Source organism: Niastella sp. sgz303648, assembly GCF_059587045.1.
Genome location: NZ_JCAPSW010000007.1, coordinates 57,672 through 115,342, shown reverse-complemented (window position 1 = coordinate 115,342; position 57,671 = coordinate 57,672). Strand labels below are relative to the sequence as shown.

Annotated in this window: 53 protein-coding genes and 1 tRNA gene (1 of these 54 only partly in view); 22 read left to right on the top strand and 32 right to left on the bottom strand. The window is 42.3% G+C overall.

The window, feature by feature from the left end; translation table 11 throughout:
* Window positions 1-104: the 3' portion of a DUF2059 domain-containing protein gene (locus AC59IL_RS20935; protein WP_496554145.1), read on the top strand. 481 nt of this gene lie to the left of the window's left edge; the window shows 104 of its 585 coding nt (coding positions 482-585); its start codon lies beyond the left edge, outside the window; the stop codon is at window positions 102-104.
* An 81-nt stretch (window positions 105-185) separates the two neighbouring features.
* Window positions 186-998, top strand: coding sequence for an enoyl-ACP reductase FabI (locus AC59IL_RS20930; RefSeq protein ID WP_496554144.1), 813 nt, complete (start codon window positions 186-188; stop codon window positions 996-998).
* A 211-nt stretch (window positions 999-1,209) separates the two neighbouring features.
* On the opposite strand, the gene AC59IL_RS20925 is transcribed toward AC59IL_RS20930, so the two are convergent.
* A complete protein-coding gene (locus AC59IL_RS20925) occupies window positions 1,210-1,431 on the bottom strand; it encodes a DUF2795 domain-containing protein (RefSeq protein ID WP_014221625.1) in 222 nt (73 codons plus the stop codon).
* 256 nt (window positions 1,432-1,687) lie between these two features.
* Between AC59IL_RS20925 and AC59IL_RS20920 the strand changes: the two genes are divergently transcribed.
* On the top strand, window positions 1,688-2,338 hold the full coding sequence (locus tag AC59IL_RS20920) for an ABC transporter ATP-binding protein (protein ID WP_496554143.1): 651 nt from the start codon (window positions 1,688-1,690) through the stop codon (window positions 2,336-2,338).
* Between the two features lie 87 nt (window positions 2,339-2,425).
* On the opposite strand, the gene AC59IL_RS20915 is transcribed toward AC59IL_RS20920, so the two are convergent.
* From AC59IL_RS20915 to gatC, 3 genes are all read right to left on the bottom strand, one after another.
* A complete protein-coding gene (locus AC59IL_RS20915; protein ID WP_496554142.1) occupies window positions 2,426-2,986 on the bottom strand; it encodes a cob(I)yrinic acid a,c-diamide adenosyltransferase in 561 nt (186 codons plus the stop codon).
* 100 nt (window positions 2,987-3,086) lie between these two features.
* Window positions 3,087-3,791, bottom strand: coding sequence for an ABC transporter ATP-binding protein (locus tag AC59IL_RS20910; RefSeq protein WP_496554141.1), 705 nt, complete (start codon window positions 3,789-3,791; stop codon window positions 3,087-3,089).
* A gap of 9 nt (window positions 3,792-3,800) precedes the next feature.
* Window positions 3,801-4,097 (bottom strand): Asp-tRNA(Asn)/Glu-tRNA(Gln) amidotransferase subunit GatC, encoded by a 297-nt coding sequence (gene gatC / locus AC59IL_RS20905; RefSeq protein WP_496554140.1) that lies wholly within the window; start codon window positions 4,095-4,097, stop codon window positions 3,801-3,803.
* A 293-nt stretch (window positions 4,098-4,390) separates the two neighbouring features.
* Between gatC and trpS the strand changes: the two genes are divergently transcribed.
* On the top strand, window positions 4,391-5,398 hold the full coding sequence (gene trpS / locus AC59IL_RS20900) for a tryptophan--tRNA ligase (protein WP_496554139.1): 1,008 nt from the start codon (window positions 4,391-4,393) through the stop codon (window positions 5,396-5,398).
* A gap of 107 nt (window positions 5,399-5,505) precedes the next feature.
* Window positions 5,506-6,141 carry a deoxynucleoside kinase gene (locus tag AC59IL_RS20895; protein WP_496554138.1) on the top strand — a complete coding sequence of 212 codons (636 nt, stop codon included), beginning with the start codon at window positions 5,506-5,508 and terminating at the stop codon, window positions 6,139-6,141.
* A gap of 18 nt (window positions 6,142-6,159) precedes the next feature.
* Here AC59IL_RS20895 and AC59IL_RS20890 read toward each other — a convergent pair whose 3' ends face one another.
* The gene (locus AC59IL_RS20890) at window positions 6,160-6,690 is read right to left on the bottom strand and encodes a DUF922 domain-containing protein (RefSeq protein ID WP_496554137.1); all 531 of its coding nucleotides are present in this window, start codon (window positions 6,688-6,690) and stop codon (window positions 6,160-6,162) included.
* Between the two features lie 245 nt (window positions 6,691-6,935).
* A complete protein-coding gene (gene pckA / locus AC59IL_RS20885) occupies window positions 6,936-8,540 on the bottom strand; it encodes a phosphoenolpyruvate carboxykinase (ATP) (RefSeq protein WP_496554136.1) in 1,605 nt (534 codons plus the stop codon).
* Between the two features lie 360 nt (window positions 8,541-8,900).
* Here pckA and AC59IL_RS20880 point away from each other — a divergent pair, with 360 nt between their 5' ends.
* From AC59IL_RS20880 to AC59IL_RS20855, 6 genes are all read left to right on the top strand, one after another.
* Window positions 8,901-10,190, top strand: a complete 1,290-nt coding sequence (locus AC59IL_RS20880) for an aminopeptidase P N-terminal domain-containing protein (RefSeq protein ID WP_496554135.1) — start codon at window positions 8,901-8,903, stop codon at window positions 10,188-10,190.
* Between the two features lie 117 nt (window positions 10,191-10,307).
* A complete protein-coding gene (locus AC59IL_RS20875; RefSeq protein WP_496554134.1) occupies window positions 10,308-11,069 on the top strand; it encodes a CDP-alcohol phosphatidyltransferase family protein in 762 nt (253 codons plus the stop codon).
* Entirely contained in the window at window positions 11,066-11,311 is a 246-nt protein-coding gene (gene purS / locus AC59IL_RS20870; RefSeq protein WP_496554133.1) for a phosphoribosylformylglycinamidine synthase subunit PurS, read from the top strand. The genes AC59IL_RS20875 and purS overlap by 4 nt, the downstream gene beginning before the upstream one ends.
* Before the next feature lie 122 nt (window positions 11,312-11,433).
* Window positions 11,434-11,805, top strand: coding sequence for a four helix bundle protein (locus tag AC59IL_RS20865; RefSeq protein WP_496554132.1), 372 nt, complete (start codon window positions 11,434-11,436; stop codon window positions 11,803-11,805).
* Between the two features lie 36 nt (window positions 11,806-11,841).
* Window positions 11,842-12,507, top strand: a complete 666-nt coding sequence (gene rsmI, locus AC59IL_RS20860; protein ID WP_496554131.1) for a 16S rRNA (cytidine(1402)-2'-O)-methyltransferase — start codon at window positions 11,842-11,844, stop codon at window positions 12,505-12,507.
* Between the two features lie 222 nt (window positions 12,508-12,729).
* Window positions 12,730-13,185, top strand: a complete 456-nt coding sequence (locus AC59IL_RS20855) for a PepSY-like domain-containing protein (RefSeq protein ID WP_496554130.1) — start codon at window positions 12,730-12,732, stop codon at window positions 13,183-13,185.
* 104 nt (window positions 13,186-13,289) lie between these two features.
* On the opposite strand, the gene AC59IL_RS20850 is transcribed toward AC59IL_RS20855, so the two are convergent.
* The gene (locus tag AC59IL_RS20850; protein WP_496554129.1) at window positions 13,290-13,994 is read right to left on the bottom strand and encodes a porin family protein; all 705 of its coding nucleotides are present in this window, start codon (window positions 13,992-13,994) and stop codon (window positions 13,290-13,292) included.
* A gap of 198 nt (window positions 13,995-14,192) precedes the next feature.
* Between AC59IL_RS20850 and AC59IL_RS20845 the strand changes: the two genes are divergently transcribed.
* The gene (locus tag AC59IL_RS20845) at window positions 14,193-16,220 is read left to right on the top strand and encodes a M1 family metallopeptidase (protein ID WP_496554128.1); all 2,028 of its coding nucleotides are present in this window, start codon (window positions 14,193-14,195) and stop codon (window positions 16,218-16,220) included.
* A 285-nt stretch (window positions 16,221-16,505) separates the two neighbouring features.
* On the opposite strand, the gene AC59IL_RS20840 is transcribed toward AC59IL_RS20845, so the two are convergent.
* The 3 genes from AC59IL_RS20840 to AC59IL_RS20830 all read right to left on the bottom strand — a co-directional run bounded on the left by AC59IL_RS20840 (window position 16,506) and on the right by AC59IL_RS20830 (window position 19,160).
* Entirely contained in the window at window positions 16,506-17,150 is a 645-nt protein-coding gene (locus tag AC59IL_RS20840) for a response regulator (RefSeq protein WP_496554127.1), read from the bottom strand.
* A 253-nt stretch (window positions 17,151-17,403) separates the two neighbouring features.
* Entirely contained in the window at window positions 17,404-18,051 is a 648-nt protein-coding gene (gene rsmG / locus AC59IL_RS20835) for a 16S rRNA (guanine(527)-N(7))-methyltransferase RsmG (protein ID WP_496554126.1), read from the bottom strand.
* Complete coding sequence (locus AC59IL_RS20830) at window positions 18,021-19,160, bottom strand: glycosyltransferase (RefSeq protein WP_496554125.1); 1,140 nt, start codon at window positions 19,158-19,160, stop codon at window positions 18,021-18,023. Before AC59IL_RS20830 ends, rsmG begins: the two co-directional genes overlap by 31 nt.
* Window positions 19,161-19,451: 291 nt before the next feature.
* Between AC59IL_RS20830 and tgt the strand changes: the two genes are divergently transcribed.
* The 4 genes from tgt to AC59IL_RS20810 all read left to right on the top strand — a co-directional run bounded on the left by tgt (window position 19,452) and on the right by AC59IL_RS20810 (window position 24,318).
* Window positions 19,452-20,615, top strand: a complete 1,164-nt coding sequence (gene tgt / locus AC59IL_RS20825) for a tRNA guanosine(34) transglycosylase Tgt (protein ID WP_496554124.1) — start codon at window positions 19,452-19,454, stop codon at window positions 20,613-20,615.
* A gap of 394 nt (window positions 20,616-21,009) precedes the next feature.
* Complete coding sequence (locus AC59IL_RS20820) at window positions 21,010-22,110, top strand: LptF/LptG family permease (protein ID WP_496554123.1); 1,101 nt, start codon at window positions 21,010-21,012, stop codon at window positions 22,108-22,110.
* 159 nt (window positions 22,111-22,269) lie between these two features.
* Window positions 22,270-23,595, top strand: coding sequence for a citrate (Si)-synthase, eukaryotic (locus AC59IL_RS20815; protein ID WP_496554122.1), 1,326 nt, complete (start codon window positions 22,270-22,272; stop codon window positions 23,593-23,595).
* A gap of 198 nt (window positions 23,596-23,793) precedes the next feature.
* Window positions 23,794-24,318 carry a YceI family protein gene (locus AC59IL_RS20810; RefSeq protein WP_496554121.1) on the top strand — a complete coding sequence of 175 codons (525 nt, stop codon included), beginning with the start codon at window positions 23,794-23,796 and terminating at the stop codon, window positions 24,316-24,318.
* A 105-nt stretch (window positions 24,319-24,423) separates the two neighbouring features.
* On the opposite strand, the gene AC59IL_RS20805 is transcribed toward AC59IL_RS20810, so the two are convergent.
* Window positions 24,424-27,969: a S8 family serine peptidase gene (locus AC59IL_RS20805; protein WP_496554120.1), complete on the bottom strand. Its 3,546-nt coding sequence runs from the start codon at window positions 27,967-27,969 to the stop codon at window positions 24,424-24,426.
* A 269-nt stretch (window positions 27,970-28,238) separates the two neighbouring features.
* Here AC59IL_RS20805 and AC59IL_RS20800 point away from each other — a divergent pair, with 269 nt between their 5' ends.
* The 3 genes from AC59IL_RS20800 (at window position 28,239) to AC59IL_RS20790 (ending at window position 33,138) form a co-directional block, all read left to right on the top strand.
* Window positions 28,239-29,594 carry a hypothetical protein gene (locus AC59IL_RS20800; protein ID WP_496554119.1) on the top strand — a complete coding sequence of 452 codons (1,356 nt, stop codon included), beginning with the start codon at window positions 28,239-28,241 and terminating at the stop codon, window positions 29,592-29,594.
* Window positions 29,595-29,720: 126 nt separating this feature from the next.
* Entirely contained in the window at window positions 29,721-30,575 is an 855-nt protein-coding gene (locus AC59IL_RS20795) for a LytTR family transcriptional regulator DNA-binding domain-containing protein (protein WP_496554118.1), read from the top strand.
* A 178-nt stretch (window positions 30,576-30,753) separates the two neighbouring features.
* Complete coding sequence (locus AC59IL_RS20790) at window positions 30,754-33,138, top strand: TonB-dependent receptor (RefSeq protein WP_496554117.1); 2,385 nt, start codon at window positions 30,754-30,756, stop codon at window positions 33,136-33,138.
* Between the two features lie 325 nt (window positions 33,139-33,463).
* Here the strand turns inward: AC59IL_RS20790 and AC59IL_RS20785 are convergent, their stop codons facing one another.
* From AC59IL_RS20785 to AC59IL_RS20775, 3 genes are all read right to left on the bottom strand, one after another.
* Window positions 33,464-33,943, bottom strand: a complete 480-nt coding sequence (locus AC59IL_RS20785) for a hypothetical protein (RefSeq protein ID WP_496554116.1) — start codon at window positions 33,941-33,943, stop codon at window positions 33,464-33,466.
* Between the two features lie 11 nt (window positions 33,944-33,954).
* Window positions 33,955-34,320, bottom strand: a complete 366-nt coding sequence (locus AC59IL_RS20780) for a hypothetical protein (protein WP_496554115.1) — start codon at window positions 34,318-34,320, stop codon at window positions 33,955-33,957.
* Between the two features lie 145 nt (window positions 34,321-34,465).
* Window positions 34,466-34,852, bottom strand: a complete 387-nt coding sequence (locus AC59IL_RS20775; protein ID WP_496554114.1) for a hypothetical protein — start codon at window positions 34,850-34,852, stop codon at window positions 34,466-34,468.
* 466 nt (window positions 34,853-35,318) lie between these two features.
* Here AC59IL_RS20775 and AC59IL_RS20770 point away from each other — a divergent pair, with 466 nt between their 5' ends.
* Window positions 35,319-35,570, top strand: a complete 252-nt coding sequence (locus AC59IL_RS20770) for a hypothetical protein (RefSeq protein ID WP_496554113.1) — start codon at window positions 35,319-35,321, stop codon at window positions 35,568-35,570.
* A gap of 542 nt (window positions 35,571-36,112) precedes the next feature.
* On the opposite strand, the gene AC59IL_RS20765 is transcribed toward AC59IL_RS20770, so the two are convergent.
* From AC59IL_RS20765 to AC59IL_RS20740, 6 genes are all read right to left on the bottom strand, one after another.
* Window positions 36,113-37,465: a DUF3987 domain-containing protein gene (locus AC59IL_RS20765; protein ID WP_496554112.1), complete on the bottom strand. Its 1,353-nt coding sequence runs from the start codon at window positions 37,463-37,465 to the stop codon at window positions 36,113-36,115.
* Window positions 37,466-38,028: 563 nt separating this feature from the next.
* Entirely contained in the window at window positions 38,029-38,484 is a 456-nt protein-coding gene (locus AC59IL_RS20760) for a JAB domain-containing protein (RefSeq protein WP_496554111.1), read from the bottom strand.
* A gap of 170 nt (window positions 38,485-38,654) precedes the next feature.
* A complete protein-coding gene (locus tag AC59IL_RS20755) occupies window positions 38,655-38,852 on the bottom strand; it encodes a hypothetical protein (RefSeq protein ID WP_496554110.1) in 198 nt (65 codons plus the stop codon).
* A gap of 16 nt (window positions 38,853-38,868) precedes the next feature.
* Window positions 38,869-39,429, bottom strand: coding sequence for a S24 family peptidase (locus AC59IL_RS20750; RefSeq protein ID WP_496554109.1), 561 nt, complete (start codon window positions 39,427-39,429; stop codon window positions 38,869-38,871).
* Between the two features lie 77 nt (window positions 39,430-39,506).
* On the bottom strand, window positions 39,507-40,724 hold the full coding sequence (locus tag AC59IL_RS20745; RefSeq protein WP_496554108.1) for a tyrosine-type recombinase/integrase: 1,218 nt from the start codon (window positions 40,722-40,724) through the stop codon (window positions 39,507-39,509).
* A 130-nt stretch (window positions 40,725-40,854) separates the two neighbouring features.
* A tRNA-Ala gene (locus tag AC59IL_RS20740) sits at window positions 40,855-40,928 on the bottom strand.
* A 270-nt stretch (window positions 40,929-41,198) separates the two neighbouring features.
* On the opposite strand from AC59IL_RS20740, the gene AC59IL_RS20735 reads away from it, so the two are divergent.
* The gene (locus AC59IL_RS20735; protein ID WP_496554107.1) at window positions 41,199-41,609 is read left to right on the top strand and encodes an ester cyclase; all 411 of its coding nucleotides are present in this window, start codon (window positions 41,199-41,201) and stop codon (window positions 41,607-41,609) included.
* Window positions 41,610-41,705: 96 nt separating this feature from the next.
* Window positions 41,706-42,371 (top strand): DUF998 domain-containing protein, encoded by a 666-nt coding sequence (locus tag AC59IL_RS20730; RefSeq protein WP_496554106.1) that lies wholly within the window; start codon window positions 41,706-41,708, stop codon window positions 42,369-42,371.
* Here AC59IL_RS20730 and AC59IL_RS20725 read toward each other — a convergent pair.
* From AC59IL_RS20725 to AC59IL_RS20670, 12 genes are all read right to left on the bottom strand, one after another.
* A complete protein-coding gene (locus tag AC59IL_RS20725) occupies window positions 42,345-44,942 on the bottom strand; it encodes a phosphatidylglycerol lysyltransferase domain-containing protein (protein ID WP_496554105.1) in 2,598 nt (865 codons plus the stop codon). The two genes, AC59IL_RS20730 and AC59IL_RS20725, sit on opposite strands and share 27 nt — an antisense overlap.
* Window positions 44,943-45,119: 177 nt before the next feature.
* On the bottom strand, window positions 45,120-45,665 hold the full coding sequence (locus AC59IL_RS20720; RefSeq protein WP_496554104.1) for a hypothetical protein: 546 nt from the start codon (window positions 45,663-45,665) through the stop codon (window positions 45,120-45,122).
* A 162-nt stretch (window positions 45,666-45,827) separates the two neighbouring features.
* Window positions 45,828-46,568, bottom strand: coding sequence for a LytR/AlgR family response regulator transcription factor (locus tag AC59IL_RS20715; protein ID WP_496554103.1), 741 nt, complete (start codon window positions 46,566-46,568; stop codon window positions 45,828-45,830).
* Complete coding sequence (locus tag AC59IL_RS20710; RefSeq protein ID WP_496554102.1) at window positions 46,561-48,714, bottom strand: tetratricopeptide repeat-containing sensor histidine kinase; 2,154 nt, start codon at window positions 48,712-48,714, stop codon at window positions 46,561-46,563. Before AC59IL_RS20710 ends, AC59IL_RS20715 begins: the two co-directional genes overlap by 8 nt.
* 187 nt (window positions 48,715-48,901) lie before the next feature.
* Window positions 48,902-49,282 (bottom strand): response regulator, encoded by a 381-nt coding sequence (locus tag AC59IL_RS20705; RefSeq protein ID WP_496554101.1) that lies wholly within the window; start codon window positions 49,280-49,282, stop codon window positions 48,902-48,904.
* Window positions 49,269-50,714 carry a sensor histidine kinase gene (locus tag AC59IL_RS20700; protein WP_496554100.1) on the bottom strand — a complete coding sequence of 482 codons (1,446 nt, stop codon included), beginning with the start codon at window positions 50,712-50,714 and terminating at the stop codon, window positions 49,269-49,271. Before AC59IL_RS20700 ends, AC59IL_RS20705 begins: the two co-directional genes overlap by 14 nt.
* 2 nt (window positions 50,715-50,716) lie before the next feature.
* On the bottom strand, window positions 50,717-51,292 hold the full coding sequence (locus tag AC59IL_RS20695; protein WP_496554099.1) for a YfiR family protein: 576 nt from the start codon (window positions 51,290-51,292) through the stop codon (window positions 50,717-50,719).
* A gap of 79 nt (window positions 51,293-51,371) precedes the next feature.
* Window positions 51,372-53,579, bottom strand: coding sequence for a TonB-dependent receptor plug domain-containing protein (locus AC59IL_RS20690; protein WP_496554098.1), 2,208 nt, complete (start codon window positions 53,577-53,579; stop codon window positions 51,372-51,374).
* Window positions 53,580-53,693: 114 nt separating this feature from the next.
* The gene (locus AC59IL_RS20685) at window positions 53,694-54,095 is read right to left on the bottom strand and encodes a response regulator (RefSeq protein ID WP_496554097.1); all 402 of its coding nucleotides are present in this window, start codon (window positions 54,093-54,095) and stop codon (window positions 53,694-53,696) included.
* Between the two features lie 222 nt (window positions 54,096-54,317).
* Window positions 54,318-54,974 carry an alpha/beta hydrolase family protein gene (locus AC59IL_RS20680; protein ID WP_496554096.1) on the bottom strand — a complete coding sequence of 219 codons (657 nt, stop codon included), beginning with the start codon at window positions 54,972-54,974 and terminating at the stop codon, window positions 54,318-54,320.
* A gap of 120 nt (window positions 54,975-55,094) precedes the next feature.
* Window positions 55,095-56,219, bottom strand: coding sequence for a T9SS type A sorting domain-containing protein (locus AC59IL_RS20675; RefSeq protein ID WP_496554095.1), 1,125 nt, complete (start codon window positions 56,217-56,219; stop codon window positions 55,095-55,097).
* A 19-nt stretch (window positions 56,220-56,238) separates the two neighbouring features.
* Window positions 56,239-57,654, bottom strand: a complete 1,416-nt coding sequence (locus AC59IL_RS20670; RefSeq protein ID WP_496554094.1) for a phage tail-like protein — start codon at window positions 57,652-57,654, stop codon at window positions 56,239-56,241.
* Window positions 57,655-57,671: the final 17 nt, after the last annotated feature.

The following is a 57,671-nucleotide window of genomic DNA, read 5'->3' as shown; positions in this document are numbered from 1 at the left end:
AATTAGCTATATCAAATGATTCGCGGGTAGCCGGTGAAAAGATCGGCGGATTCATAGCCTTGCAAATTGTGGGTGATATGATGAAGGAGGGAAAAATGAAATAAGGCATAAAAATATTACCGCTAAAAAGGCCGGATTAATAAAGAACGTAATACTTTTAAACCTTTAAAAAACTGATATCTGTTATGGCATACAACCTGCTTAAAGGAAAAAAAGGGATCATATTTGGTGCTTTGGATGAAAAATCAATTGCGTGGAGAACCGCATTGCGTTGTCATGAAGAAGGCGCTCAACTGGTTTTAACCAATGCGCCCGTGGCTTTGCGTATGGGTACCATCAATCAACTGGCCGAAGCGGTGAATGCACCGGTAATAGGAGCCGATGTAACCAATATGGACGACCTGAAGAAATTATTCGAAGAGTCGATGAAGCATTTTGGCGGAGGAATTGATTTTGTGCTGCACTCCATTGGTATGAGTTTAAACTTACGTAAGAACAAGCATTATACCGAAATAGATTATGGGTTTAACCAAAAAACACTCGACATAAGTGCTATGTCGCTGCACCGCGTATTGCGTACTGCCTGGGAAATGGATGCAATGAACGAATGGGGTAGCGTAGTAGGTTTGACTTATATAGCCGCACAGCGTGTGTTTCCTGATTATAACGAGATGGCAGATGCGAAAGCATTGCTCGAAGGTGTTGCGCGTAACTTTGGTTATCACTATGGTATAAAGAAAAAAGTTCGTATCAATACCATTTCGCAATCGCCCACCAAAACCACGGCAGGCGGCGGTGTGAAAGGGTTCGATGGCTTTATTTCCTATGCCGAAAAAATGAGTCCGCTCGGAAATGCTTCGGCCGATCAATGCGCTGATTATTGTGTTACCCTGTTCAGCGATTTAACCAAAATGGTAACCATGCAAAACCTGTTTCACGATGGTGGTTTTTCATTCACCGGTGTTACACAGGCAGTCATTGAACAAATGGAGAAATAAATACCGAGGTTAGAAGTCTGAAGTCAGATGTCTAACTATAATACGAATGGTGGGTTACTTTCTAAAAAGTGGCTCACCATTCGTACTTTGGATGAAGTATATAGCCGGAGATTTGAATCCAGATGTTCTACTGACTTCCGACCCTGACTTCAAAAGAAAAAAAACCGCCCACTGTAACAGTGAACGGTTTGAATTATTTTAACCATGAGCGTTAATACTCATCTTCATTAAAGAAGAAATCGTCCTGGCTTGGATAATCCGGCCAGATGTCTTCTATTCCTTCATAGATTTCTCCTTCATCTTCCAGTTCCTGAAGATTTTCTACCACTTCAATGGGTGCACCGCTACGTATAGCGTAGTCAATTAACTCATCTTTGGTGGCAGGCCACGGTGCATCTTCTAAATAGGATGCAAGTTCTAATGTCCAAAACATGTGTTTAGCCTGTTTAAAGTTTTAAATCCGCGAACAGTTCTGATTTCAGGGTCGGAGAAATTGTACCGGTAAGTGTTTTTTCCTGTCCCCTTTTACCCCTCAATTTTTCGCAAAAGTAACCCTCCTAATGAAAAAACCAAATCTATCTTTAAAAGATAATGGAAGGTTTTCATAAAAAGTTACCGAAAATGAGTGCTATGAACGCGAAGCCAATGGTTTGTAGTATCTTGACGACCGTTTTAGTAATTCACCACGCATGTTAACAGCCACCAATATTCACAAATATTACGGTCAGTTATGGGTTTTAAAGGGGGTTGACCTCGAAATAAAACAGGGCGAAATTGCCAGTATCGTAGGCCCGTCGGGATCGGGGAAAAGCACTTTATTGCACATTCTGGGTACGCTCGACGCGCCCGATAAAGGCGAGGTGGTTGTAGGCGATCAGCGGATCAATTTTTTGAACGAAAGGCAAATGGCGGCTTTTCGTAACCGGCATGTTGGCTTTGTTTTTCAGTTCCACCACCTGTTGCCCGAATTTACGGCCCTTGAAAATGTATGTATACCCGGCTGGATGGCCGGCCGCCGTAAAAAAGAGGTGATGGACAATGCTTTATCGTTATTACAAATGCTGGGCCTTGAAAAAAGAATTGAAAATAAACCCAATGCGTTATCGGGTGGCGAACAACAACGGGTAGCCGTAGCCCGGGCCCTCATAAATCGCCCCGCCATAATTTTTGCCGATGAGCCTACCGGTAACCTCGACTCGGCCAATGCCCGTGAACTGCATCAGCTGTTTTTTACCCTGCGCCAGCAATTCAATCAAACCTTTTTAATTGTAACCCACAATGAGGAACTGGCTCAAATGAGCGACAGAATTTTACATATGAAAGATGGGAAGATAGTTTAATATGCTAATTTGATAATTAGATAATGTGCTAATGCTGGAACTGGTATGCCTTTCATTAGCAAATTAGCACATTGGCTAATTAGCTAATTATATTCTTGGTTTCCACGGAATTTCCTCAATATTCATCTGATAACCGGTATAACGGGCAAGAACAAACAAATAATCACTCAGCCGGTTCAGGTATTTTATAATGATTTGCTCCACCTCTTCATGCTCCTGTTCGAGCCGTACACAACAACGTTCGGCACGGCGGCAAACACAACGGGTTATGTGTAATTGCGACAGTATGGGGTGACCGCCGGGTAAAATAAAACTTTTCATGGGTGCAATGGATTCGTTCATGCGGTCCATTTCCTTTTCAAGCAGGGTAACATCCTCTTCTTTCAGATCGGGTATGCGCAGTTTGGGTTCTTTAACGGGGTCACAGGCAAGTGAAGCATTCATGGTGAACAGGCGGTCCTGAATTTCCTGTAATAGCTTTTGAGCGGTTTCATCGGTAAGCAAATCTTTACATAAACCGATCCAGGAACTTAATTCGTCTACAGTACCGTAAGCCTCGATGCGTAAACTCGATTTGGGAACTTTTGTTCCGCCGATCAGTGAGGTAGAACCTTTGTCACCGGTTTTGGTATATATTTTTTGTGCCATTTGTTCGTGAATAGTGAATGGTCAATGGTGAATCTTTAATCCGTGCCACGGTTCCCTGTGCGATGTAAACGAACCGTGGCACGGCAATACAGTAACCGTTTTAAACAGTGACCAACAGTTCCGAACGCTGCTTATCGCTTTCAATCAGTCCGTCGCGCAAACGTACTATTCGGTTGGCATAATGGGCAATGTCTTCTTCATGGGTTACCAGCACCACCGTATTACCAGCTGCCTGTATTTCGCTGAATATGTCCATGATCTCTTTCGAGGTTTTGGTATCGAGGTTACCTGTAGGCTCATCGGCCAGTATTATTGATGGATTATTGACCAATGCACGGGCAATGGCTACACGCTGACATTGACCGCCCGACAGCTCATTGGGTTTATGATGACTTCTTTCTTCGAGTCCTACTTTTTTTATCACTTCCATTGCCATTTCGGTACGCTGTTTACGCGAGGTGCCGGCATATACCAGCGGCAGGGCCACGTTTTCGAGAGCGGTAAGCCGGGGCAGCAGGTTGAACTGCTGAAATACAAACCCTATTTCTTTATTGCGTACATCGGCCAGGTCGTCGTCGGGCATTTTGCTTACATCTTTTCCATTCAAAACATACCGGCCCGCTGAAGGCGAATCGAGGCAACCCAGAATGTTCATGAGGGTACTTTTTCCCGAGCCCGAAGGTCCCATCAGGGCCACATACTCATTTTTTAAGATGTCAAGGTCAATTCCTTTCAGTACCTGCAATGGCTCTTTACCCATAAAGTAACTCTTGCGGATCCCTTCGAGATGAATCATTGAATTCATAGAAAAAGTTTATTCCTGTTTTTTAATCACTTTGGGTACTTTAAAAAATACGCCATCGGTATCAGGGGCATTTTTCAGCGCTTCCTCGCGGGTAACAGAACCCTGTACCACATCTTCGCGCAACACATTCACGGCATCTGTCATATGTAACAGCGGTTCAACCCCTTCGGTATTTAATTCATTCAGTTTGTCGACAAAATGAATCATTCGTTGCAGGTCTTTCTTAATTATTTCTTTTTCCTGATCATTAAACTGCAGGCGGGCCAGGTTGGCCAGGTTCTGAACCAATGCGTCATTTACTTCCATGTGAACAAAAATAATGAAAAACACCAGTTCCCGGTTCCCGGTTTCAGGCAACCGGCAATTGGGAGCTGGTAACCGGTAACTGGTAAGCGGTAGCTAGTAACCGGAATCTGGTAACAGGTATCCGGTAACTGGTAACCGGCAACTGGTAACCGGTAACCGGCAAAAGACAATGGGTAATTGGTAAAGAACTTTTTAGGGCTTTAACAGTTTGAATATCTTTTCGGGAGTTTGCCTATAAAGAACTACAAACCGCAAACCATAAACTACAAACTCTTCTTATCTTCGCCGTCCTTATGCAAAGTGCTAACAAAGAGATAGTCATGGGCGGCATTCGTCCCACCGGTTTTTTACACCTGGGCAATTATTTTGGGGCGTTGCGCAATTTCGTGCGGATGCAGGACGAGTATATCTGCTTTTTTATGCTGGCCGACCTGCACTCGTTAACCACCCATCCTGATACAAAAGAGTTGAAGGCCAATGTGCTTCGTGTACTATCAGAACATATAGCCTGCGGTCTTGATCCCGAAAAGGTGGCATTGTTCTGTCAAAGCCATGTGTACGAAACATCCGAGCTATATCTTTTCCTGAACATGCTGGCCTATGTAGGAGAGCTGGAAAGAACCGCCTCCTTCAAAGATAAAATAAGGCTGCAGCCGCAAAACGTAAATGCCGGTTTGCTTACCTATCCGGTACTGCAGGCTGCTGATATTTTATTACACCGTGCCAAACTGGTTCCGGTAGGTAAAGACCAGGAGCAGCACCTTGAAATGTCGCGTCAGTTTGCAAACCGATTCAATCACCGCTATGGCGAAGTATTTCCCGAACCGGTTGCCTTTAATTTTGGCAGCGAACTGGTAAAAGTGCCCAGCCTCGATGGCGCCGGTAAAATGAGCAAAAGCGAAAATCAATACGCTACATTATACCTCAGTGACCCCGATGACCTGATCCGTAAAAAGGTAATGAAGGCGCTTACCGATCAGGGGCCTTCAGCACCCAATACTCCCAAACCCGATTACATCGAGAACCTGTTTTTGCTGATGAAGCTGGTAAGTGCGCCGGATGTGGTGAAAAAATTTGAAGAGGATTATAACAATTGTACTATCAGGTACGGCGATATGAAAAAACAGCTGGCCGAGGATATGGTACGCTTTATTGCCCCCATTCGTGAAAAAACAGAAGCGATTCAGCAGGATACGGCATACCTTAAAAAAGTGATGATACAGGGGGCCGAAAAAGCACGTGCCAGCGCCCAGGCTACACTTACCATAGTTCGCCAGGCAATGGGTTTGAATTATTATTAAAAAACGGGGTAGAACCGGTTGAATACCGGAAAGAATTAATATCTTAAATTTTTCATTCCATTCCCCTTCAACAAGGGCGTGGGTCAGGGATATAGAACTCTACAATAATGGCAAAACTTAAGAAACCGAAGCATATTGCTGTAGCGGGTAATATCGGCGCTGGAAAAACTACGCTTACAGAGCTGCTCAGCAAACATTATCGCTGGATACCCCAGTTCGAAGATGTTGATCATAATCCATACCTCTTCGACTTTTATGAAGATATGCCGCGGTGGAGCTTCAACCTGCAGATTTATTTTTTAAACAGCCGCCTGCGACAACTGAACGATATTCATCGTGGTACTGAAACCGTAATACAGGACAGAACCATTTATGAAGATGCTTATATATTCGCGCCCAACCTGCACGAAATGGGACTGATGAGCAAACGCGATTTTGATAACTATTTCATGTTCTTTGAAACGCTTAAAACCATGGTGCAGCCGCCCGACATGCTCATATACCTGAAAGCATCGGTACCCACCCTGGTGGCGCAAATTCAAAAACGCGGACGCGAGTATGAAGAGAATATCCGCCTCGATTACCTGAAACGCCTCAACGATTTTTATAATAAATGGATCGATGGCTATAAAGAAGGCAACCTGCTGGTAATAGATATCGATAAAAATAAATTCCCCGAAAACGAAGAGCACCTTGGTGACATCATTCGCAAGATAGATTCGCAGTTATATGGACTGTTTTAAATTTTAAGCAGGCTGTATTTATTGCGCACGGTAATTGGCATAATCTTCCAAAGCTTTCATGTCACCGGCAATCTTTTTTAGCCATTCATCCTGCTTTGGTTTATTGCGCGAATAATCTGTTTCCTGATCGTATTGGGTTTGCACCTGGCGGTGCTCCTTCATTACATTTTCATACAACAGGTTTAAATCGGTACTGGCTGTTTTGGCATTGAAATGATAGCCCTTCATTACCTTATTTAATTTTCGCGCATAAATTTCAGCCAAATCAAAATGCCCCTGTTCGTGTGTGAGCACATCGCTGTTTTTTATACGAACCCATGAACGGTTTTTATCGAAGTTGCATTTGATGGTATATTTAAAGCCATTATCATCGTAGCCGAATTCAATATTTATATTACTGCTGGTAAGCGCGGCATTGGAAGAATTGGGATCGGGGTTGCCTTTAAAATCATCCCAGATAAGTTTTCGCGAAACGCTCCACGGAATCAGGTTGTTCGTTTGTGTAACGGTGATAAATAGTAGTACAAAACAAAAAATGGCTTTACTCATATGCGAAATTCCCCCTTTCTGGTTTTTAGTGGCGAATGCAGGGAATGGTATCAGCAACAACAGCAACTTACTATAATTCGGCTGAAAGATTTTCCTAAAATTTAGAAAAAGGGTGTAAAAATAAAAGGTTGTCCCGTACTCTGAGACAACCCTTTCTATGGCAAAGTAATCGTTGAGACCTAAAGCTTTTAAAAAAAGTGAACTAATATCACTAAAATAATTGAGAATAAATCAAAAAACAGCAATTATATTTTTGGCCCGGCTGCCAGCACTTCTGCCGATACACCCGAGGCATATTTTTCAAAATTGGTTATGAACTGCTTAGCCAGATTTTCACAGGCCTTGTCATACGCTGCTTTATCGGCCCAGGTATTTCGCGGATTTAAAATGCTATCCGGCACACCGGGGCAGCTTACAGGAACTGCTATACCAAAAACGGGATGCGCTTCAAATTGAACCTCGTTGAGGTCGCCTTCCAGTGCAGCGCTGATCATAGCGCGGGTATACGCCAGTTTCATACGGCTGCCGGTTCCATAGCCGCCACCCGTCCAGCCGGTATTTACCAGCCATACTTTTACGTTATGCTTTTTAAGTTTATCGCCCAGCATAGCGGCATATTGTCCGGGGTGAAGGGGCAAAAAGGGAGCACCGAAACAGGCGCTGAAGGTTGATTTGGGTTCTGTAACTCCGGCTTCGGTTCCGGCCACCTTGGCCGTATAGCCCGAAATAAACTGGTACATGGCCTGCTCAGGAGTTAATTTTGAAACCGGTGGCAATACACCCGAAGCATCACAGGTTAAAAAGAAAATGTTTTCCGGTATACCACCCATTGACGGTTCAACCGCATTGCCGATGTAATGTAAAGGGTACGATACACGTGTATTTTCTGTAACTGCTTTGCTGGCAAAATCAATAACGTTGGTGCCATCATGAAATAGGGTATTTTCAACCAATGCACCGGGTCTGATAGCCTGATAAATCGCCGGTTCTTTTTCAGGGCTCAGGTCGATGCACTTGGCATAACAACCGCCTTCAAAATTAAAAACACCCTGTTCATTCCAGCCATGCTCATCATCGCCAATCAGTTTACGATTGGGGTCGGCGCTTAAGGTGGTTTTGCCGGTTCCGCTTAAACCAAAGAATAAAGCTGTATCGCCATTGCGGCCCAGGTTGGCCGAACAGTGCATGCTCAGTACGCCTTTGTCGTGCGGCAAAATATAATTCAGTATCGAAAAGATGCCTTTTTTAATTTCACCGGTATAGCCGCTTCCTGCAATTAAAATGGTGCGGTGTTTAAAACTTATTACTGCTGCATTGTGTTGGCGGATGCCACATTCCTTTGCATCTAACTTTAAACCGGGCGCTGCAAGTATATGCCAGTCGGGCCTGAAATTTTCCAGTTCCTCTTCTTCCGGCCGTAAAAACATATTATAGGCAAACAGGTTGCTCCAGGGGTTGTCGTTAATTACGCGTATGTTTAAGCGATAGCGCGGTTCGGCGCAGGCATAAGAATCGCGCATCCATAGTTCAGGTTGGGCGTTCAGATGGTCAACAATTTTACGATGAATGCAGTGATAATATTTTTCTTCAATGGGAATATTAAACTCATTCCAGTGAATTGAGTTTTCTGTGATCTCATCTTTTACAATGAACTTATCTTTTGGACTACGACCTGTAAATTCTCCGGTTTTTATTACCAGTGCACCGGTATTGTTCAGTACACCCTGGTTTAATCGCAATGTATCATTTACCAGTTCTTCGGGCAGTAACTGATAATGTAACGTGTTGTTCAATTGAAGCCCCAGCTCCTCAAGCATTTTGGTTGGAATCGCAATAGTAGATACTGACATACAAGCGTTCGTTTGTTTTAGACGTCAAAGATATAATTAAAATTTGTCTAACCCAACGGGTGCCAGCGCTCCATTATTGAACGTATTTCAAAAAATATGTGGAATTATTTAAAAATATCTAACTAACATATGTTAGGGTAAAAGGCGATTGATCGCTGTTCAATTTTTTATGAATGCCGCCTAAAACCGGTATTTATTTGTTAATTGATCCTAATCCATTTTATTAGCATAGATGCGGAAATTTGACCCCAAACCCATTGGCTAAGCCCTTTATTGGTTTTAATTGCCTATTGCCCATTGCCTATTGCCTATTGTTCATATTTTTACGGGATCATATTCAATGTATTATAAACCTCGAACATGAAATATCATTTGCTCAACGCCCAGATTTTTATACAGAACCGGAAGCGTTTTATTGCCAGAATGGAAAAAAACTCGATCGCCATTTTCAACAGCAACGACGAGTTGCCAACCAATGGCGATGCCCTTCACCGGTTTAAACAAAACTCAGATCTGTATTGGCTATCGGGCATTGATCAGGAAGATACTATGGTGATCCTTTTTCCCGATAACCCCGATCCCAAATACCGCGAAATACTGGTATTGGTTCGTCCTAATGAAATGAAAGAAAAATGGGATGGGAAAAGATTGCGTGCCGAAGAAGCCAAAAAAATTTCAGGTATTCAATCCGTGGTATGGTTAGACAGCATCGATGCGCCGCTGCAGGGCTGGATACATCTTGCAGATACAATATACCTGAACACCAATGAAAATGATCGCAAATCGAATTATGTTCCGGTGCGCGATTACCGCTATGTTGAGGCCATGAAACAGCGTTACCCGCTGCACCAGTATAAACGAAGCGCCCGCATTATGAAAGACCTTCGTGCCATAAAAACGCCGCAGGAAGTAGAAGTAATGCAGCAGGCAATAGATATTACCCACAATACGTTTGTTCGTTTGCTTAAATTCATTAAGCCCGGTGTAATGGAATATGAAATTGAGGCTGAAATATGGCATTCGTTTTTGTCGCAACGGGCAACCGGACCAGCTTATTCAAGCATCATAGCCAGCGGCGATCGCGCCCGCATTCTGCACTATGTGTTCAACAATGATGAATGTAAAGATGGTGAACTGGTGCTCATGGATTTTGGAGCAGAATATGGCGGATATTGCGCCGATTTAACACGCACGGTGCCGGTAAGTGGAAAATTCACGAAGCGTCAGAGAGAAGTGTACAATGGCTGCCTTCGCCTGCACGATTATGCGAAAAGTATTCTGAAGCCTGGCATCAGCATTCTTGATTATACCGATAAAGTAGGGGAGGAAGCCACTAAAGTATTTGTAAAACTGGGACTGCTGAACCAGCAGGATGTAAAGAACGAGGATAAAGATAACCGGGCATATCGCAGGTATTTGTATCATGGCATTTCGCATCATCTTGGTATCGATGTGCACGATCTGGGCACGCGTAACGAACCCATTAAACCGGGTATGGTGTTTACCGTAGAGCCGGGCATTTATATCGAAGAAGAACAAATGGGCATACGTATCGAAAACAACGTATGGATCACCAAAACCGGTAACAAAGATCTGATGGCAAAAATTCCCATCAAACCCGAAGAAATAGAAGCGATAATGAAGAAGTAGTATTCCAATTAGCTAATGTGCTAATTTGAAAATTTGAAAATGCAAATACCTTTATGTTAGAATAGATGGGTTTTATAATTTTCAAATTCTCAAATCCTCAAATTTTCAAATTAAATTATGAAACATATTCCGAACCTGTTCACTCTTATAAACTTATTCTTCGGTTGCATTGCTATTATTTATATACTTCAAAACGGAATTATTATAGTAAGTGATGATTCGGGACAAATGCTTGAAATTCCCGAAAAAATATGGCTGGGTTCATTATTTATAGGCCTGGCTGCTGTAGTTGATTTTTTAGATGGATTTGTTGCCCGCCTGTTCAAGGCTACATCGGCGTTGGGCAAACAACTCGATTCGCTGGCCGACCTGGTAAGTTTTGGCGTTGCACCCGGTTTAATTGTTTACCAGTTTTTGCGGTTGAGCTATTCTGCCGAGCCCAATGGTATCGAAGTGCCTCTTTTATGGCTTTTGCCTGCATTGATAATTCCCTGCGCTGCGGCTTACCGCCTCGGACGGTTTAACCTCGATGATTCGCAGCAATATGGTTTTAAAGGCGTACCAACGCCTGCCGCCGGTTTGTTGATAGCCTCGTTTCCCCTTATATACTGGTATTCAAACAGTGAGAATGCGTTTAAACTAATGCATAACAAATGGATGTGGTATGCGATTATCACATTGATAAGCTACCTGATGGTAAGCACACTGCCGCTGATGGCGTTGAAATTCAAAAATTTTTCGGTAAAAAGCAATCTGCCCAAACTTATTTTGCTGCTGGCAGCAATAATAGCAGGTATATTATTAAAATGGCTGGCTGTTCCGGTTGTGTTTATTATCTACATCATCTTATCTTTGGCCTTCAAAAATAAAACCACATGACCTATACAGTTCAGGTGAAGGTAATGCCATTAAAAGAATTACTCGATCCGCAGGGAAAAGCCGTAATGGGAGGATTGCAAAACCTTGGTTTAGGCAATATTCAGGATGTACGCATTGGTAAAAATATAACCCTTCAGGTAGAAGCCGGCTCACCCGATCAGGCAAAAGCAATTGCCGAAGAAGCTTCAAAAAAATTACTCGCCAATCCGGTGATGGAATATTTCGAAATCTCGATTAATTAATGTGTTAATTGGATAATTAGCTAATGTGCTAATATAATGCCTGCAGTTTGCGGCTTGCTTAAGCAGGTAAAATAGGGAAATGTTCTGTAGGTAGCAGCTCTTGTTAACATAAATAAAATGTTATGCAAAAAGAACTGTTTGAGCAAAATCCCATTTTAAAGCTTTCTTTTGACTTTTCATTGATGATAATAGATTATTGTGAAAAACTGCAGGTCAATAGAAAGTTTGTAATTGCCAACCAGATGTTAAGGTCTGGAACTTCTATTGGTGCAAATGCCATAGAAGCGCAAAATGCAGAAAGCAAAGCTGATTTTATTCATAAAATGAAAATCGCAGCAAAGGAAGCCGATGAAACGCAGTACTGGCTTATGTTGTGTGATTATGCACAAAATTATCCTGAGAGCAAAGAATTAATGAAGAAACTTGAAGAAATCCAAAAGGTGCTGACAAAGATTTTGTGTACTGCAAAAAACATCAACAAATTCTCACATTAGCATATTAGCACATTATCAAATTAGCACATTCGCATTATGCTTTATTTAGTTCCCACGCCAATAGGCAATTTGCAGGATATTACACTGAGGGCACTGGAGGTGCTAAAGAACGTTGATCTGATATTGGCCGAAGATACTCGTACGAGTAGTAAGTTATTAAATCACTATAGCATTAATCGTCCGCTTTCGGCTTATCATCAGCATAATGAGCACCAGGTGCTGCAACATCTCATAAATCAGTTGCTCGAAGGCAAAAACATAGCCGTTATATCTGATGCCGGCACGCCCGGCATTTCAGATGCTGCCTTTTTATTGGTACGCGAATGTGTTAAAACGGGTGTAAAGGTTGAGTGTTTGCCGGGCGCAACTGCTTTTGTGCCTGCTCTTGTAAACAGCGGTTTACCCATGACCCGGTTTGTGTTTGAAGGATTCCTGCCGTTAAAAAAGGGGCGGCAAACCCTGTTGAAAAAGCTGGCCGAAGAAGACCGCACAATGATATTTTATGAATCGCCTCACCGGCTGGTAAAAACGCTACAGGAATTTATACAATATTTCGGTGCCGACCGGTTGTGCAGCGTTAGCCGCGAATTGACCAAGATGTTTGAAGAAAATGCCCATGGCACCCTGCAACAACTTGTTGAACATTTTCAGCAAAAAGAAGTAAAAGGAGAAATTGTATTGGTAGTTGGAGGTAAGGAATGAAATCAGAAGTATGAACTGTGAAGCGAGGAACTGAAGTCCGAAATCGGCTATCGGAAGTCAGAAGAACCCGGTAATTATATCATTACTATTGATTATATCCGCCTTCCGGTTTCACTCATCGGACTTCAGACATCGGACCTCAGATTTCAGATTTTATGTTTTTCTTTTCATAACCCGGTTTGAAATTTGCACTTTAACTCAAACTCTAAATCAATTTTAGGTATGAAAAAAATACTTTATTACTGTCTGGCTTTTGCATTTGTTTTAACAATATATAATCCAGCTGACGCTCAGGTACGTAAGGTGCCTGCAGAAGTAACCGAAACCTTTCGGAAAAAATATCCCATGGCCACCAATATTGAATGGCGCGACAGGTTAAGCGGTTTTACTGCTTCCTTCGATTTAGACAATACTCACTACGAGGCCAAATTCACCAATAAAGGTCTTTGGCAGGGTACCGAAAATAAAATAGCAGAAGCTGATATACCTGCTGCTGTAAAAGATGGCTTCGATAAAAGTAAATATGCCGCCGAATGGAACATAAAAGAGGTATATAAAATAATTTCACACGAAGAAAAAATTACCTATCGCCTGCAAATTCAAAAAAACGATATTCAAAAAAAGAACCTGTTATATAGCAACGAAGGCAGGTTGATAAAAGATAATATCACGTTGTAATAGCCGTGAAGCGGCAAACGACAAACGTGAAACGAAAGAAATCCCCGGTAGTCATGCAGCACTACCGGGGATTTTTATGTGAAGTATTTTATAAGAACCCTTCCTTACTTTCCTTTTTTGCCTAAATGAATTTGTAAGCCTATTCCAAAATTGAAATCATTCGATTTGGTGGTATTTTCAGGACTTTGGAACAAGGGCGTGCTGTAAGTGGCTGTATTTTTTAACCAGGTATAGCGATAGTTAACAAAGTATTGCAATGCTATATGTTCGTTTAAAAAATGAGAATACCCTATGCCGCCACCAGCGTTCCAGCCAGAGGTTTTATATTTGGCATTACCGGTAATATCATTGGCACCATAATGAGATTCAACTTTTCCCTTGCCGGGCATGGTGTTTATTCCCCCAAAAATATTTATCCATGGCATACCTTTTGACCCCGGGTTACCAAAATATTTTCTTATTTCAGGATCGAACGACAAAGGGAAATAATGGGCTTTGATTATTGCTGACGCCCCCAATTGCGGGTCATAAGATTGATCTCCTTTACTGTGGGTGTATCCTATGCCAATGGTGCCGCCTATAGCAAGATTGTCTTTTATAAAGTAAAGAGCTGTAGGTCCCGCTTCAATCGATAACTTCTTCGTTTCATTGGTTGTAAAATAGCCGCCGTTATATTTATCTTTCGAATCGTTTTTCCCCCAGCCTGCGCTGCCAATATTTACCCCCACCAGCCAGTGACCTTTTTGTGTTTGCGAATACGTGAGCTGTGCCAGTGATAAATAGAAAATAATGCTAATGAAATGTTTCATTGAAAATGGTTTTTGGTTAATGAGCGAAAATAGAATGCTGCTTGTTAAAATCAAATGAATTTGATCGGAAAAGAATAGCCTTTGATAAAAAGGCATGCTGTTATTGATCGTATACACCACTTATGTATGAAACAAAATGGTCATTTTTGATTTTTTGCTACCTTCCGTGCCGGAATTAATTCATAAAAAAACTCATGAATGATGCGTAAAAAGTTTTATGCGCTGGTATTAGCAGTTTTTTCCGTGGTGGCATTGTGCGCGCAACCCGACAGGTGGCAGCAACACGTGAAGTATACAATGGACATTTCGATGAACGTTACCACTAACCGTTTTACGGGTAAACAACGGTTAGAATACACCAATAATTCACCCGATACCCTCAAAAAAGTATTTTATCATTTATACTGGAACGCCTTTCAGCCTAACAGTATGATGGATAACCGCAGCCGGGTATTGGGCCAGAAAGTGATCAACGACCGGCAGGACTGGGACCCGCGTGTGCGCGACCGCATTTCGCATTTGAAAGAAGATGAGATCGGTTACCAGAAAGTACTTACACTTAAAATGAATGGCGTACCCCAAAAATATATTGTACGCGAAACCATTTTGGAAGTGCCGCTTACCCAACCCATTTTGCCCAAAGCAAAAGTGGTTTTTGATATGGACTTTGAAGCGCAGGTACCCCTGCAGGTTCGCCGCAGCGGTCGCGATAACCCCAAAACCGGCGTACGTTTTTCAATGAGCCAGTGGTATCCCAAACTGTGCGAGTACGATTACGAGGGCTGGCATCCTACACCCTATGTTGCCCGTGAATTTTATGGTGTTTGGGGCGATTATGAAGTGAATATCACCATCGACAAAAAATATATGATCGGCGGAACGGGGTATTTGCAAAATGCCAGTCAGATAGGCTTTGGCTACGAAGACCCCGGCACCAAAGTAGTACAGCCGGCCGGTTCAACACTTACCTGGCACTTTGTAGCCCCCAATGTACATGACTTTATGTGGGCTGCTGATCCCCATTATGTGCATCTTACCCGCAACATTGCCAATGGCCCCCTCATACACGTTATTTATAACCGCGATACCGCGCTGTTAAAACAACAGTATGATGAATTGCCCGAAAACGATAAAAAAAGTTACAATTATAGTGTAGCGACATATATTCAGAACTTCGACGATCAGTGGAAGCGGATTGCCGATGCAGCGGTTATTGTATTACCTTTTATTGAAAAGAAGTTCGGCGCTTATCCGTATAAACAATATACGTTTATCCATGGCGGTGATGGCGGTATGGAATACCCCATGAGCACGCTCATTGTTGGGCCCAGTGTAAGCACCGCTTTTCATGAATGGATGCACAGCTGGTACCAGATGATGCTGGGCACCAATGAATCGGAATATGCCTGGATGGATGAAGGTTTCACCAGTTATGCCGCATCACTGGTTACCAATTATTATTTAACGGTTTCCAATACTACGCTGCCACAGCAGAACACGGCCGGTACAGGGCCCCGTAAAAAAGTACTGGTTGATTCGCTGGCCGGCAGCCATAGTTATTTAGGTAGAACCAATCCGCACGACGATGCCTATGATAATTATTTTGGCCTGGTGGCCAGCAGGCTCGAGGAGCCATTAACCACCCATGCCGATCACTTTGAAACCAATTTCGCGTACAGCATTGCTTCTTATTCAAAAGGAGAAGTGTTTCTTGAACAACTCGGTTATATTGTTGGCGCTCAGGTTCGTGATAAAATTTTGATGGAATATTATAACCAGTGGCGCTTTAAACATCCAAACGTAAACGACTTTATACGCGTAGCCGAAAAGCAAAGCGATATAAAGTTAGACTGGTACCGCGAGTATTTTGTGAATACGACCAAAACCATTGATTATGGTATCGACAGTTTGTGGGAAGATGGCGGTAAAACAAAGATCAGAGTGAAAAGGATCGGCAATATGCCCATGCCTGTGGATGTACTGATACAGTTCAAAGATGGAAGCAAACTGATGGCCTATGTGCCCATGTACCTGATGTTTGGCGAAAAACCTGTTGAAGACGCTTCAATTCCGCGCAACGTATATGAACCCTGGAAGTGGACGCATCCGCAATATACCTTTGAGATCAACAGAAGAATAACCGAACTGAAAGTGATCGAAATCGATCCTTCGATGCGAATGGCCGATGTAGACAGAAAGAATAATAAGCTGGATATACCCTGGTAGACCGAAAGTCGGAAAGTCCGGAAGTCCGAAAGAAAAAATACGCCTTAGCGAAAATCTTTCCGACTTCCGGTCTAACAAAAGAAAAGCCGTTCAGTTAAGAACGGCTTTCGAGGAAATAAGGTTATTGAGTAATACAAGCACAGGGAAGGTAAAATGGCACAAAGTATTTGATTTGACAACCAGCTGCAAAACTATGCCCGTACCGCAGTTAAAACAATACTACTTTATGGGTAATTTTGCTCATACGTTGCCCTCCGGAATGTGCGGTATAAGGTTATTTAAGGTTTAACGACCAAAGAACTTATTAATCGCTTCTACGCGATTATTTACATGCAACTTTTCGTAAATATGGTAAACGTGTTTGCGTACAGTTTCCTGACTAATGAACAGGCTGGCGGCAATTTCTTTATACAGCATACCTTTTGCCAGCAATTCAAGTATTTCTTTTTCGCGGTTCGATAAAACACTCAGCGAATTTTCGGCGGCTTCGGCGGCGCCTGTTTTAAATTGAAAAGCAGCCACTACTTTACGGGCGATCTGACTGCTCATGGGGGCACCGCCTTCCTGCAATTCTCTGATAGCTTCGAGTAATTTATGAGGGGCTGTTTTTTTAAGAATGTATCCGCTGGCGCCGGCACTTAAGGCTTCAAATATCTTTTCATCATCTTCATACACCGTGCACATCATGAAAAGTATTTCGGGATAATCGGCTTTCAGATGGCGAACCACATCAATACCGCTTTCACCTTCACCCAGATTAATATCCATCAGCACAACATTCGGTTTTAAGTCCGGGATTTTCAGCATCGCTTCCTCTGCCGTTCCACAACTACCCAGTAACCGGTACCCCTCCGACATCGTAACGATCTGTTCCAGTGCAGACCGAATATCTTTTGTATCATCTACAATACATACGGTAATATCCATCATGGCACAAAGTTCAGACTTTTGCCCGAAAGGAAAATACCACTTTGAGGTAGTTTTACCCACACTAAGTAAAAAACAGGGATTGCAATTGCCGGGTGCTAAATGTATAGCAACAGGACGGCAATCGTGAATCGGCAATCGTGAAACTCAACAGGGCTACAGGTTGTAAATGCCTTATTAAACTTGAAAGCAGACAATTACAATAAAAGCAATGTCTCAGCCACATCGTTGCCGATTGCCGATTGCCGTTTCACGATTAAACACTCACATACAGCAGAAACTTATCTTTAAAATACTCCCGGTCGAAGATGTGGTGTATTTCCATAATTCTCGGACGGCAACCGCTTTCAGAAATTTCGGTGTGCAAATCACCACCTTTCAGGCATATAAGACCCGGTGGCTGATTATTTATGGCAGATGATTTTTTCAGCAATGGTTTCGACCACTTCCACAGATCTTTCAAGGGTGCAACTGCACGCGAAACCACAAAGTCGAAACGGCGGTCTTTGATGTCTTCTATGCGGCTATGACGGGTAGATACATTCTTCAACCCAATGGCTTCGGCAACTGCATTCACCACTTTTATTTTTTTACCAATGCTGTCTACAAGATGAAACTGCACATTGGGAAAAAAGATCGCAAGCGGTATGCCCGGAAAACCGCCACCGGTGCCCAGGTCAACAATTGATGAACCATCGGCAAATTCAAAAGCCGCTGCTATGCTCAATGAGTGCAGTATATGCTTTTCGAATAAACCTTCAAGGTCTTTACGCGATATAACATTTATCTTACTGTTCCATTCATTGTACAATTCGTCCAGTGCAGCGAATTGATTGAGTTGAACAGGTGTAAAATCACTGAAATACTTTGTAATCAGTTCCAGTTTTTGTTCGGCTTTCTCCATATTGAAGGAGCAAAGATGAAGTAATGTATGAACATCCAGATATCTAAAATCCACCACCAGAAAAATAAATCTTTTTCATTCAACCTTTTCATGGCGTTGTAATAGATAACAGCCTGCCAAATAAAGCGCAGGCCAAACACGCCTAATGTAATACGCCAGTCGAAGAAAAACATGCATAAAACAAAAAGCGGGTATAATAAAAAATGAGAAGTAGAATATAAACCGAGTAAAAATTTATGAACGGGTTTATAAAATTTACCGGTGCTGTAATGGCGGTTCTTTTGCCTGATCCAGTCCTTGAACCTTTTTTTGGGTTCCGATAAAGTGAAGGCTTCGGGATCGAGCACCACATTTACATTTGTTTTGGTAGCCACCTGGTTTATGAACAGATCGTCATCGCCGCTGGCTACATGGTTGATAGAAGAAAACCCTTTTGTGCGAAAGAACAATTCGCGTTTGTACGATAGGTTTCTGCCAACGCCCATATACGGTAAACCGGCAAGGGCAAACGACATGTATTGCATGGCAGAGTGAAAGGTTTCGAAGCGGATCAGTTTGTTCAGTATGCCCGGCTTTTTGCTGTAAGCGCCATATCCCAAAACGATCTCAATGCCGTCGTAGTAGGCATCCTGCATTTTCTGAAGCCAGAATTCTGATGCCGGAACGCAATCGGCATCGGTAAGCAATAATATTTCGTGTTTGGCTTCTTTAATTCCTATTGATAAAGGATATTTTTTACCGGGTATGCCTAATGCTTCCTGCTCAAGGTTGATGGCCTGCAGGTTTTTAAATGTTTTTTTGAATTCATCGAGCAGGTAACGGGTTTCGTCCTGGCTGTTGTGATTCACCACAATCAACTCGTGAGTGGTAGGATATGTTTGCACCAATACACCGGGCAAATATTTGGTAAGATTGTTTGCTTCATCGCGCGCACAAACGATAATGCTCACCGGGTGTGTTTGTGATTTAGCCTTTGGTACCGGCTTAAAAAATGCCACACGCTTAAAGAACACCACATAGTAAATAATCTGGATAAGCGTAACCAGACAAAAAGCCGCAAACAAAATCAATGGCCACCAGGCAATAAAAAACTTCGATATATCACCCATAAGGGAAACTAATTTAGGCACGGTGCGTGAAAGGTTTTGCACGAAAATAGGAAAAGCTCCCGGCTTTTCCTTCTTAATTGCATACCCAAAAATCGTGCAAACACTGTTTAGTACTGCAAAAGAATGGATTTAAACGGGCGGCTGCAGAAATTACGTGCACAATTACTTAAAATCACGTAGAAAAAAGTTGACTGTGAGCAGTTCGCAGTTTCAGGTTGCAGATTTCATGTTGCAGGGTACTGCAACTTAGAACTTAGATCTTAAAACTTAGAACTTATAACTAAGCTATCTTTGCAGGCTAATTTTTTTACAACCATGGCGGCATTGCAATTTTCTTTACATACTACCGATAACCAGTCAAAAGCAAGGGCAGGACATATTGTTACCGATCATGGTGAAATACCTACGCCCATTTTTATGCCGGTGGGTACGGTTGGCAGTGTAAAGGCGGTTTCGCAGCAACAATTGAAAGAAGAAGTCAATGCGCAAATTATTTTAGGCAATACCTATCATTTGTACCTGAGGCCGGGAATCGACGTATTGCAAAAAGCCGGTGGGTTACACCGGTTCAAGGGGTGGGACAGACCGATATTAACCGACAGCGGCGGTTACCAGGTTTTTTCACTGGCCGGTACCCGCAAGATCACTGAAGAGGGCGTGTTGTTTCAGTCGCATATCGATGGCTCGCGTCATTTGTTTACCCCCGAAACCGTAATGGATATTCAACGGGCCATTGGCGCCGATATCATTATGGCGTTTGACGAATGTCCGCCTTACCCCAGCGATTATACCTATGCCGAAAAATCGATGCACCTTACACACCGCTGGCTCGACCGGTGCTTTGAACAATTCAATAAAACGCCCGATAAATACGGATATACCCAAAACCTGTTTCCCATTGTGCAGGGCAGCACCTATACCGACTTACGTAAGGCAAGTTGTGAATATATATCATCGAAAAACGCCACCGGCAATGCCATAGGTGGTTTAAGCGTAGGAGAGCCCGACAATATGCTGTACGATTTGTGCGGACTTTGCTGCGATCACCTGCCGGTTCATAAACCCCGGTACCTGATGGGGGTGGGCACTCCCTGGAATATATTGGAGTGCATTGCCCTCGGTGTAGATATGTTCGACTGCGTAATGCCTACCCGCAATGGCCGTAATGCCATGTTGTTTACATCGCAGGGGGTAATTAATATTGATAACAAAAAATGGGAGAACGATTTTTCACCTATTGATGATGGCATCGACTGCCATATAAGTAATTTTTATAACAAAGCGTATTTGCGCCATCTTGTAAAATCAAAAGAAATACTGGGGCTTACCATTGCCAGCGTGCACAACCTCGCTTTTTATCTTTGGCTCGTTCGGCAGGCCCGCAAACATATTTTAGAAGGCAATTTTGTAAGCTGGAAAAATGAAATGGTGCCTTTGCTGCAAACGAGGCTGTAAGGCATCCGCCTTCTCCGCCGGTTGGCGGATTCGGCGAGCAGGCAAGAGATTCAAGGCAGGGTTTAAACGGTAGGACAATTACTATAACGACCTTATAGCAGAGTTATAGGGAAGTTATAGAGGACTTATAGGGAACTTATAGGAATGTTACTCCCAGGATACTCCCAAGCTACTCCTCTGTAACTCCCTGCCTGGTCTATATCTTTCCCATAGGCCACCCTTACATGCCACCAAACTCCTAAACTTTTTTACTTTAGACCCTGGTAACTAAGAACTCAGAACATCGAACTCAGAACTTAAATCTAAATTAAGTTTAACTAAGAACTAAGAACATAGAACCTGGAACTGGCCATTTTCGACTACATTTGCCCCGCCGTACAATGAGGTGCGAAGCATGTTTAAAATAATCGACAGGTACATATTAAAAAAGTTCATCTCTACTACCGTTTTTATGGTATTGATCTTTTCGGTAATTGCCGTGGCGATCGATACCAGCGAAAAAGCCGATGACTTTGTAAAATCCGGTTTGTCGTCCTGGCAAATTGTAACCCAGTATTATATAGGATTTGTTCCATTCATTATATCCATGATCTTTCCACTGATGGTATTCATTGCGGTAATTTTCTTTACCTCAAAAATGGCGGGCAAAAGCGAACTGGTGGCTATTCTGGCCGGCGGTGTGCGGTTCAACCGTATGCTGAGGCCGTATATAGCAGGCGCTTTTTTACTGGGCGGCATTTTTTGGATAGCTACCCAGTACCTGATTCCCAAAGCCAATGTGGTACGCGGAAATTTTCAGGCTACCTATATTGATAGTAAAAGCTCGTACGAGCAGGGCGAATATTCAAAACGCACCAGAAATTATTATTTCAGAGTAGATGCCAATACGTTTGCCGGCATGCGTAACTATGATACCGTATCCAAATCGGCCAATGATTTTTATATGAACAGGCTGGTTGGCACCAAAATGATTTATAACCTGCGTGCCGATTTCCTGCGCTGGGATACCGCCACAAAAAAATGGAAACTGCAGAATGCTATTGAAAGAAAGATAGACGGTATTCACGAATCTTCGCGCATTATACCCGAAATGGTGGTGCACCTGAATTTAAAACCCAATGAAATCAGGTTCGATAAATACCTGAAAGATAAAATGACAACACCCGAACTGGTGCGATACATCAGGGGTGAAGAATCGCGTGGCTCAGAAGGATTGAATGATTATAAAGTAGAACGGTACCGAAGAGACGCTACACCTGTTTCGGTTTTTATTCTTACCATTATCGGCGCTGTGGTGGCATCGCGTAAAACCCGTGGAGGAAGCGGATTGCATCTGGCTGTGGGTATAATTACGGCTGCATTTTTTGTGGTGATGGATAAGTTTTCACTTACGTTTTCAACCAAAGGTAGTTTCCCGCCCCTGCTTGCGGCCTGGATGCCCAATATCATTTTTTCAGTAGTGGCAATATGGCTGTATCGCATTGCACCCAAGTAATGATATATATTAAAAATATATTAATATAGTTAATCAGGTGTTGTTTGTGTGAAAACTAATTATCGCTGAATTAATTTTGCTCTTTTGGGTGGGTTTGTTATAACTTTAGCACAACTTTTCCCTTCATTATTACATATTTACAAATAATTATACTGCATCATGGGAATTCTTAAAGATAGGTTTAAGGTAAAAGCAGAAGCATCGGCAGCCGAGATAAAGGATCTTTTAAAGCAGCATGGTACTAAAAAAATAGGTGAGGTTCAGTTATCTCAGGTATACCAGGGTATGCGCGGAATAACCGGACTTGTTTCTGAAACTTCATTACTCGATTCAAAAGAAGGCATACGTTTTCGCGGATATTCGATACCTGAATTACAAAAACAATTGCCAAAAGTACCCGGCGGCACTGAGCCTTTACCCGAAGGTCTTTTTTACCTGATGCTGATAGGTGAATTGCCCGATGAAGAAGCCGTATCCTACATAACTGCTTCGTGGCAGCGCCGGTCGCATGTACCTAACCATGTGTTCGATGCTATTTCGGCCCTGCCTGTTACTGCGCACCCGATGACCATGTTTGTAACCGGTATCATGGCGCTGCAAACCGAAAGCAATTTTGCCCGCCGTTATGCCGACGGTATGAATAAAAAAGATTACTGGGAGGCCGTATTCGACGATTCAATGGACCTGCTGGCGCGTTTACCTCGTGTGGCCGCCTATATTTATCGCCGCAAATACCGCAACGATCAGCATATTCAACCCAATGGTTTATTAGACTGGTCGGGCAACATGGCGCATATGCTGGGTTTTGAAGATGACAGCTTTAAAGAACTGATGCGGTTATACATGACCATTCACGCCGATCACGAAGGCGGAAATGTATCGGCACACACTACCCATCTTGTTGGTTCTGCATTAAGCGATCCCTACCTCAGCCTTGCTGCAGGTATGAACGGATTGGCCGGTCCGTTGCATGGCCTGGCTAACCAGGAAGTGGTGAAATGGATCACCGAAATGCAAACCGAATTAAAAACAGAAGTTCCTACCAAACAACAAATAGAAACATACGTTCGCAAAACCCTGAGCGAAGGCAAAGTGGTACCGGGTTACGGACATGCGGTTTTGCGTAAAACCGATCCCCGTTTCAGCGCTCAGATGGATTTTGCCAAACGTCATTTTCCCGATGATCCGCTGGTGCAAATTGTATGGAATGTATATGATGTAGTACCGCCCATTTTGGAATCGCTCGGAAAAGTAAAAAATCCATGGCCCAATGTCGATGCCCATAGCGGCGCCCTGCTGGTGCATTACGGATTGGTGGAATATGAGTTTTATACCGTGTTATTCGGTGTAAGCCGCGCCCTCGGTGTATTGGCCAGTTTGATCTGGGACCGCGCTTTAGGATTCCCCCTCGAACGTCCGAAATCGGTAACCACCGAACTGGTGAAAGCGTGGCTCGATGGTAAAGATGAGATTTGGGGAGATTAGAAAACTGAAGTCAGAAGTCTGAAGTCAGAAGAACCCGATTCTACATGCAGATTTGCGTTTGCAAAATTCAAAATATAAAGAGAACCCTGCCGTCACCGGCAGGGTTTTTTATTTGCCGTATAAAGTTTCAACAAAAAGAGAACCTGTTTGTTAGTATATTTGATGTTATAACATTAACTATTCCAAAAACTTTATTTTATGGCAACCTGGGCACTCGATACAGTACACTCTGAAGTAACTTTTAAAGTAAAACACCTTGTCATTTCATCGGTAACCGGAAAATTTAAAACATTTGAAGGAACCGTTGAATCAGATAAAGAAGATTTTACCGATGCTCGCATCAATTTTTCGGCCGATGTGAACAGCATAGATACAGGCAATGAGCAACGCGATGGCCATCTGAAATCACCCGATTTTTTTGATGCGGCCAATCATTCCAAAATCACTTTTGTTTCTACTGGCGTTACCAAAAAGGGGAGCGACTATCTTATTCAGGGCGATTTAACCTTACATGGTACTACCAAACCGGTTGAAATGCATGCTGAATTTGGAGGCATTCAAAAAGATTTTTACGGCAACACCGTAGCAGGTTTTGAGATCAGCGGAAAGATCAACCGCAAAGATTATGGTTTACACTGGAGCGCCGTAACAGAAACCGGTGGCGTTGTGGTAAGCGATGAAGTAAGGCTGGCAGTGAATGCTGAGCTGCTTAAAAAAGGATAATAAGAAAAACAGCCAGGTTATAATGATCCGGCTGTTTTATTTCAACTAAAACGGCCCTTTCCAGCTTTTTGGAAAGGGCCGCTTTAATTTTTATTGAGCGTATTCTTACTGAATGATCAGTTTACCACTGGCTTGTATGCCTTTGCTGTTTTGTATGCTGTAAAAATAAATACCGCTTGCCGAAACAGGCAGCGTTACAGTTTGTATGCCGGTTGCCAATACCTGGCTATACACTTGTTTTCCGGTGGCATCTTTTATTCTTAATACATTTTTATTTTCGGCACAAACCACCTGAATGCTTTGACCTTTTTGAACAACGTTCGGGTACAAGGTCGTTGTAGTGGATTTTTCGGTCTGCAGCAGAACGATTTCGGAGTAATACACCGAATCTTTATTGGTTACCTTAATACGGTAGTAATTATTTCCATCCCGGGGCGAATCGTGTTTGAAAGCAAAGGAAGGATTACAGCCATCCCAGCCTGTTGCTTTACCGATGCTGTTGAAATCGATACCGTTACTGCTTCTTTCTATATCGAATGATGTCCATCTGCGTAAGCAGTCGAATACCCAGTTCAGTATATTGGCCCTTCCTTGTCTGTGACCGTTAAAGTTTTGCACTGTTAACGGAGTAATTTTGTTGCTTGTTGTTACGGTCAGGCCTCCGAAACCGGTTACATCAAAACTTACTTCCCACCGGCCGGCAGCCGCATTCCACACGATATTGCTGTCTGCAGGATCAATGATGGTTACATCACCGTTGTAACTACAGGGCAGTCCGCTTCCATTGCTGCTGGTGCCATCGTATTTAGCTATCAATAAGTGGGCCTTGCCTGCACTATCTGTTGGGTTGGCCGGCAGGTTCAGCAAACTGAGTAAATCGGTATTGTAGGCGGTGAACTCAGCCTGCGTAAAGAACAGGGTAACCCGGCCGGTAGCTGATGAAGCATTGCTTGCGGGCGTAATCTGGTAATGCCTTGTAACAAAAGGAGCGCCGCAATCATGAGGAACTTTATTCTCTATCCATACATTAGCTGCAACAGAACCACTCACTGCACTGGCGCCTGCAGGTGTTAGCTGCGCAATCAATTTACAACTGCTGTCAATGAGCAGATTAGTGGTAGCGATATCTCTGGTAGTTGCGGTTTTTGTTGTGGCCAGATTACCGGTCAATTGCGCGTTGCTGTATACGACAGATCGTATTTTGTAATCAAAACCGGGGTTTGTCCACGAAACGCCATTGGCCGAAACAAGCGAGCGGTTGTCGACACTGGTAGCTTCGCGGCGCAGGCTCCAGTTGGCCGAAGAAGCCGTATCGCGATAAACTACTACAAAATAATCAGCGCTGTCGGTAACAGGAATATTCAGCGCACTGAGGTCAACATAATTCCATGAGTAAGCGGCAACAGCAGTGTCGGGCAAATGAACGGTTCCCAGTAAGGCGCCCGGTACACCGGCGCTATCAGTCCGCACTTCCATAACCAATGCAGTTTTGGTGACAGAGGTATGATAATAAGCGCCGGCCATGCTGCCACTGATGTCGGGCGTAAAACGTACTGCAACACGGGTAGTGGTAAACGTTACCCCTGCATCTTCTGAAGTAATATTCGAAGCATCATATTGATAGGTTTTGCGGTCAACCGGCGAACAATTGAATGTTGAGCCGGCGGCTTTGTAAACATCCAGCCGGCCGTATCCCCAGATAGTATTAGGTGTAGCGCCGGGAGCCTCGGTAATAACATCTTTTGTTGCGGTCGAAAACAGGGCGCTGCGTAATTGTGAAACTGTTGCTGAAGGATTTGTTTGTAACAAAAGCGCCACGGCGCCTGTAACCACCGGCGCCGACATACTGGTACCCTGGTTTTTTCGATACTTTCCCGGTATAATTATATCCGATGCAGTTGCCGTGCTACCCGAGGCAAACACTGAAATTACATGTTGGCCAACAGCTGCGATCTCAGGTTTCAGCACTCCATCTCTGCGTGGACCATGAGAGCTGAAGGTGGCAATATTGTCCATTCTTGCCGTGGTGCCATAAAACGCGCCGGGGTATGCGTACGAATACCAGGATGGTCTGCCTACAAAAGCAGCCACGGTAATAGCCGAAGCAGCATTTCCCGGCGAACCCACCAGGTAATCGCTGTTACCATTCACTACTGCCGTATTGGCGAAAACAGTATTGCGATAATAAAGCCATCCGTGAAGGGTAAGCGAATTGGTGGTATTGTTGGCGACGGAAAGCGTCCAGGTGCCGGCCGGACTGCTTGTATTGGAACCCAATCTGGCAACATATACATCAATATATCTGTCGCCATTACCTGCATCAATCTGGTTGAATACATAAGCATAGAAATTGTTGCTCAGTAAAAGTCCCGAAGAAGTTTGTCCTGCAATGGCCGTTACCGAACCGCCGCCCGATGGCGCTGAAATAGTAGCGGTAACATTACTGCTGTCGTTTACATAAATACGGTATTCAAAAACATCTGTGCCCGTAGTACCTGCCGGAACGGCGAACGAAACCGTACCGGAATCGTTGCCTGACAGCAACAACTGTTTGTGGATATTGGTGCCATTATCGTTGCCTGCTGAAATAACTACTGCCCGTCCCGCTGCAGAAGATGTAAAATTATCAACCGCTACTTCATAATCTCTGGTGCCGTCGTGCGGGCCAAACTGACCACCCAGGCTCATGTTCAATACAATGGGTTTGCCAAGCGCAGTAGCCAGGTTTTTTAAATAAGTCATAGCGTTGATGATATTGGTGCTCGAAAATGAACCGTTGCCGCCTTTTACTACAACGATGTCTGCTTCGGGAGCCATGCCGGTGTATTTGCGGGTTGAAAGAGCTGATCCGTTACCGGCGGCAGTGCCGGCCACGTGTGATCCATGCCCTTCGATATCGATTTCCCGAACGTAACCTGCAGGGCTTCCGTCTAACTCATCATTGATTTGCGCCTGCGTGTATTCAACGCCGTAACCCATGCCGGCGGGTGATACCTCTCCGGCAACCGGTGTAATGGTTTGATCCCAGATTCGCAGGATGCGACTTTTGGTGGTGTCGGTTGGGTCGCGAAAGTCGGGATGCTTCCAATCGATACCCGTATCGAAAATGGCTACCAATACACCTTTGCCTTTGTAAACGGTGTTGTTCAGCTTGCCCTGATGCAGCAGTGAAGCACCGGTGCCGGCTACGGCAATGTCGTTGTGCAGCTCGTCCATCACCGGGGCCGCTATGTAATTAACAGTCGGCAATTTTGACAACTGCTTTATTTGTTCGGGCGTGGCCCAGGCGGTTACAAAATGAGGCAGAACCGAGTTCACCAGCACTCCGTTATTGCGAAGGGCTGTTACATCGGTTGTGTAAACGATACAGTCGTAACGCTCTTCAGGCTGGCCGGGTGCTACCAGCACTTTGGTGGGTGCTGCCTTAAAAGCAGAAGAAAAACTTTGTGGCAATTGCCGCGCGTTAGGTGTTGCCTTTGCTATTACAAATTTGAACACGGGATCGATCTTGTCTTCCGGCGTACGATTTTGCGCATATCCGAATGCGTAAACAAGCGTAATAACAAAAAGAAGGATTGCTTTTTTGGGAAAAACTGTTGTGCAAAAGAAATTCACAACAGGTAAAGAAACCCGATGGGTAAATTTTCTCATGTCGTATAGGTTAAAGTTTTGATGTGATAGGAAAAGCAGAAAGAAAATTAAAGAAAACTTTGGTCGAAACGTCGAAGAATTTGGTATGTATTTTATTTGTTATTCGTTTAGTCTTTATCCCTTTTAATGAATTACACCGTTCGTTTACGCATTCCCTCCGGATATTCGTTTCTGTTACGCGGCGCATACAATTACGGTGACTGTATGAACGGCAATGGTTTATTTTACATAAAAATCAGGACCCTGAAAAAGGCAACTGTTAACTCACTATGTCATCTTTAAAGTTTCTGTTATTGCTTTCTGCAATAGCAATAAGTATAGCCGCCTGTAAAAAACATGATTCGTCATCATCAGCCATCCTTCACCCACAGGTAATTACCCGGGCTGTTACCGATGTGAGCTCCACCGCAGCTACCGGTGGCGGCATCATTCAGGACAATGGAGGAAGCGCCATAACAGCCAGCGGTATCTGCTGGAGCAGCACCAATACACAGCCCGTTATTACCGATAATATTATTCCCTCTACTGCAACCGAAGGCGGCTTTACCGTAAGCATAACCAACCTGAGCCCTAATACTACTTACTATGTGCGGGCATATGCTACCAACAGCGTGGGTACAGCCTATGGCACTGTAGCTGGTTTTCATACAAGCACCGTCAATGCTGCACCTGAAGCAAGAAATATTACCCTGTTTGGTACCATGAAAGTTGCAGAACCTATTGTGGCCCGGTATACCTATTTTGATGCAGAAAACAATATAGAAAATGGCACCGGTTTTCAGTGGTATGTGGCCAATGATGCCAACGGTGCAGGCGCTACAGCGATCACGAATGCAAACGACGGCAACTTTACCATCAGAACCGTTGATCAAAACAAATATTTGCAGATAGGTATTACGCCCCGCGCAGCTTCAGGCACAACAAGTGGAATTGAAACGAAGTCGATCTGGATTGGTCCCATAGGCGCTCCGGAACCGACAACTGTTACATTTAACTACAACGGACAACAGGTGACGTATGGGATTATAACCAGCATCCTTACCCACCGCAAATGGCTCGACCGCAACCTGGGCGCTCCGAATGCACCCACCAGTACCGATGACTGGCAAAACAAGGGCGATCTATTTCAATGGGGACGTAAGGCTGACGGGCATCAACTGATCACCAGGGGCGCCACAACTCCCACGACTACGGCAGTAAACGGCACTACTACAAACCTTGCAACTACTGAAAATACGGGTCATTCACTGTTTATTATTACCTCCTCCGTTCCTTTTGACTGGATCAATCCGCAGAATGCCGATTTGTGGAAACAATCCGGTGGCGCCAATAACGTATGTCCCACCGGATGGCATGTTCCAACAAAAACAGAATGGGAGGCGGAACAATTAACAACTGTTCAGGAAGCTTATAATAAGCTGAAATTACTAAACGGTGGCTTCCGGAATTTTAATGATGGATCTATTTCGGCCACAAACATTTCGGGATATTACTGGACATCTACAGTGCTGACCGGCGCAACCAATGCGGTCTATTCATTTCATATTGGTACTGCATTCAATGCTGGCTTTACGGCATCAGATATACCCGCAAACGGTGAATCTGTTCGTTGCATAAAGGATTAACGTAAGCCTGCTTAAGGCGACCCATTTTAACTGTCATAGAGAGCCGAAACAAATAGCGCCACCTGCGTCAGTTCATTTACCGGCAAATCGTAACTTCGAAATGGCAGTATGCCAAACGCAAACACAATGCAAGGGAGATCACTAATTCAGCCTTATCGCACGCTAACAGAAAGAGATAATCCAGGTAATATATACAGGGATATTATCTTTTTTATTACAGTGATCCCGGTTATTAACGCATTTAATTACTACCTCACCTATACCAATATTTCGTTCAGTAGCCATACACTATTGACTTTTTTAATTGATACGCTGGAGGGCTATGCGGCCTGGTGGGTTATTCGTACCATTATAGTATATCTCGATCGAAAATTGCCCTACGCACCCAACCCAATAAAACGAATAGGGATACAAATTGTTCTGACTACCGTCGCAGCACTTAGCCTGATCATTATAGCTACCGAAAGTATTAATGCAGCAGCAAAGGATACGCCGGTGCCCGCCAGCTTTTATCGTTTCGACATTTTCATTTTTCTGATCTGGTCACTTGTGATCAACGGCATTTACGTTGGGTTGTATTATTATGTACAGTTCAAGGCATCAGAAAACCTGCGCTGGCAGGAAAAGCAGGTAAGGCAGGAAGGATTTATGGTGAAGAAAGGCAAACAGCATTTGAATGTTCTGTTTGCTGATATTGCCGGCATTTATTTTGAAGGGGATTATGCAATGCTGATAACTGTTGAAGGCAAAAAACATGTGCTGGATGAATCGCTGGATGCTGCCGAAAAACAATTGCCACTGGAATTATTTTTCAGGCTTAGCCGAAAATATATTATGAGTCGTAATATGATCTCCGGATTTGAGCGTGCTGAGCATTCCAAATTAAACATTTTACTAGCCGAATCGCCCCATTTTCCCCGCACCATCACCATGAGCCGGCTGAAGGCGCCTGCCTTTAAAGCCTGGTTTCATCAGGTATAACCCTGCCATTCATATTCAGTTCTCTTTCTACTTCAACACGTTCCTGTTTTTTCCTTTGCATTTCAACCGGCAAAGGGCTACAGTTGACCGCCTTTGCCGGCAGGTTTTTCGATTTTACCTGCCTTCTACCGTTTTTTTGTATGAAAAGAAAGAAACCAAAAGTCAGATCATCTTTCATATGAAATTAATATTACTGCTGTTAGCTTTTGCACCTGTTTGTTCTTTATATGCACAACGTATTTCCGGGAAAATTGCTGATGAAAAGCAACATCCGTTAAAATCGGCAACGGTGCTATTGTTAAATCAGAAAGACTCTGTCCTCGTTAAATCAGCCCTGAGTGACAATGAAGGTTATTTCGGTTTTGATGATGTGAAAGAAGGTAAATATATAGTGCTAATTACCATGCGCGGATATAAGAAACTTACTGTAAAAGCTGAAGTTGCCGGTAAGGATGTGCAAATGCATGTGATCACGTTGGTACCCCATGCTACTGTTTTAGATGATGTAACGGTAACAGGTGTAAAACCCTTTCTTGAACAAAAAACAGATAAACTGGTGGTGAATATCGAGGGCAGCGGTACTGCCGCCGGCTCAACAGCTTTTGACGTTTTACAAAAAATACCCGGTGTGCTGGTGATCAATGATAAACTATCAGTAGTTGGAAAAGGCACGCCGGCTATCATGATCGACGGCAGGTTGTCGCAGTATACCGATATAATGCAGGTTTTACGCGAAATGAGTGCAGCCGATATCGAAAAAATAGAATTGATTACCAACCCTAATGCAAAGTATGATGCTACGGGCGGCGCCCTCATAAATATCATATTAAAACGAAATGCCAATCCTGGAACGAATGGCAGTCTTAATTTAATTGCAGCAACGGGTTTGTATAATGGAACCAGGGCGCATACCGACAGGAATTTTTATCGTCATGGCGAGGGCATTTCGATCAATCACCGGCAGGGCAAATTAAATGTTTTTGCAGGATATAATTTTTTGCACAGGAACCAGTTTGAGTACAATGAATTTGACCGTTTGATCAGTTCCTACCGGTTTTTCCAATCTAATTATTCTCCCGGCTATCTAAACAGCCATGCTTACCGGGCCGGCGCTGACTATTATGCGGATAAGAAAAATACCTTCGGCGTTATGATAAGAGGGTTTTCAAGGAACGGGTTAAGTGAAGCGCAAAACAATACCTGGCAATCGGATGCTGTTACAGCGCAGCCAATAAGCAGTTTTCAAACCTTTAATAATACGCGTACCAAAAGAATCAATACGTCGGTAAACGCCAACTGGAAGCATAGCTTTGATTCTTTGGGAAAAGAATTAAATATCGATGTTGATTATTCGGAATTTACGTTCAAAAATACAAGCGATATTATTAACCGGTTATCCAACGGTACCGAATATCCCAGCCTGCAAATCATCGATAACCCGGTACAGCTGCTGGTGCTTAAAACCGATTATATGCGGCCAATTGGAAAGAATTCCAAATTGGAGGCGGGGGTTAAATCGGGGATAGCAACTATTAATAACGATCTCATCTTTACACAAAATGGCATCCCCGATAAAAACCGGAGCACCAACTTTAAATACAGCGAAAACATTAATGCCGCCTATGCATCTTTTCAGTATAAGTTTAATAAATGGGAACTGCAGGGCGGTTTACGAACGGAACAAACGATTGCAATTGGTAAAATGCAAGGGCAGCTTATACTGGATAGAAATTACTGGCAATTTTTCCCCTCAGTTTTCGTAACAAGAAAGTTGGGTAAAAAGCTATCCGGCATTTTACAATACAGCAAACGGGTAAACAGGCCAGGCTATCAGCAGCAAAATCCCTTTATTCAATACCTTGATTCACTCACTTATTCAAAAGGAAACCCCTTGCTAAAACCTGAAACTGCCGATCAGTATAAATTTTCTGTTGCGTATAAAAATCAGCCGTTCTTTTCTATCAGCTATAATAAAAAACACGATGTTATTTTTGATAATGCCCCCAACCAGATCGGAAATCTTACTTATACAACACCCGAAAACCTGGCTTCCTATGAAAATATTGCCGTAGAATTGGATTTTCCCATTGAATTGGGAAGAAAAATAACCGGGTATGGTGGCAACCAGGCCGTGTATAACCACTACAAAGCAAGCTACCTGGGAGCAAGGTATGACCGGGAAAAATGGAACTGGCTTGCATACTGGCAGGTAGCTTATAAACCCAAACCTTTATGGAATTTTGAGATTTCAGGGTATTATACCACGCAGTTGCTGAACGAATTTATTATTATCAATAATATGGGAAGCCTGAACCTTGCCGCCCAAAAGTTTTTATGGGATAAAAAGGGTAAGTTAAGCCTCAATTTCAGCGATATACTTTTTGGAGAACGAACCAGGGGTAGTGTTATTTACGAGGAGATCAATGTGCATTTTCGCCAGTGGTCCGAAACAAAAAATATACGTTTAACATTCAACTATACCTTCGGCAACCAGAAATTAAAGGCGGCCCGTACCCGGCAAACCGCTTCGGATGAAGAAACACAGCGCGTTAAAATGCAATAATGACCTTTGTTTGGGAAGTGGAGTCGAACGGACGACCTTCCCCACATTCATTGTCGGGGCGCTCTAAGCCAACAGAGCTAAATCCAATAAAAAAGGCCCACATTGCTGCAGGCCTTTAAAGCTTGTGGAGAATATCGGAGTCGAACCGACGACCTCTTGCATGCCATGCAAGCGCTGATTCTTTGAATTTGTGTCTTAACTGAAAGAATATCAAACACATGCTTTGGGGCAATGCCTATATAATTCTCTGTTTTCAACCTATGTAACCCATAATGAAACCCAAAATATTGTTACTGGCCCGGGGGAGCGAAAAAGAATCAGCAAGTTAAAATTCTATCATAAACTTAAGAACTTTCTTTTGGTATTCCTTTTTATCTAAAAGAACCATTCTTGGTATGATTGATTGCGCTGCTTCTTGTATTACCTCTAAGGTAAGGTCAAAACTTTTTGCTTCCAATGTAAGTTTATTCAGGTCTAACCTTGTCATGTTAATGGATTCACCTATCCCTCTTCTAAATTGGGCAGTTTCCATGTATAACATCATAAAGATGAATAGGCAAATGTCCCCCTGTGAAAAATGGACAACCCACTCCCGGTCCCTTTTCTGAAACAGACGGTCTGCTTTATTGCCCGGGTCAATTTTTTGTGAAGTCCTTACCCTGTCTTCATACATAGCTTCAAATAAATCACCCCAAGTCGCTTGAGGATGTACGGCAGCCAGTTTAATAAAATACTTTGAATAAAATTTAGCAGCGCTACCGGGCGAACCAGGTCCATTCTTAAGTAGCCATTTTTCAAATCCCATACTTTACCTTATTAATTGATTACAATTTGTGCATTTGCTCCGTATTGGCCATTATCAGAAGCTATCAACTGCCCGTTCTGATAAATATTGGCAGTAACCGTAGCTCCTGAATTATCAGGTATCGCACTAATCAATAATCCGGCTTGCTTGCCATGAGTAATTGTAAAAGAATACTTCCATCCATCTGGTTTGTGGTTTACAAACTTTAATGCCTGATTGCCACCTGAATAGTCGAAGTAATCGCCGCTCCACAGGCCAGACCTAATTCTTACCTCATATGTAACAGTATCATTACCCGAACCTGATTTTTTACAGGAAAAGGTTGCAAATGACAACAGCAATATTGCGAAATAGAAATAATACTTTGTTTTCATCATGTTGATAGAATTTAGCGGTTAATAAGAGAGATACATAAATGGAACAGTTCAATCTTCGTTTTGTACTAATTGAAAAGCAAAAAAAGGCCAGTTGTTGATGTTGGTCAATCCTTGGCCTTGCCTTACTCATCTTATTTCAGCAGTTTTATTGCCTTGGTCTGATGAGCCTATACCATCGTTTAAACCAATACCGCTGATATTTATCCCTCCATTTCGAATGAAGGTCTATGAGCTTCATTGGCCCATCTTTCGGCCATAATGAGCTGATAGTATCGAGTTGTTCAAACATTAGCTCAATCTCAGCGCTGGTATACAGGTTTTGCCCATATCCGCAACTCAGGAAATAATCTTTTGCACTGATTTTAGCTTCATCGTTGTTTGCGAAACCTTCATGCCCGAGATTGCAAGCGAATTGAAATAGCACTTTTTGAGGTGGCACCTGTAGCAACCGGCAAAGCATTATAAACTGAGTTGGCATTATCATGTTAAATTCCTGATGCCGGGAATAAAGCTTGTTTCTGCTTTTATTCATTTTTTGGGTTTTAAACAAGGGGTTATAGAGGGTTTAACAGCAATGCTGAAAGATGTTTTGTTACTACCGGTGAACAGTGTTACTACCGCCCATCAAAACATCTGAGGCATTTGATGAAGCCAACAGTGTTACTTCAGTTTGGCTTTGTACCAAAGCTGATCACTGGCGGCAGGCTTAATTATCTGCCCGAATTAATCAAAGGGTTACGGTGGTATTTTGTAAATCAGCGAACAGCAGACCGTGGCTATAATCAATTGTTGATGGTAGGGTACTGGTGGCCTGCTGCACCGCTGCATGCCATTGGGGACGTAAATGCTGAGATTTGCATATTACTCATGGCCTTGTGTGCCCGCAAAATGCAAAGGAGGCATTTACAGACCGCGTAAGGCCAAAATAAAGCCTTTAACAGCTGTATAGCCTTGTGTGATAGCCAGGCTGTTGAAGGCCACTAAAAAATAAGTCCACAATGGTCGCCGGGGCAGCACATAAAAAAGGAGGAACCCCGCCAGATGCCATAACAGAGCCATTGCGCGAAGGCATGGCAGATGAAATGCGGGGTGGAGTGGTGCAAAGCGAAGGGTTGAAAAATGGTGCCAGTTTTGCATGGCTCTTGCGCGATGGTAAAACTGGAAACATTTTTACTTCAGGGCGCTTTGACGCCACACCGCTTTACCGGATTCCTGTTGGGCTTTGCATTGCAAGTAAAGTTGTAGTCTGATGTTTGGCTCTATTCAACTGCCGAACTGGTTCCCTAAGGGAAGGATAAATGTGCAAGTTCTTGACAGTAATCAAGCTGTGTGAGCAGGTATTCTCAGCATTTCATTGTAGATTTGATTTTGCATGGGAAACTTACATGAAATAACAATCGGTCTTCTTACCAATGCTATCTCGGCATTGGGAGGTTTCCTGTTTGCTTGGCTTATAGAGTACATAAAAAAAAGCTCCTGCATAAGTGTTTATTTTTTCCAATTTAAGTGCCCGCACCTATAAAAAACTTTATTTTCTTGGATGGCGGGATATACCAGCACTCAATTTTCTGAGTATGGCGGATGGGGAGGTGTACTACTTTCTCATTTGCATATAAACCGGTGTCCACTTTTTAACGTACCGGGTTTAATGCCATTATATTTACTATATAACCGGCCATATAGCAAAGCGTACATAATTCATTAAAACAACATGTAACGGGTGGCTGCCTCTGACATATATATAAAGCAAAAGTGGCATTGCTGCCACTCCTGCCTTTTATCTATCACAATGTTATTCATCTTTCCGCATTCCGCAATCCGCAACCTTCGTATATTTTCCTTGTCCAATTCGAAGAAGTAGCCCTTTTGCCACCCATGCTGTTAGCCAACCCTCAACAGCACGCCTTTTAGGCGCTCCTTCACCGGTAGTTAGTATGGCGATGGCTTCATTAGTCTCAAATTCATCCGGAAGCTTCTTGACAAACTCCTCTCTATGATTTTGAATCCTTTTTCCACCCCCAGGGAACTGGGAGATCAACTCAATACTGTTCTCCAATGAACGGGCGGATAAATCCATTGCCAATTCAAAATCTTCCCGCCTACATTCTATAATATCCGCCTCGTTTTTTTCCTCATACTTTCGGAGAGCGGTTAATATCATGCCAATTTTAAATACCATTAAGCCATGCCTTCTGATTAACCCGATATTGCTTGGGTCACCAAATGCAGCTGCTTCTGAATGATGCCCTTCAAATACCTCATGGTGAATTTTCCACTGTTCGGTGCTCAACTTCATCTCGAATGGAGTCTTTGAAATATACTCATAAAATTCAAAGTATTCATCGGCCTGCTTTTCGAAGAAATCGCTCAGGTTGTTGCACCCATGACAAGGACTAACATCTCTCCATTTGCTATTGCCTGTTAGCAAGTGAACCAAAAAGCGACTATACAGGCCATCTTCAACGTTATTAATCAGCTTTTTTATCTGGTCCATTGTTCCCGACAAGGCCATTGCCAGTTTCGGGCAACTTACCTCAAAATACTCATTGTCCCTCCGTCTGCTTATGCTCACAGCCTCATTCTGAAAAACCTTACGTAGAATATCCGAAAAATTCCCCCACTCATTGCTGTTAGCAATGGTCAAGGTATCTATCTCAGATTCTATCAGGATAGATGGGCGATCTTCTTTCTGATTATCTGCAAGATGCTTGATTAACTTACTGCCCGAACAGTTTGCTGGTATTAACACCACCTGAAACGGCGGCAACGGTGGTGGTTCATTGCCGGTTTTTCTCAACTGCTTTACCGTTCTTTCATACTCCTGTTTAGCCTTTTTAGATGCATCAAAGATTGTTTCATGTATCTTTTTAACCAGCAGCTTTGAATATAGCATAACTGATTTTCCAGATGCCGGAGGGGCAATCACAAATAAAAACAGGTTGGGATAGACCCTTTTTTGGTCGTATACGCCGCTTACTTTCGTTAGTAAGCCACTGGTAACGGTAATAGTGCTTAATGCAAATAGAACCTGTTCCTCTTCTGTTTTGAATTGCTCCGTTCCTTTACGTAATAATTCCGGCAGTGCGGAAATGCGGAAGTGCGGTTCATTGCCTTCCTGTTTTTGTGAAGTATCGGCTATTGCCATAACTTACTTTTTAAAATATTTTAAAAAATTGTTATTGCCACATCCAAGTGGCACTTTCCACTCACATCACATCCCTTTCACAATTTTTACCAATACTTAAATAGCTTAGTTTATCGCAATCAACCCAGAACACGTTCTGTACAGGTTGGAGCCGGATTTGTATTACCGGCAGTAGATAATTTTTAGTATAACAACCCTTTAAATCGGATTGTTGAAACAAAACTAAATAACTTTTCAAAATAAAATCAGGGTACGGATTAAAAGCAATCAGGAACGCCCCAACGCATTTAACTAAAAACGCCCGTTTACATGGCGTTTCATGAGATAAGAGCCAAAATATATTTTTTATTACAATATGTTTGGTAGCTTCTCATGCAACCTGGCCGGTGTAAGCTCCCAAATCGCTCATAATATTATCGACATTTGTAGCGGTGCCGGTTTATAGCTCCTGTTGATTTTCGTGTATTCGGCTGCCTTAAAAGCACCTGACCTTCATCTGCCCCCTGGGAGCCTGTGCAAAAACATTGCTTGAGCAAAGCCAAATCAGAGCTTTGATTTCCAGCTTACATCAACCCGTGATCTGCAAAGGAGTAATAGTCATGTTTCGCAATTATGATGTGATCGAGAACTATAATATCAAGCACCCTACCGGCCTGTGATATTTTTCTTGTTAAATCTTCGTCTGCCCTGCTTGGGCATAAATCGCCGGAGGGGTGGTTATGCGCCAATATGATTGAAGATGCATTAGTTTTAAGTGCAGCCGCAAATATTAATTTGGGGTCGGCTACTACGCCTGTTACACCCCCTAATGACAAATTATAAATTCCTAATACATGATGCGCCCGGTTTAACAGAAGCACCTTAAATTGTTCTTGCAATTCGAGTTTGTTTTTATCCCACGTCTTTAAAAGAAAATTATATGTATCGGTAACTCCTTCCATCTTCAGCCTGTCAGATGGTTTTACTTTTGTTTTATATACAAGCTCTATTTCTGTAGCGATTAATAGTTTCTGTTTCATATACAAATAGGGTATTTACTCTTGTTAATAAAATCAGTTTCTGTTCGTCATAAAAAAATGAACCCCACCGGTAGAGAACCAGCAGGGTTTTACACACAACAACAACAATACTACATCGTTGATATAAATTTTTAGTATTGCGCTTCACACCATTTTGTTGGCAGCCTAAATCACTCTTCCAATATTTCAGCATCAGTCAATCCGGTTGCTTTCCTGATAACCTGCAATGCTGCTGCTTTGGTGAGATTATCACTGTTCTTTTGAATGTATCGGGCAATACTAAATTCGGTACATCCTAATACATCCATTAATAAACGTCGGATAGCCGGTGTATTAATGGCCTTTAATGCCTTTTGGCTAAGTTTCATAATGGATAAGTTTTAGTTATAGTTTTTGAATTACAGCCTTTACCGTGTATATAGCTTCAATTGCTTCCCACTCTCTAACAATGGGCGGGTACTTTACCTGATCAGAATTGCCGGATAGTAGTTGAATGCTGTTTTCATTTTCACCAGCGTATACTTTTCGAACGATGCCTACACCATTCTTATCAACTATGTAATAATACCCTGACCAGTTTAAAAGCCTCGGGTTTGATAAACCGGAAACGGCAACAAGTGCTCCGTGTTTGAATGTCGGCAGCATACTATCTTCTGTTATCTCAATCACCTTGTCAACCCGGCCTAAAAGAAGGGATAAACCATCGGTGATTAATCTGCGTTCCTGATAAACCGGGGCATAACCTGCATCTTCAGGAGATGTACCATTCAATACCTCATCCAGGTAATTTACCAACCTGTTATATTGCTCCGGATTGCGGGGTATTGTTCCTGTTTTCCACTTATACATTGCATCAACAGGAAGTTTGGTTGCTATAGCTATATCTAAAATACGCATACCTGTTAGACGCATTACTTTTTTTATTTTTTCCTGAAGTGATTCCATGGCTGTTGTTTTAATGATTTTAAAAGCGAAAACATTTAAAGAATAGATCGATTATAAAGTGGGCAATTCATCGATAGCTAATTGCCATTTCCGTTAATAGAAGGAAGTTTTACAGCAGGTTTTGAAACGCTTATGTAGTTGCGTATAGTTGTTTCAATGGTGCTATGCCCCATTAGGTACGCCACATCGGTTATCGGCATTCCCTGTTGTACGGCGCGTGTGCCAAAGCTGTGCCGGGCGGCATACAAGTCTCTCTCGTCAAAACCCAGTTTTTTCAACACCGGCTTAATAATTCTCTTTTGTAGCATGCAGTCATCAATTGATAACCCGCGTGGAGAGGGGAATACAAAATCATTGGGCTGCTTATCTTTTATCTGTCTCTCCAGCAGGGAAAGCAGTTCATCGGTCAATGGCAGGTACCGTACATTCTCCATCTTGGTGCCTTTTTGGATTCGCGCAGCATGGTTTGTGCCTTTTACAGTACGGGCAAAAGCTTCAGATATTTCAACCTTTCTGTTTACAAGATCAACATGCCGTATTCGCAGCCCCACAGCTTCTGCATTACGAACGCCTGTACTAAATATAAAAGCTAAGAAAGGGTAATAATAGGAATGCTTAACACTTGATGAAGGCGGGCAGTAAACGTTTTCCTGAATAGCATGTAGAAATGCAGCGATCTCATTTGTTTCCAGTGGTTTTCTCTTGGGGTTCTTCTTCTTTCCTTTGCTGCGTTTTTTGCTTATGCTTTTTAACGGGTTTCCCTGAATCTCTCCGTAATCTAAAAGCCAGGAAAGGAACTTGTCAAGACAAGTAAGCCGCCGGTTATAGGTTGTAACAGCCCATTTTTCATTGTTGAGCATAACAGCCAATTGAGATACGGGTATGGCTGCCCATTTTTCTAATAACCGGCGTACGTATAGGTAGTCAATGGAATTGTCAACATCTACATTCCTGATGTTTTTGCCCCAGTCATTAAATTTTGGAACAAGTTGTCCAAGCAAGAGAAGCTGTTCAATTTTTTTCGTTACCGGTAGTTCAATATTATCTTTATCCGTTTGGGGCATTTGCTTACCGGGCGGTGGCTTATACTTTGCCAATGATGGGTCAAAGCTGCTTTTCATTATATCCAACTTGATCTCGGCAACCTTAACCGTTGCGTGATGTAAATTTTCAGGTAGGTAGGCGTATGGGAGGCTAAATGAATACCTTTCGCCCGCATGCCTCCATCGTATCCTGATTCTACCTCTGAAGTTCTCGATATTTATCTCGCCCCTGGGGGATTTTTTGATACCCATTTGATACCCAATTTGAAGGTGAACGGGTCATTTCTGGGTTACATGCCAGCCGGGCATGGTGTGAAGTGCATAAATGGAAAAAGCCCTGAAACTCTTATCTGTAAAGAATTTCAAGGCTTTTTAAAGCTTGTGGAGAATATCGGAGTCGAACCGACGACCTCTTGCATGCCATGCAAGCGCTCTAGCCAACTGAGCTAATTCCCCTTATTTCATTTATTGACCGGCGATCTTCCCGCACTGCTGCGGGACGCTCTAGCCAACTGAGCTAATTCCCCGTTTTCAATTTTAGGACTGCAAAGATAGCGGTCACCGGCTGATCAACAAAATAAAAATACGTGAAAAACACCCACTTTTCTATCATAAAATCTGCGTAACATAGTAAACCTGATTTTAATCTTTACCCCTCCTCGTACTCCCATTCCAATATCCACTGCCGAACAGGTACAAATTTTTACAATCTTAAAATCTGAACGTATGCGCGATGTAACAAAAACCCTCTGCTTTCGCTGGTTTCATGAAGTATGGAATCAAAACCAGGAGCAATCGATTCACGAATTGTTAACCCACGATTGTTTTGCTCATGGAATTACTTCAGAAGACGACCCAAAGGGCGTTGAAGGATTCAAAATTTTTTATAACAACTTCAAAGGACAATTTCATAATATTCATATCGACATACTGGATGTGATTTCGCAGGACGATATGGAATGCGCCCATACTGAGGTTACTGCAATACATGCCGAAACAGGCAAACAGGTGAAGTTTGCCGGCCTTTGCCTGGTGAGAATTGAAAATGGAAAAATTGCAGAAGCATGGAACCATTATGATTTTCTGAACATGTACCAGCAATTGGGGCAGGTGCTTACCCCTCTTGAAAAAGTATAAATATTCCGCATATATTTCCTGTTTGCATGTTCGCATTTGAAACCTGAAAGATTGCGTATATTGGATTTGTTAAACTACCACCAAAAACGCAATCACGTGAAAACAACCTCTTCTGCGTTTACTGTGCTTGCTGCTGCAAGTTGCTTCACTGCCTGCCTGGGCGATTTTGTAGTTACTTTTATTATAGGTTATTTTTATAAGGGGTACGACTTCATTAATCAATCTGAAAGTTATCTGGGCGTTTCTGCCAGTCCTGTTGCCATTTATATGAAAATCTGGAGTGTGGTTTTCAGTTTGTTGTTTGTTATTTATGCGTATGCGTTGAAAAGAAATATTTTCGCAAATGGCGTGTGGCAAACCTGGGTAGTTTGGCTGATCGCCATTTATGGATTGGGTGAAGGAATTGGTTCCGGCTTATTTCCCTACGACCATGATGGCCATGAACTAACCTTATCGGGTAAACTACATAGTGTATTCAGCGCCATCGGCGATGGGGCTTTGGTTGTAGTGCCGTTTATTTTATTGAAAATATTTCCCAAAAAAGTTTATCCAAAGCTGAACGGGTATATCAGGCTGGTAGCATTTAGCGGTCCGGTTATTATAATTATGTTTTTGCTGGCCAGGCAAAAAATATTGCCTGTAAAAGGACTTTGGCAGCGAATTTATCTGCTGGATTATTATTTGTTGCTGGTGAGTTTGTCGGTTTACATGGTGATCGTTCATTTTAAAGCCGAATCATCGCGGTCTCATTACATTATTTAACGCAGCAGGTAATTGTAATAAATCAAAATCGCTATCATATACCAGGTATTTGTTCTCCCATAGTGGGGTGTATTTTTCTTTAAATTCTCTCAATCCCACATAGTGCTGAAACCGTTTGATCCTGGCTGCGGCCAGCTTAATAATTTGTTCTGCCGTACTATCAGGCTGTGAAATACCCGACATAGGAACCAGCCCCAGGTTCATGTAGAGTTTTTTATGCGCTCTGGCATAATCAATAAACCTGATTATAAGCGCATCTATGGCTGCGCCGGGCGCATCAAGGGTTTTACGAATAAGGTCATACGTGCATTCATCCTCAGCATAATCGGGAATAATATTTAAAAAAGCTTTGATGTTTTGCGCTGCATCATTGAGCGTGATAATATCCTGGTGCTGCAATTCATTTTCATCAAACATACCCTGCGAAAAAATAAGTTCCTTTTTATGAAAAGTCGCCAGCCATTCGTCAGACACCTTTCTTAATTTATCAATGAAATCTTTATCATGCGGAGCGGCGTGGAAAATAGTGGTATATCCGTTTTTCTGCAGGTAGTTCAGTCCGTTTCGTAGTGATTTTTTTTCTTTTCCTTCGAGGGTAAAGTTGTTTATCTCCAGAATTGCCTCCTGACCTATCATGAGCTTTTTCTTCTTTAACTGGTTGAACCAGGGCATGCTGTTTTCATCTACCCGGTAAAAGGCAGGCTTCAAACCCATTTTCCGGCAATGACTGTCGAACTCCTGTAAAACGGCCACCTTATTTTCTTCGGCACACACCGGTTCTTCAAGCACTATAGCAAAACCGCCTGCAATGCGATATGCGATAAATGCTTCATGGATGTCAGAAAAAAAGAACAGTTTGTCTTTATAAACTTTAAAATAATCTACGGTTGAACTACCGAACTGGCTTAGTAAAAACTTTGCTCTTTCACGGTAATTTTCATTCAGTTCATGTTTGGTTAAATAAGGTTTTATCAATGTAAATAATAAAAAAGCCCAGGTAAAAAATCCTAACGCTCTTATCAGCCTGATAAATTCAATACCAAACCTCGTTACCGGATGCAGGGAGCTGTCTTCTGTTAATAAAAAGCTTTTGAAGGTATGCAAAAGTGATTGCTGCCAGGTGAAATCTACACCAAAATGCTTTTTATCGATGAAGTAAAAACTTATAAAACCCAATAAAGCAACGGCGCCGAAACTAACAATTGCTGTTTTTAAACCGGTTCGCATCCATTGATTACTGCTACGAATACGATATTGCGATACGGTTGTAATAAGAACAATAACCGTAATGGCCGAGAAAATAGCCTCTTCATAATCCAGCGCCTTTGTCAAATGGCCGATCAATGAAAATACCGACATTGCAAGCGCTATCAGCCAGGCATTGCGCAATCCCTTGAATAAAAATGCTGAAGTAACCAACAGGGCTAAACCGATAAATAGTATAAGAAGTTGGGAGGCATGAATGATCGTCAAAGGCAGGTACTCCCGCAATATTTTAGACCGGCTGTGTATCGAGGGTGTAACAACCGATATAATATTAACAATGCCGAGGCCAAAACTCAGTAACACGGGTACGGCCCTTAAAAATATTTTTCTTCCTTCCCAGCTAAAAGCTACAAAACCGCATAACAGGGGCAGCCAAAACTCAAAAACGCGATACAATATCGCTATTGATAAAGCATCTACTGAATTATATCCCGATTGTTGTAATACGTATACCATTGATAGTTCAACCGCGCCAAGTCCGCGCAGGAACGGCGATATTACCATCATGAGCACCGCAATAATGTAAACGATAGCAGCTACACCAAATGAAGCTGTTACACCCAGGGCCAGCATCGCAACGTAAATGTGAATAACTCCGGTTAATTCAACACCGAGGGAATATAATACGGCATGGCCGAATTTTTTGAAACTTACATTGGCTGCAAATAACTCGTTCAGTGTGGGTGTGAAAGAGGGGAATCTTTTATCTATCCAGTTATGTAGCGTTTTTCGGCTCCTGATCGACCGAACTGCCACAATTAGTATAGCGATTAGTAGCGCAAGCAGCAGCAATGCCAGCCAGGCGTTGCTGAAATGGCTGTTACTTACCACCGCATAGATGATAACAGGAAATCCGCCTATTAATACGGTTAATAATCCGGCAAAGCCGAATAAACCGCTTGCCTGGTGAACATGCGATTGGTTAAAGCCTTGTTTTCGTATATGCGCGGGGGACCAGGCTAAAGAACTGATGCTACCGGCCGGCAAAAAAACACTTATAAAATTCCGTTTTAAATATAAAACAATCGCATCGGTCCATTTTAAACGAAGTGAAATGGCTGCAAAACTTTGCCTGTAGATCCCTGACTGTAAAAAGATGTAAAGAAAGGTAACGGCAAAGCCGCATATCAGCCAGAAAATATTGGCCTGTTGAATTTGCGGAATGATTGCACGCAACTCTCTTCGTTCATTGCGGAAAAAAATAATGGCGAGCAGCAATATCAGCAAAGCAATTATTTCACGCCAGTGCGTTTTGGGAGAGAACGATTTCAAACCAAACCTTGATTTGGTTAAAATGCTTTTCATACAGTTAAATTAGCAATAAGTAAAGTTAAACCGTTGAACGGGTTATATGCTTCCGGTAACGAAATTTAACTTTTTTCATTCGGGGAGCGTGTAAACGGGTTGTTAATAGTGCCTGACTGATGGGTGGGGATCGCTGCTGCATGCTGCTACCGGCATATGTGCCTTCTTGTTTTAAATTTAAATTTTTACGAAATCTTCTACCACACTCATTTCTCCATCCATGATCCTGATTGTTTTACAACAGGTTTTATCTTCAATTTTTACCAGGTAAGCAATTGTATTGCGAACAGTCACTTCAACTACCAAAAAAATGCTGAAGTCATAATAATTCGATTTTACCAGGTCCCTTACATCAAACGGTAACAGGTCTTCGGTATAATAACGGATCATGCCCAGGCGGTTTCCACCCTTGTTATAGAATATTTTGGTTTGAATACCATCGCTGAAAAAATGAACCATTGAACCTCCGTTATTTAACCCAGACCATATTATTTTGGTCGCATTCTTATATGATTTGCTAAAATCTCTCTCAGCTTTTGTATTAATGCTGCTAAGAACCATCCTGGCTGCCTCTTTTTTTACGTTTAATTTTTCTGAATTGTTATTTGTGAAAAAAGTTGCAGGATTGAACTTCGTTGTGCTATTGGCGAGTTGGGTGTGTGCAGCGCTGGTTATCCACGTTAATGAAATTACTGCCAAACCGGCAATGGTTATTTTTTTCATGATTGTAAATTTTAGATTAACTTTTAGGTGTTGAATGCAGTATCAAAACTATATTAGTTCGGAGCCCATTGCCAGTGCCATTGAGCAGTTGACGATTATGCAGGGTAAGTGGTAACAAAAACGAAGCGGGGGGAGGGATAATTTGCCAATGTGTGAGATTGATCAGAAAAATTTCATCAGGGCTTCTTTTCGACTGCGGGATACGCTAACGGTACTGCCGTCACTCATAACAAGATAACCACCTTCGCCACGAATATATTTTGTTACTTCATTCAGGTTTACAATCCAGGAATGGTGCACCCTTATGAAGAAAGGAAATGGTTCCAGTTGCTCTTCCATTTCTTTTAAAGTGCGGCAGGCTGTAATCTTATTTTTATTTTTGATAAAAAAGTGAGTATAGTTGTCATCAGCTTCGCATCGCACTACCTGGTCGGCTTGAATTAACTCGAACCCTTCTGCTGTGGGAATGGCAATTTTTTGGAAGCTACTTTCTTTATGATTTGCCTGTTTCAGTAGCATTTCGAATTGTTCAGCTGAGGGAAGTTTTTTTTGCACCTGTACTTTTTGAACAGCAACAATTAATTCTTTCGGATCAATTGGTTTCAGCAGATAGTCCAACGCACTGAAGCGGATTGCTTTAATGGCATATTGATCATAACTTGTGGTGAAGATAATAGCGAACGGAATTTCGGTAAACTGTTCCAGCATTTCAAATCCATTCATGGCCGGCATTTCAATATCCAGAAATATGAGGTCGGGTTTAAGTTTTTCAATAGCTTCCAAACCTTTTTTAGCCGAACGGCATTGATCGATGATTTGCACCTGCGGACAATAATCCTTCAGCAAAAGGCTGAGTGTATCCAAACAATGTCCCTCATCGTCTATACAAATTGCTTTAATCATATAGCACAGGTATTTTCAATAGTACTTCCGTGCCGCCAGCACTTCCGTCGGCAAGTACCAGGTCTGTAATTTTTATATAATTATCCAATTGTTTTTTCTGCTGCAGCATGGCAATCCGGTCGGCCGTAATACGCATGCCCATTGACTTATACTGTGGGGCAACCTGACTTTTTAATTCTTCAGCTTTTATGCGGCCAATACCATTATCGGTGATTTTACAACATAACATATCATCCTGCCCGAACAATTCAATTTCAAGATGGCCTTTTTCTTCTTTATGCATTAATCCATGCCAGATGGCATTTTCAGTATAAGGCTGTATTATAAGCGGCGGTACTTTTAACGCAGCAACATCCAGTTCGGGGTTTGTTTTAATGTTGAATGTAAATTGCTGATCAAACCGTATAACTTCCAGTTCAAGGTATAATTGCAAGGCTTCCAGTTCGTTTTCAAGGGTAATTAATGCACTCTGTGAATTTTTCAGGATCAGCCTTATCAGTTTTGAAAATTTAATAAGATATGCAGATGCCTGTAATTTGTTGTTTTGCAGAATGAAACGATTAATGGAATTGAGCGAATTGAAAATAAAATGAGGGTTCATTTGTGCCCGTAATGCCTGCATTTCGAGTTCTGTGGCCTGTTGTTGAAATTCAGCTTTTGTTTTTTCACTTTCTAATTGTTGTAATTCGAGGTCATGTTCCAGCCGCAGTTTTTCATTTTTCCGTTTTAAAATAAGGTTTCTAAAAACAGCAACACCTATCAGGCACAAAGCAGCTATACCGGAAATAAGTATTTTTTTTTGCAGCCTGTTTTGATTTAGTTGCTGTTGTTGCAACTTTTTTTCTTTGTTTAATAAATTTATCCTTGCCAGATCTATTTCTTTTTCAGATTTTATTTTGTAAAAAGCCAGTTTTTGAGCAGATAGGTCATTATCAAGTGTATCTTTTAGGGCAATATACCTTTGCAGATAGTAAAATGCGCTGTCTTTCTTTTGTGATTGTACAAAAAGCTGATATAATAAATATTGCGCATCCCTGATGTATTGCCTGGCTCCCGTTTCATTAGCTATTTGTAAAAGTTCCCGGGCAATTTGCAGCGCCTTTTTGTGGTTTCCTGTTTCTTTATAAGCCCTGCCTAATCTTAATAATGCCCACATTTCAAGGTTACGGTTACTGGCTTTTTGAGCATTGCTTAAAGCCTTATTCAAATAAATCAGGGCTGTATCATAATTTTTCAGGGCAAGGGAAAGTTCGCCCAAATGTGAATACAGTTTATAATCGTAGGGATAATAACTTACAGCAATGTCATAATAGTGCCTGGCGGAATCGTATTTTTCCTGCAGAAAATAAACCTCACCTATAGCCTGTGTAAAATATGCCAGTTCATCAATATGTTGTGCTTGCCGGGCATAAACTGCTGCCTGCCGGTAATAATTCAGCGAGGTTGAGTAATCACCAATATTTTTATAGAGCGTAGCCCAAATATCCAGGTATCGAACGTCGTTATATTTTTTGGCGATATTAAGCCATTTTTCAGAGTATTCGAGCGACTGCTCATAATATCCTCTATGTTCCTCAACATCTGCTATATAAGCATACATATTTGCAAGGCTGAGTTCGTCGCCATTCATCATAAAGACTTCTCCTGCTTTTGTAAAAGCTTCTACAGCCGAAGAAAATTTACCCTGCGTTTCCAATGTACATCCCAGTAAAAACCAAGAGTTTCCAGGTTGTTCTTTGTTACTTGTTTTCTGCAACAATGCAATGGCTTTTTTGCAATACATTTCCATGGCGGGAAAATCATCTGCCAGTAACCAGGTTATCCAAGCCAGATTATTACAGGAGTTTATTATTCCATTAGTAAAGTGAATGGCTTCGGCCTCTTTTAGCGCCTGTGCGGCAAGCATTCCGGCACTATCTATTTTAACCCAAATATATCTACTGCTTAATGCGTTGAGGCAATCAACTCTTGCAGAATCTTTTAATGCAGGCAACACTTTTTTAAGACTGTCAATTCTTATTCTTTGTGCCAGGTTTTGGCGGCGAAGCAACGCATTCTGCTCCTGTATCGTTTCTTTTTGGGATATGCAAATAGAGGATAACAAAAAGCTGGCAAGCAAAAGCAATATGATTTTCGATCGGCTCATTGCTTATAAAGCTCCCATTTACAGGACGGCGTTTTGAAACAAATTGGGTATGCTGCAGTTTTGATGGGTAATTGGCAGGAATTGGTAAGTAAGGTACGACAGCTTACCTGATATTAAAACATATGGCCTTTAATTCATCTTTTTTATTATCAAATGTCAAAGTGCTGTATCCGGTATAAATCATCTTTCAAAAATGCGTCGCGGCAATTTTCTGTATCATTTCTTCGGTCAAAGGCTTTTCAAAATAGGCAACTACTCCTTTATAAGTGAAGGCTTTATTTTTATCTTCTAACCGGGAGGAGGAGGTAAGTACAACGATCTTTACATTTTTGCAAACATTCATGGTGTTGAAGCATTCCAGAAAATCAAATCCATCCATGCGGGGCATGCGAATGTCGAGAAAGATAATATCAGGACAGGTGGTTTGTTTGATCATCTCATAAGCTACCAATCCGTCGCTGGCCACTTCAATTTCTTTGGCGATATCCAGATTTTTAATAGCCAGTTCGGCCAGAAAATTGGTAGCCGCGTCGTCATCTACCAATAAAACTTTATTAAACTGGTGCATTGCTTAAATATATTTTAAATGTGGTACCCTGGTTTACTTCGCTTTCGATATAAATTTTTCCCCCATACGATTCAATGATCGAATGAATCATATGCAGCCCGATTCCCATCCCTTCAATATTCGTGTGAAATCGCTGAAACAGCCCGTATAATTTATCTTTATAGCGTTTCATGTCGATACCCATGCCCTTATCTTTTACCTGCAGCACAATAAACCTGTCTTCAATATATGAAGTAATATCAATTACAGGCGGGTGCCCATTCTGTTTATATTTGATGGCATTGGTAAGCAGGTTTTGAAAAATGCTTTTTAAATGAACAGTGGGATAAAGCACGTACCGGCAGGCCGAAAAATCGGCGGTGATAACGGCGCCGGAGGATACGATCATTTCGTATATCCGTAATTTAACTTCTTCCAGCGCCTCGGACAGATCAATTTTTTCCCGTTCAATTTTTAAGGTTTTTCTGAATGCAATGATCTCGTTCAATGCATTGATCGTTTTTTGCATTTGCCGGGCCGAATTGCTGGCCATTTCAAACAAATTTCTGTGCTCGGGTTTGATGGCGTCTTTCTGCTCCATCAGTTTCAGCATGCCATGTAAACTGGTTACAGGCGATTTCATATCGTGCGAGCTGATGTAGGCAAACTCTTCCAATTCTTTGTTCGAGTGCTCCAGCTTTCGCGAATAGTTTTTTAACGCCTGATTTGTTTCTTTAAGAAATGTGTCCATTTTTTCAATTTGCTCAAGCATGGTATTGAAGCTGTTCGACAAAATGCCTATTTCATCATTTCCTTTGTCGCGGGTGCGTAGCGAATAATTACCTGTTTCGGCAACTTCTTTTGATTTTGAAACCAGCATTAACAGCCGGTGAGTGATTGAGCGCTGTAAAAAAAACGATATAATGAGCGAGGTTATAATGCCGGCAAATACAACAATGCCGGCTACTGTAATGTAACCGCTTATAATTTTATTCAACTCGTTTAATTCGGCCCGTAATACAACAGCTCCTAAAAAATCTTTCTCCTGATTAATTTTATAGCTTACCATTAATTTTTTTTCAAAAAAGGAGGTAGTGGCGGGGTTTTTATTTTCAGCAATTAACAGCGAGTCTTTTTCGTGCTGAGGATGTACATACCGGGCAAACATTTTCCCATTTTTATCAAGTATCACTGCTTCAATGATGTCGGGTTCTTTGTTTAATTTGGAAAGAATCTGGGCAGCAGCGTCCTGGTCAAGAAATTCCAATGTAGGTACTGCATTTTGGCCAACTATGCGCGCCAGCGAAAATAATTGTCGTTGCGCTGCATCTTTAAACGTTCTGATGTCATTTACTACAAAAAAAACACAGCAAACGAGCACCACTATAAACGCAGTAGTTGTTTGAATGATGATCAGTTTGTTTTTTATGGTCGACCGGTTAAATACCAACATGGTTATTTTATAATAATGGCCAGTTTTAATAATTGTGAGCTTGCTGTTAATCCTGCCGTATTCAATGCTTTTACGTTTGCTTCAAATTTTAGCTTATTATTTAGAATAACGAAGTTGAAGGCGGTTCCCTGCTCGGCATATCCATCCTGCTCGCTAACGATCAACGTTCCCTTACTGACTATTTTAGCTAAAATAGCGTCGAGCGAAGCGGCAGCGTTTTGTGAAATAAACAAAATATGACAAAAGCTGATGTCGCCCGGTTTGGCAAACTGTTTAAGCGTTATTTTTTTATTGTCGACCGTTTCGGTTTTAACAATATCCGTAAGCGGTTCAATAATAGGGGAGGTGCCTATAATGCCAATAATAAACTCATTGTCGTTTGATCCGCTTTTCCATTCAACATACTTTGTGAAATTGTAAATGAATGCCGCTTTCAGGTTGTATTCGCTTGCTTTGTCTTTTTGCTGCTTCGGACTAAATGAACAAAAAAGCAAAACGCACAGCAGTACGGTTTTATACATATTAATGGTAAACAATTTTAGCTTTTGCCTGAATGTATTGTGATGGTAATTTTTCATTGGTTATTGCTTTCTGATAATGAATGTTTACGCACAGGCTAAGGAACGATCGGGCTTTTCTACCGCTAATGGCATAGGGTCACCATTCGAAATTAGCTCCTCCGAACACCATAAATGATGGTGAATCGGCTTTATAAAACTCCCTTGACTGGTTGTTGAAACAATTTTTACCAGCGACATTTATAGTTATTTTTTTTGTGGCTGTATACGATACCGCTGCATTCAGCATTAGTTTTCCCTTAATATCTTCAACACCCCTTTGGCCATCTTTATAGGTAAGGTTGCTGCTTTGTAACTGTGTGTGGCTGCTATAAAACCAGGGGTTAAGGCTGATGTTTAGTCTGGAACCGATTTTACGGTTTATAAATGCTCCGCCGTAACACGAAGGGGTGGCTGTATGGTTCGTTTTGGTTCCCATACCTGAATAAATATTGTAAAGGGCAGCATTATAGTTATTCGATGGAATAGGTGGCGCAACCGGCGAATTAGCGTAAATGCTGTAATCGTACAACATTGTTTTTTGCACAGTAACAAATGGTTTGAACTGCCAATTACCGGTAACGTAATTTACAGCAAGCGTACCGCCCCATTGTTTTGCATATACGGTTATATTGGTAAAGTCAAGCAGTCCGTAAAAACCAACAGGTTCGGTGTTGCTAAATGTGCCGCTTTCAAAAATGGTGTATGAAAAGTTGCTGGTTTTTGTTGTGAATAGTTCAATATCTATTTTCAGGTTTTCTTTCAACTGATTTCTGTAGCCCAGTTCCAGCATTTGCGAAGTAAGCAGCTGTATGTTTTTGTTTCCTCTTACTTCAAGCAGGTATGTTTGTGAGGCATTCAGGGGGCCGGTAAGGTTCAGGTTCGAAAACAGGTCGATGATCAATGGCGTTCTGTTGGCTTTTGAATGTACTATGCGTACCAGGTTTTTGTCGTTCAGTTTATAAGTAGCGGCCAGCTGGTACGATAAATAGTTTTTATCGGGGTAATTAAAATTATCTATCCGGCCGCCGGCAAAAATTCTGAGCCGTTGATTTAATAATTTGTAATCGGCCCGTATAGATGCAGCCCGGGTTATCGACTCGGCTCTTCCGCTCCAGAATCCTTCTTTTATTGCTGTGTTCACAAATTTGCTGTCGTCGTATACTGCCCGGCGATACATGATGCCGGGTGTAATGCTGAGATTTTTTATTTTGTTGAATTTGTATTCAAGCACGGCATCGAGGGTATTGTAGTTCCATTGCCAGATGGTTGCCCCCAATACCGGGTATTGCGTTCCGCGCTGATACGATAACTGCAGCAGGCAATTATTAATATCGCTTTTAAAATTTACATACTTTGCTTCTGATTTGGCGGTAGTTAAAACGGCGCCATAGGGATCGGCACCAAATGCTTTCTGCACTTCGGAATGCTGTGCACCAAAGGCGGCCGACAGATGTACCTTTTTCCCGGGATTGTAATCAATAAAACCGTTCACTGCATATTTGCGCATAGCCAGGTCGCGGTGTGGGTACCGCTCATTAATATTGGCGGTTCCGCGTGGATTGTTTTTTACCGCGGCTACTGAATCAAGAACGGTATATGTATTGGTAAGATCATCATAGTACGATGACTGGGTTCGGTTTCTGTTTTGAAAGTTGGCCGATATAACAGCACTTATTTTATTATTGAAATTATACCCCAGCGATGTATTGGCCACCAATGAATGATAATTGCCGTAAAATGCATTGGCAACGGCATAAGGGCCATCTTTCTGCGGTTTTCGGGTAATGATGTTAATCAGGCCCGATACGGCATTGGGTCCATACAAAGCGGCAGAGGGACCGCGCACCACTTCAATTTTTTCAACATCATTTATATCTATAGGCAGCGTTTCCCAAAAAGTGCCGCCATGTAAATAATTATATACGGGATAGTTGTCGATCATTACGAGGGTAGTGGAGCTGGTAAAAAAGATCAAACTCGAATTGGGTGGAATATTGTCGAGCCCCCGCAGGTGAATATCATAATTGCCATTGGTTTGTTCGCGAACGATAACACCAGGTATCAATCGCAATGCTTCCATGATAGAAGTACAGCCGGATCGTTTTATCTGCTCTTTTGTTACAACCGACGATGAAAGCGGCGCCTCAAAGGTTGATTCGGGCGCCTTTGTAGCCGAATAAATGGGAATATTCATCAGGCTTTCGATCGACAAATGCAGCAGTGATGAAACAGAATCTTTCTTCTGACTGTATAACTGAATGGCTATAACCTGCAGGCAACAGACAATAACAGCAATTTTTTTCATGTTACGAGATTTCTCTTCGGAGATCATTGAATAATAACCGCTGTAAAACCAGTTAACAACCGGCAACCACCGGTTGCTAACTGGTTCGGGGTATTCGTAAACTTATATACGACATTAATTGAGGTATGTAGTTGCTACCATTTGTATTTTTTCGGGCGTTAATGGTTTTTCGAAATAATCAACAACACATTTATAGGTAAATGCTTTCTTCTTGTCTTCGGGTCGCACCGAACTGGTAAGCATGATGATCTTTACATTTTTCGACAGCGTAAGATTTTTCAGTCCTTCCAGAAAATCAAAGCCATCCATGCCAGGCATTTTAATGTCGAGGAAAATAATATCTGCACAGTTCTTTTGTTTGATCATTTCGAAGGCGCTTAATCCGTTTTCGGCAATTTCAATTTCACGGGCTGCGTGCAGTTGTTCAAGTAGTTCTTTGGATAAATAATTAGCTGCTGCATCGTCATCAACCAATAATATTTTATTGATCGGAATATGCTCTACGGGAGGTTTCATACATTTTGATTTTAAGTTTATAGAACGGTAACGTTTACTGAAAACTTTATCAAAAAGCATCAGGTACGCACGTGCATGTACACGTCGCCCTTTGCCTGTTGAGCGAAAAAATTGCAGCTAATCAGATCCTATGCGAATTGGGTAAGAATAAATATCAGGAGCTTAACCGGAACGGATACGTTATAAGGTTTATCTAAGGTAAACTATTTTTTCGTAAATACATTATTTTGAATGCTTTCCCACCCACTCATTGGTAGCCTGTACCAGCATACTCGTAATATCTTTTTTGCCGGCTTTAAAACTGTGATCGGCGCCTTCGAGCTTTACCAGTTTTGCTTTTTTGAGTGATGCGCAAACCGATTCGATCATGTCCCAGGTGGCCAGCGTATCTTTTGTACCCTGTAAAAATAACATGGGCACTTTTACATCTTTTAAATGTTCGGCACGATCGGTTGATGGTTTACCGGCAGGGTGCAGGGGAAAACCATAAAAAATAATCCCTCTAGCTTTTACTTCGGGATGCGTGCTTAAATATTGTGAAGACATTCGTCCGCCGAATGATTTACCCGCAACGAACAGAGGCAGCGAAGGAAATAAGTCCTGCGCCTTACTGATGGCTGCTTCAATGGTTTGATGTGCAACGGCAGGTGTGTCGGGCCGACCTTTTTTATTTTCGGTAAAAGGAAAATTAAAGCGCAGGGTGGCAATATCGACATCTGCCAGGGCATTTGCCAGCGTTACCATAAAAGAATGGTTCATACCGGCACCCGCGCCATGGGCCAGGGTAATGATGCATTTGGGGGTGTCGGGTGCTATGAATTCGGCCGATACTTTGCCAATGGATTCAGATACCTGCAGTGATAAAGATTTGGAGCTCATGTTAATTAGGTGATAGAAACGTAAAGTTACTTAATAAAATAGTTTCTGAAATAAACAACAATGCCCCCCGAAGAATCGGGAGGCTTATACCCAACACCGGTTAAACTGCAAACACTTTCTTTATTGTTTTACAATTTTAATTTTCTTCATCTTTTCGCTGCCTGTTGACAGGTAATAAATGCCTGCCGGGTAGCCGCTGATATTCCAGGTGATGTTGTTGCTGCCATGCAACAACGATACTTTCTTTCGTTGCAGCACGTGACCCATGTCGTCGAATAAAAGGAATTCGGTGGATTGATTTTTATTACGAGAAACCGTAACTGTGAAATAGTCATGCGCAGGAACCGGATATACCTGCATTTTCTCTGATATATTTTCGTTTGTGTTTACGGGTTTAACGGCCTGTCGTGCTATCGGATTGGTAACCAGTATGGGTTGATCGTTTAAGCTGTCATCGGTTCCGAGCGTGAAGCTGCCACCCAGCTTGTCGATTCCCGTTTTTGTTACTATGTTATTAATAGTATCAATGCTGTCTCTACCCACCCTGAACCATGTGTCGGCAGAATCTTTATATATGGTAAGCATTGATTCATTGTTGCCGGCCAGTTCAGCATTTAAATAATGAAGGCGAAACGTGGCATTATACCCGGCGCCTGTGGCGATCACATTAAATACACGCTTTATGCTTTTTATGCCGTTGGGCAATGTTATTGGTGTATGTCGGCGATAGGCAATAATTAATCTGGGATTAATTGAACTGGTGATCTCAATACCCATATTGGCCGGGTTGAATGCAACGGGTGGCGAACTCAGTAACCGGGCTACCGATATGTACCCGCCATTATTGGAGGTAATGTAAGATGTTTCGCTTTCGCCTATTATATTCCCACTAACGCTTAGGTAGTGCGCATCGAGGAACATGTTGCCTGAATTCATATACACATTGTAAACACTCAGGTTCTGGCTTACCTGCACATTACCTCCCGGTTTATTGATAACCATTTTATAAAATTGAGTAGATGTGCTGCCATTAACAAAACCGGTACTGGCGCCAACGAACGAGGTAGTGCTGTTGCCGGCGGTGAAGGTTCCGTTATTGGTAAAGTCGGCATTGTTCAATACAAGTTGTGGCTCACCATTCATAACCAACCGGGCGCCGTTCGAAATATAAATTCCCTGTGCTGTAATCGCCGAAGGTAACAGCGTAATGCCTGTGTATAGTAGCCAACTCTTTGTTGTATGCATAAGTTTCATTGGTTGTAACTTATTTTGAATGGGTTTGTGATTGTTTTAATTCGTTCAACTGGTTTTGCAGTTCAATAACCTGTTTACTTAACTCCTGCACCGCTTTCACCAGCGGTACTACAAATGATTCATAGCTGAGACCATAGTGTTCCTGTTCTGTTTTGGGTTTGATGATGCCACTGAAGTTGTAATTGGATGCAATGGCTGCTTTTTCAACTTCCTGGGCAATAAAACCGCTGCGGCGCAGCATAACAGCTTCGTTATAGTTGGCCAATTGTGCATCCCTGTTAGTGGTTGCAAATGCATTTTGTGCATCAAAACGTTTTACATCGAACTGGTAAGTAACCGGGCGGAGTTGGTTAATAAACGAAAGCCCTTTTACATCTTCCAGTACATTGAATTTAAAGCGACCATCGGATGGGGTAGTGAACGGCACCTGTCCTTCAATGACCGTAACGAGTGCGTTGCCAATGCGAACTTTGTTAGATGCATTAGCATAGGCAGCATAACCTATTGCAGTAGCATTGGTAATACTATCACTAACGTTTGCCAGAGAGCCAATCGCTGTATTATTCGATCCTTTTTTGTTTCCCCATAATGTTTGACATCCTAAGCCTGTGTTCATAGATCCTGTGGCGTTATTGTTTAAAGCACCCGCTCCTACGGCTGTATTATCGTTTCCTGAAGTATTGGATACCATTGAATTTGCACCGCAGGCAGTATTGTTGTTTCCGGATGAATTAAAATTAAGGGCAGATGAGCCATTGGCAACGTTAAAGCTGCCTGTACCGCTATGATAAAGCGCTGCCATTCCGGTGGCCGTATTGTTTGACCCTGTTGTATTATCTCCCAGCGAAAGATGACCGATGGCTGTATTGGCGCCACCTGTTGTGTTGTTACTCATGGAATAACTACCCACGGCCACATTTAGAGTTCCGGTTGTGTTGTTAGACAGGGAAAAATGACCTATCGCTGTAATGAGATGTCCGGTAGTATTGGAATAACCGGCCGCATATCCCCACATAGTATTAGCATTTTCATACTCGATACGGCCCGTTTGAGTGGCGCCCACTTTAAAAATAAGCGGCTTATTTTCTATAATACCAATGAAGTTGGTGCTGTCGATTCCGCTGTTGCCATTTAACGACCAGGCGTTTGAAGAGGTTGCCAGGTTTTGCCAGGCAGAACCGGTATGGTACCAGAACGAATTGGTAGTAGTGTCGTATACCAGTAATCCTTTTGAAACACTCATCGACTGCCGTACTGAAGAACTAATGCGAGGAATGAGTATCCCTTTATTGCCCGATTTAATGTCGAGTATGGCGCTGTTGTCGGGCAATGAGCCATCGTTATTGATGGCTACGTTTTGAGAAAACGCCGATTGTATACAAAATACTAATGTCAATGCCAATGCACATGCGTGAATTTTTTTCATAAGTGATTTTTAAATTA

Coding starts and splice junctions, on each gene's coding strand:
- AC59IL_RS20930 (WP_496554144.1), top strand. CDS start 186: ATGGCATACAACCTGCTTAAAGGAAAAAAAGGGATCATATTTGGTGCT.
- AC59IL_RS20925 (WP_014221625.1), bottom strand. CDS start 1,431: ATGTTTTGGACATTAGAACTTGCATCCTATTTAGAAGATGCACCGTGG.
- AC59IL_RS20920 (WP_496554143.1), top strand. CDS start 1,688: ATGTTAACAGCCACCAATATTCACAAATATTACGGTCAGTTATGGGTT.
- AC59IL_RS20915 (WP_496554142.1), bottom strand. CDS start 2,986: ATGGCACAAAAAATATATACCAAAACCGGTGACAAAGGTTCTACCTCA.
- AC59IL_RS20910 (WP_496554141.1), bottom strand. CDS start 3,791: ATGAATTCAATGATTCATCTCGAAGGGATCCGCAAGAGTTACTTTATG.
- gatC (WP_496554140.1), bottom strand. CDS start 4,097: ATGGAAGTAAATGACGCATTGGTTCAGAACCTGGCCAACCTGGCCCGC.
- trpS (WP_496554139.1), top strand. CDS start 4,391: ATGCAAAGTGCTAACAAAGAGATAGTCATGGGCGGCATTCGTCCCACC.
- AC59IL_RS20895 (WP_496554138.1), top strand. CDS start 5,506: ATGGCAAAACTTAAGAAACCGAAGCATATTGCTGTAGCGGGTAATATC.
- AC59IL_RS20890 (WP_496554137.1), bottom strand. CDS start 6,690: ATGAGTAAAGCCATTTTTTGTTTTGTACTACTATTTATCACCGTTACA.
- pckA (WP_496554136.1), bottom strand. CDS start 8,540: ATGTCAGTATCTACTATTGCGATTCCAACCAAAATGCTTGAGGAGCTG.
- AC59IL_RS20880 (WP_496554135.1), top strand. CDS start 8,901: ATGAAATATCATTTGCTCAACGCCCAGATTTTTATACAGAACCGGAAG.
- AC59IL_RS20875 (WP_496554134.1), top strand. CDS start 10,308: ATGAAACATATTCCGAACCTGTTCACTCTTATAAACTTATTCTTCGGT.
- purS (WP_496554133.1), top strand. CDS start 11,066: ATGACCTATACAGTTCAGGTGAAGGTAATGCCATTAAAAGAATTACTC.
- AC59IL_RS20865 (WP_496554132.1), top strand. CDS start 11,434: ATGCAAAAAGAACTGTTTGAGCAAAATCCCATTTTAAAGCTTTCTTTT.
- rsmI (WP_496554131.1), top strand. CDS start 11,842: ATGCTTTATTTAGTTCCCACGCCAATAGGCAATTTGCAGGATATTACA.
- AC59IL_RS20855 (WP_496554130.1), top strand. CDS start 12,730: ATGAAAAAAATACTTTATTACTGTCTGGCTTTTGCATTTGTTTTAACA.
- AC59IL_RS20850 (WP_496554129.1), bottom strand. CDS start 13,994: ATGAAACATTTCATTAGCATTATTTTCTATTTATCACTGGCACAGCTC.
- AC59IL_RS20845 (WP_496554128.1), top strand. CDS start 14,193: ATGATGCGTAAAAAGTTTTATGCGCTGGTATTAGCAGTTTTTTCCGTG.
- AC59IL_RS20840 (WP_496554127.1), bottom strand. CDS start 17,150: ATGATGGATATTACCGTATGTATTGTAGATGATACAAAAGATATTCGG.
- rsmG (WP_496554126.1), bottom strand. CDS start 18,051: ATGGAGAAAGCCGAACAAAAACTGGAACTGATTACAAAGTATTTCAGT.
- AC59IL_RS20830 (WP_496554125.1), bottom strand. CDS start 19,160: ATGGGTGATATATCGAAGTTTTTTATTGCCTGGTGGCCATTGATTTTG.
- AC59IL_RS20820 (WP_496554123.1), top strand. CDS start 21,010: ATGTTTAAAATAATCGACAGGTACATATTAAAAAAGTTCATCTCTACT.
- AC59IL_RS20815 (WP_496554122.1), top strand. CDS start 22,270: ATGGGAATTCTTAAAGATAGGTTTAAGGTAAAAGCAGAAGCATCGGCA.
- AC59IL_RS20810 (WP_496554121.1), top strand. CDS start 23,794: ATGGCAACCTGGGCACTCGATACAGTACACTCTGAAGTAACTTTTAAA.
- AC59IL_RS20805 (WP_496554120.1), bottom strand. CDS start 27,969: ATGAGAAAATTTACCCATCGGGTTTCTTTACCTGTTGTGAATTTCTTT.
- AC59IL_RS20800 (WP_496554119.1), top strand. CDS start 28,239: ATGTCATCTTTAAAGTTTCTGTTATTGCTTTCTGCAATAGCAATAAGT.
- AC59IL_RS20795 (WP_496554118.1), top strand. CDS start 29,721: ATGCAAGGGAGATCACTAATTCAGCCTTATCGCACGCTAACAGAAAGA.
- AC59IL_RS20790 (WP_496554117.1), top strand. CDS start 30,754: ATGAAATTAATATTACTGCTGTTAGCTTTTGCACCTGTTTGTTCTTTA.
- AC59IL_RS20785 (WP_496554116.1), bottom strand. CDS start 33,943: ATGGGATTTGAAAAATGGCTACTTAAGAATGGACCTGGTTCGCCCGGT.
- AC59IL_RS20780 (WP_496554115.1), bottom strand. CDS start 34,320: ATGATGAAAACAAAGTATTATTTCTATTTCGCAATATTGCTGTTGTCA.
- AC59IL_RS20775 (WP_496554114.1), bottom strand. CDS start 34,852: ATGAATAAAAGCAGAAACAAGCTTTATTCCCGGCATCAGGAATTTAAC.
- AC59IL_RS20770 (WP_496554113.1), top strand. CDS start 35,319: ATGGTCGCCGGGGCAGCACATAAAAAAGGAGGAACCCCGCCAGATGCC.
- AC59IL_RS20765 (WP_496554112.1), bottom strand. CDS start 37,465: ATGGCAATAGCCGATACTTCACAAAAACAGGAAGGCAATGAACCGCAC.
- AC59IL_RS20760 (WP_496554111.1), bottom strand. CDS start 38,484: ATGAAACAGAAACTATTAATCGCTACAGAAATAGAGCTTGTATATAAA.
- AC59IL_RS20755 (WP_496554110.1), bottom strand. CDS start 38,852: ATGAAACTTAGCCAAAAGGCATTAAAGGCCATTAATACACCGGCTATC.
- AC59IL_RS20750 (WP_496554109.1), bottom strand. CDS start 39,429: ATGGAATCACTTCAGGAAAAAATAAAAAAAGTAATGCGTCTAACAGGT.
- AC59IL_RS20745 (WP_496554108.1), bottom strand. CDS start 40,724: ATGGGTATCAAAAAATCCCCCAGGGGCGAGATAAATATCGAGAACTTC.
- AC59IL_RS20735 (WP_496554107.1), top strand. CDS start 41,199: ATGCGCGATGTAACAAAAACCCTCTGCTTTCGCTGGTTTCATGAAGTA.
- AC59IL_RS20725 (WP_496554105.1), bottom strand. CDS start 44,942: ATGAAAAGCATTTTAACCAAATCAAGGTTTGGTTTGAAATCGTTCTCT.
- AC59IL_RS20720 (WP_496554104.1), bottom strand. CDS start 45,665: ATGAAAAAAATAACCATTGCCGGTTTGGCAGTAATTTCATTAACGTGG.
- AC59IL_RS20715 (WP_496554103.1), bottom strand. CDS start 46,568: ATGATTAAAGCAATTTGTATAGACGATGAGGGACATTGTTTGGATACA.
- AC59IL_RS20710 (WP_496554102.1), bottom strand. CDS start 48,714: ATGAGCCGATCGAAAATCATATTGCTTTTGCTTGCCAGCTTTTTGTTA.
- AC59IL_RS20705 (WP_496554101.1), bottom strand. CDS start 49,282: ATGCACCAGTTTAATAAAGTTTTATTGGTAGATGACGACGCGGCTACC.
- AC59IL_RS20700 (WP_496554100.1), bottom strand. CDS start 50,714: ATGTTGGTATTTAACCGGTCGACCATAAAAAACAAACTGATCATCATT.
- AC59IL_RS20695 (WP_496554099.1), bottom strand. CDS start 51,292: ATGAAAAATTACCATCACAATACATTCAGGCAAAAGCTAAAATTGTTT.
- AC59IL_RS20690 (WP_496554098.1), bottom strand. CDS start 53,579: ATGAAAAAAATTGCTGTTATTGTCTGTTGCCTGCAGGTTATAGCCATT.
- AC59IL_RS20685 (WP_496554097.1), bottom strand. CDS start 54,095: ATGAAACCTCCCGTAGAGCATATTCCGATCAATAAAATATTATTGGTT.
- AC59IL_RS20680 (WP_496554096.1), bottom strand. CDS start 54,974: ATGAGCTCCAAATCTTTATCACTGCAGGTATCTGAATCCATTGGCAAA.
- AC59IL_RS20675 (WP_496554095.1), bottom strand. CDS start 56,219: ATGCATACAACAAAGAGTTGGCTACTATACACAGGCATTACGCTGTTA.
- AC59IL_RS20670 (WP_496554094.1), bottom strand. CDS start 57,654: ATGAAAAAAATTCACGCATGTGCATTGGCATTGACATTAGTATTTTGT.